The sequence below is a fragment of the Janthinobacterium sp. GW821-FHT03A03 genome (genome assembly GCF_059421435.1).
Genome location: NZ_JBWKUZ010000002.1, coordinates 390,946 through 448,616 on the forward strand (window position 1 = coordinate 390,946; position 57,671 = coordinate 448,616).

Genomic DNA, 57,671 nt, shown 5'->3' on the forward strand with positions numbered 1-57,671 from the left:
CAAACAAAGCATGCTGTTCGATGAAATCCCCATCGGCAGCTGGAGCACTTCCGCCGAACTGGGCGCCATCACCACCTCGGGCAACACGGTCGGCACCTCCGTCACCGGCAAGATCGACGCGCGCCAGGAACTCGACGACTGGAGCAACCAGTACATCTTCAGCGGCTACTTCAAGGAAGATGAAACGACGAACGACGAGGGACAAAAGATCCGCGAACGCTCGGCCGAGCGCTTTTCCGCCTCCGCCAAGGCCGCCTACAAGCTGATGGCCGACCATGAAAAACTGTTCGTGCTGGCCTCGCACGTGAACGACAAGTTCGGCGCCTACACCAAGTACTCGACCCTGGCCGTCGGTCACGGCTCGCGCTGGTACCAGTCCAGCGACAAGAGCGTCGACGTGGAAGTCGGTCCAGGCTACTTCAGCGGCACCAACGATGCGGGCGAATCGGAACACGGCCTGACGGTGCGCGGCGCGGCCGCCATGAAGTGGAAGATCAGCCAGTCCGCCATGTTCACCCAGACGGTCAGCGTGGAACGGGGCACCTCGAACACCCACTCGATCGCCGAAACGGCCCTGAGCACGAAAATCAACGGCACCATGCAGATGAAGGCCGCCTTCAGCGCCCGCAACGACACGCGCGTGCCCGATGACAAGAAGAACACGGATACGCAAACCTCGCTGACCCTGGTTTACTCCTTCTGAGATGCCGGCCACGCTGATGCGGCGCCTGCGCCTGGGCGCCCTCCTGTGCGCGGCGGCGCTGCTGAGCGGCTGCGCCGCCGTCACCGTCAGCGCCATTTCCCCGGCCGACTACCTGCAGCAGCGGCGCGGCGACATCCTCACCACGGGCAAACTCAGCGCCTCGGCCAGCGAGGTGCTGCGCATCATCGGCAGCGACATCGCCGCCTGCGAAGCCAATACGGGCAGCTGCCGCGCCGACCTGGCCCGCTCCGAGCTGCTCAGCGACGAGCAGCGCCTGGCGACGCTCTCCGAATTGTGGCTCGAAAGCGCCCTGGCGGAGGAAAAACAGGGTGGCCACGCCAGCGCCGAACTGCTGGCCGCCTGGCTGGAATCGGCCCGCTACGCCTATGCCTACCTGTTCTACACGACGCGCACGCCGGGCCAGCGCGCCTTCGAGGAGCGCCAGACGCAAATCCGCGACTACTATAACTACGCCGTGCAAAAGGCCGTCGGCAACCTGTTCCGCCACCGCGGCGAATACCGCCCGGACGGCCATGTGATCCGCGTCGCCGGCTGGCAGATCGACAGCGAACTGTCGGCCCTGCGCCTGCCCGACGACGGCACCCTGCCGGAAGAACTGCTGCCGGCCACCTCGCTGTCGTTTTCCGGCCTGCGCAATGTCTACCGGCGCGACGGCTTCGGCGCCGACCTGGTGGCCGTCATGCCCAAGCCCGCGCAGGCCGCTGACGCGGCGTTCCAGGAAACGCGCTTCCCCGTCGTCACGGCGCTGATCCGCTTCGACGGCAACAGCCTGCAGGAAGTACTGGCCACGCAGCAGCTGCTGTTGATGCTGGTCGACCCGACGCGCAGCGAATCGACGCGCATGGCGGGCCAGGAACTGCCCGTGGCGGCCAATTTCACGGCCGGCTACGGCCTGTGGCTGGCCCGTTCCGGCTTCGGCGTGCAGGCGCTGCGCACCCTGTTCGGCCGCGCCGACGGCATTTCGCGCCCGCAGGTGCACCTGATGCAGCCCTACGACCCGGACAAGCGCACCATCGTCATGCTGCACGGCCTGGCCAGCAGCCCGGAAGCGTGGATCAACGTGGCGAATGAACTGATGGGCGACGAACAGCTGCGCCGCCGCTACCAGATCTGGCAGGTGTACTACCCGAGCAACGCGCCGCTGGCGGCCAACAACGCCGCCATCCGCAAGGCGCTGGACGCCACCGTCGCGCATTTCGACCCTTCGGCCAAGGCCGCCGCCTCGAACGACCTGGTCTTGATCGGCCACAGCATGGGCGGCGTGCTGGCGCGCCTGATGGTCTCCGACGCCAGCAACACCCTGCTCGACGCCATCACGGAAGAATACAATTTGAAGGGCAAGAAGGCGGAAAAAGTGCGCGCCGGGCTGGCGCCCTACCTCAATTTCACGGCCATGCCGCAGGTCAACCGCGCCATCTTCATCGCCGCGCCGCACCGCGGCACCTCGTTCGCCAACCACAAGGTGGCGCGCTGGATCGCCAACCTCGTCACCCTGCCCATCACCATGCTCGAACAGCTGTCCGACGCGGCCGGCAGCCTGGCGCAGCTCGACACGGGCAGCAGCGAGCCGCTGCGCATCCCCAACAGCATCGATAACCTCAGCGACAAGGACCCGTTCGTGCGCCTGGTGGCGGACCTGCCGATCAGCCCGAAAGTGCGCTACCACTCCATCATGGGCAACGACACGCCGGAGCTGCCGCTGGCCGAATCGAGCGACGGCGTGGTGCCCTACGCCAGCGCCCACCTCGACGGCGCGCTGTCGGAAAAAGTCATTCCGTCCTGGCACAGCGTGCAGGAAAGCCCGCAGGCGATCCTGGAAATACGGCGGATCTTGCGGCTGCCGGACAGCCTGCCCTGATCGGCCGTATATATCTCGCTGTCCGCTGCCGGAAAAATGCGCTTTTCGCTTGATAAAGTTGCGAAACATGATAATCTTGCGTGTAAGACGCCTGGCGCATATACCCGAGGACCGAACATGACAGCGCATCTGCATCACGACACTCTGGCGCCCGAGCGCCGGGAATGGACCGACAACGACCTGCGGGTAGTGGAGCAATTCTCGCAATTGGTGAGCGCACAGCTCCACCTGTTGGCGCAAGGTCCCGAGCGCGAGCGCCTGATCGACCTGGCCATGCGCGCGCTCGATGCGGCGCGCGCCTCGCTGCGCGCCACCCCGCCGCCGATACCGCTGCAACTTCCCGTATTAAAACTCAAGGTGTCCGATGTCATTGGGCAAGGATGGGTGGCACTGTCGCAGGCGTCGCTGTATCGCGCAGTGGAAAGCCAGCGGTTTTATTGCGTGACGCCCAAGGGACGCAGTATCGGCAAGGAGTTTCCCGCTTGGCAATTTATCGAGCCCGTGCCGGAATTGATCGCGCCCGTGCTCGCCGTCCTCGCCGGCCAGCCCGGCAGTGCCATCCATGCCTTCTGGGTCAGCGGTGCCGACGAATTCAACGAACTTTCGCCGGCAGAGATGCTGGCAGGCAAATCTTTCGAGACGCGGGCCGAGGTACATCCCAGTCAGCAAACGCTGCTGGATCTGCCAGCCAGCGAGAGATTGCGCAAGGTGCTGGCGGCAGCGCAGTGGCAGCATAGGGGTATGGCCGACATCATAGGCTAGCCCTGCATGACGCTGCAACTGCAAGATACGCCTGTCCCGCCAGAAATGGCAGCACGCCTGCCGGCGCTGGCATCGCTGCGCGCTGAATTATTGAGTAATATCATCACCCATCCAGCAGGCCAGGTCTTGGTACGCGCGGCATGGAACGCGGCGTCCATCTGGCCGGCGAAGGTTGAACGCACCTACCGCTTCGGCCCGCCCACCGCGCTGGCCGGCCCGGCCGGTTTCCCCTTTCACTGGGCGTATCTTGCGGACGACGCCTACACGGCGGCCTGGGAAGCCCAGCTTTGCCGTAACGACGTCACACGCCCGGGCACCTTTTACATCGATCACAACGCGCAACAAGCGCTGATCGCCACCCTGTCATTCAGCGCCCCGCTGCAATTGTTCGACCTGACCGGGCTGGCCGCCAGCCGCCTGGGCATTTACGATCAATTGCACAGCCCCGATCACGCCTGGTGCCAATGGCTGGGCTGCCAGCTGGACCAGGTCATTGCACAGGAGGCAGGCGCGATTCATGGCTTCGTGTATCCATCGCGCCGGCAGCCAGGCAAACTTGCCTATGCGACATCCTCTCGCCTGATGGCAACATTGGGCGCGCGCATGGCATGCTCACACGTGCAATTCGGCAACACTGAAGCCTATGCGCGCTTGCTGGCTGACCGCCTGCGCGTAGCCCCGCCCTGAGCTGAAATGCCCTACACCGGCTCGCGCCACTGATCCTTGATCTCCAGCATGGCCGGCAGCTGTTCGATGAACAGCGCCAGCAGCGCGGGATCGAAATGCGTGCCGCTGTCGCGCTGCATGGCGGCGATGGCTTCGTCGACCGTCCAGGCCCGTTTGTACGGGCGTTCGCTGGTGAGGGCGTCGAAGACGTCGGCGATGGCGACGATGCGGCCTTCGCGGGGGATGTCCTCGCCCTGCAAGCCTTGCGGATAGCCGCTGCCGTCCCATTTCTCGTGGTGCGTCAGGGCGATGGTGCGCGCCATTTTCAAGAGGCCGCCCGCGTGCTCGCCGATGATGGCCGCGCCGATTTCCGCGTGGCGGCGCATGACGCTCCACTCTTCCGCATCGAGCTTGCCCGGCTTTTGCAGGATGGCGTCGGGGATGCCGATCTTGCCCACGTCGTGCATCGGGGCCGCGTTCAACAAGTCTTCCGCCCTGGCCGCGCTGTAGCCGGCCGCCAGCGCCAGCTGGCGCGCGTAATAGCTCATGCGGATGACGTGCATGCCCGTCTCGTTGTCCTTGTATTCTGCCGCCTGGCCCAGGGTCTGGATCACCTGCAGGCGCGAACGGCGCAATTCCTCGGCGTCCACCAGCGACAAATGCGTGCGCACGCGGGCGCGCACGATGGGCGGGCTGACCGGCTTGGTGATGTAGTCCACGGCGCCCGCGTCGAAGCCGTCCGCCTCGTCCTTCACGTCGCACAGGGCGGTGACGAAAATGACGGGGATGGCAGCCGTGGATGGCATGGCTTTGAGCTGGCGGCACACTTCATAGCCCGTCATGGCGGGCATCATGATGTCGAGCAGGATCAGCTCGACGGGATTGTTCTGCGCCAGTTCCAGCGCCTTCTCGCCATCCTTGGCGTACAGCAGGCGGTAATCGTCCTGCAGGATCTGGCGCAGCACCTGCAGGTTCGTTGCTTCATCATCGACCAGCAGCAGGGTCGGTTTGTCGTCGTGTAAGGTCATCGTCAGCCCAGTATCAGGAAAGGTCGGCAGCCGCCTGCGTCTCCAGCCAGTCCAGCAGCTGGCGCAGCACGTCCGCGGCGCGCGCAAATTCAAAATCGTCGATGGCGCTGGCCAGCGCCTGCAGGCGCTGCTGCTGGCCGTGCGGCGCCAGCATGGCGGCAATCTGCGCCATCAGGTCGTCATCGAGCTCGCCGCCCTCCAGACTGGCGATAGCCTGGCGCAGCAAGGCGCCGGCGGCGCCGCGCTCGACCGGTGCGGCGTCTTCGGCGGCCGCAGGCGCCACGGCGCCGGCCCCCGCGCCCAGTTCGCGCGCCAGCGCGGCAAACGCGGCCGCCAGCTGCGCCAGCAATTCGTCAGCGGGCTGCTGGCGCGCGATGGCCTGTTCGATGCGTCCCAGCAGGCTTTCGACCTGCAGCAGGCACAGATTGCCGGCCGCGCCCTTAATGCGGTGCAGCAGGTGCCCTGCCACGCTGGCGCCGCCCCGCTGCAGTTCCTCCGCCAGCATGGCGGCGCAATCGCCGTTGGCCTGGACGAAGCGCGCGATGGCGCGCTGCAGGGTGTCGCGGCTGCCCCACAGTGCGATGCCGCGCTGCCAGTCGACCTGTCCGGCCGCGGCGCCTGCCTGCGCCACGGGCGCCGGCATGGCCACGGCGATATCGAGCAGGCGCGCGATTTCCGCCGTCAGCTTGTGCATTTCCAGCGGTTTCGAGGCAAAACCGTTCATGCCCGCCGTCTGCGCGGCGCGCCGGTCCTGTTCCAGCACGCTGGCCGTCAGGGCGATGATGGGCGTCGCCTTGAGTCCCTGTTCGCGCTCGTGCACGCGGATCAGGCGCGTCGCTTCCAGGCCATCCATGCGCGGCATCTGCACGTCCATCAGGACGATGTCGAAGCCGCCCTTGCCGAACTCGCGCACGGCGCTTTCGCCGTCGCCGGCCGTGATCACCTGGTGGCCGGCCGCGCCCAGGCTGATCAGGAGCAGCTCCACGTTCTGCGGCACGTCGTCGGCGGCCAGGATGCGCAGCGGCGGCAAGGCCACGACGGGCTGCTCGCTGCGGCGCGACACGGCCTTGCCCGGCGCCAGCGGCAGCAGCACGTGGAACACGCTGCCCACGCCCAGGGTGCTTTCCACGGTGATGGTGCCCCCCATCAGCTCGACCAGCTGCAGCGAAATCGTCGTGCCCAGGCCCGTGCCGCCAAAACGCCGGCTCATCGAGGAATCGGCTTGCGTGAACGGCGCGAAGATCTTGTCGAGGCGGTCGGCGGGAATGCCGATGCCCGTGTCGTGCACGGCGATGTGGACCTGCTCTCCCTGCATGCCGACGGCCACGCGCACATGGCCCACTTCCGTGAACTTGACAGCGTTGCCGATCAGATTCGTCAGCACCTGCTGCACGCGGCGCGCGTCGCCGAGGAAGAACTGGCCCATGCCCGGGTCGATATCGACATGCAGCACCAGCTCGCGCGCGTGCGCCGTGACGCGCAGGGACGCGGCCACGTGGTCGACCAGGTCGGGCAGCGAGAAGTCCACCAGTTCCAGCTCGGTGGCGCCCTTTTCCAGCTTGGCCATGTCGAGAATGTCGTTGAGCAGTTCGAGCAGCGAACGGGCCGACTGGCGCACCGTGCCCAGGTGGCGGCGCTGCAGGCTGTCCAGGGCCGTCCCCAGCAGCACTTCCGTAAAGCCGATGATGGCGTTCATCGGCGTGCGGATTTCATGGCTCATGTTGGCCAGGAAGCTGGTCTTCGATTCGGCGGCCTGCTCGGCGCGGTCTTTCGCCGCGCGCAGGTTTTCCTGCATGGCGCGCCGTTCGCTCACGTCGGTGGCCAGCTTGACCACCTTGAACGGCTTGCCGTCCGTGTTGAAGATCGGGTTGTACGAGGCCTGTATCCACACTTCCCTGCCATTCTTGCCGATGCGCTTGTACTCGCCCGTATTGAATTCGCCGGCCGCCAGCTGCTGCCAGAAGGCCGCATAGGCGGGCGACGTCACGTGGGCAGGCTCGCAGAAGACGCTGTGGTGCAGGCCCAGCACGTCGTCGAGCCGGTAACCGACCAGGTCGAGGAAGTTCTGGTTCGCCTCCAGGATGCGCCCCTGCAGGTCGAATTCCGCGACGGCCGTCGCGCGCGAGATGGCCGTCACCTTGCCTTCGTACTCGGCGTTGCGCAATTCGCTTTCCGTGATGTCGAGGATGACGCCGTCGATCCAGCGCACCACGCCGTCGTTGTCGAGCACGGGGCCGCTGCTTTCGCGCACCCAGCGCTCGCGCCCGTCGCGGTGGAGCATGCGGTAGACGTTCTCGAAATCGCGCTGTTCGCCTGCCGCCTGCACGCAGGTGTCGTTGACGCGCTGGCGGTCGTCCGGATGCACGAGGTCGAACAGCCTGACCCGCCCCGCGACGAAGTCCTGCGGCAGCCAGCCCGTCAGGTTGAAGACGGCGTCGCTGATGAAGATCATCTTCCACTCGGGCGCAAAGCTGCAGTGGAAGGACACGCCGGGAATGTTGCGGATCAGGGTGCGGTACTGGCGCTCGCTGTCCTTCAGCGCCTGCTCCATGTTGCGCGAGGAGCGCATGTCCGTGACAAACGCCACGAACAGGGGCTGGCCCGGCGTCTCGATCTTGCCGATCGCCACGCGCATGGGCAGCACGGCGCCGTCCTTGTGGCGGCCATCGAGTTCGCGTCCGCTGTCGAGGATGCGCGAGGCGCCCGTTTCCAGGTAGTCGCGCAGATAGCCTTCGTATTCGGCCGCGTCGGCCGGCTGCAGCAGCAGGCTCGCATTGCTGCCCACGATTTCCGCTTCGCGCCAGCCGAACAGGCTTTCCGCGGCCGGATTGAACGAGCGCACCTGGCCCTGGCCGTCGATGGTGATCAGGCCGTCGGCGGCCGTGTCGACGATGGCGCGCAGCCGCGATTCGCTGGCGCTGGCGTGGCGCAGCAGCTGGCGGTAGCGCAGCAGGCCGTTCGCGGCGGCGACAAACACCGTCAGGGTGACGGTGATCAGGGCCACGGCCAGCGCCACGAACGAGGCCTGCACGGTAATCGTGTTGTCGCCGGCCGTGGGCGTGCCGGAAAACCGCGCCGCCAGCATGCCCGTGTAATGCATGCCGGAGATGGCCAGGCCCATGACGACACTGCTGAGCAGCAGCGAAGCGAGGGGACTGAGGCGCTGGCGCATGGCGTTCAGGCCGAAACGCACCCACAGCGCCAGCATGGCCATGGTGACGGCCACCACCAGCGACAGGGCGAACAGCCAGGGCTGGTAGTGCAGGGTCAGCGACGTCTGCATGGCGGCCATGCCGCTGTAATGCATGGAACCGATGCCCACGCCGACCAGCACGCCGCCCACCACCAGCTGGCGCCAGCTGATGCGCGGGCGCGCCAGCAAGTGCAGCGCCACCCACGAAGCGGCCATGCCCGGCAGCATGGACAGCAGGGTCAGGCCGGGGTCGAAGGAGACGCGCGTGCAAATGTCGAAGGCCAGCATGCCGATGAAGTGCATCGACCAGATGCCGCCGCCCAGTGCGATGGCGCCCGTGATGATGGCCGTCTGGCGCTGGACCCCCCGCTCGCTGCTGCGCGCCATGCCGGCAATCTGCAGGGCCATGAACGAGGCAAAGATGGCAATGCCGATGGAAAACAGCACGAGAGCGGCATCGTGCGTGCCATAGATGGACGGCAGCGCATCGGCGGGGGCGGCAAACATGGAACTAAGCATACTGTCGTGGCATAGGTTGAGTGAAACGTGACGTCGCAAAACATGCCGGCGCACCGCGCGCCGGCGCCCGGCTTTTTAGCAAAGCGGCAACACAGCAAAAATGACAACGGTACGGGTCGGCCCGGCAAGGCTCGGTCATCACGCCCGCGCCTGCCGCGCGGGGGAAAGATGCTTTTTCAGAAAGGAAAAGCGGAATGCGTACGAACTCTGGCGCGGATGGCTGGCCGCCAGCGTGACGATGATTTTTTTAGAGAGTCACAAGTATAGTTGCTTTGCGAAACTATTCATAGGACTTCAGCAATACAGTTATCAAAACTGATATTTATTGCAGCGGCGATGCGACAATGCCCGCCTACGCCTGCGGCCAGCGCGCGCGGATGGCCTCGGCTTGCTGGCTCAGCGGCCCGAACGTCTCACTGACAGGGATACCGGCCAGCTTACAACGGCGGAGAAGCTCCCCCTTGATCTGGCACAAGGACCAGCGCTGCGGCACGGGCAAGTTCAGGCCCACCACGCGGATCAGCGGACAATCCCCCAAGGTCGTGTAGAGCAGCAGCTCCACGCGCGCCAGCGGTGCCGGGGTCCGATAGACCTGCAATGCGCCCCCATACGTGACCACTTCCAGCCGCTGCAGCTGCGCCAACTCCAGCTGCACGCTTTTATCCCAGCCGGGCAGGCGCCGCGCATGGCGCCGCAGCAACAGGCCCGCATCGCCAAGTTCCACATGAAAGAGCAAAGCGCGTCCGGGAAACAGCACCAGGCCCGCCATCCAGGCGGCCAGCGCCAGCGGACCGAACAACACTGCCTCGCCCGCATACGGCATATCGCGCCAGACGGCTTGCCCGACAAAGGCGAGAATCAGCGCGCAGCCGCCCAGCAGCACGCTGCGCCACAGCACGGGGCGCAGATTGGCCATCATCGCCGCCTGGGCGCTGGCATCGTCGGCCGGCGCAAAGCGTATCCATTCGGCGCGCGCCGGCTTGCAAGGCCTGGCTGGAATGCCGCTCAAGCGTTCTGTGCCAGCATGCGGCGGAACCACGCCAGCTGCTCGCGCGTCAGGTAATTGGCGCCGTCGCCATGCAGGATGACGATTTCGATCTCGGCGGGAATCGACGCGATCAGTTGCGCGCCCGTCACGGGAATCTTTGGAAATGCGATGCCGGCCAGGAAGTCCGGGTCTTCCGCCACCGTCACGCACTGGCGCTCCGGGTTCGGCGACGGCACGAGGAACAGGTCGATCTGCTCGCTTTGCCCGCCGATGACGACGTGCAAGTGCGCAGCCAGCAGTTCAGGCAGGATCAGCTCGATGTTATTCTCGGCGCGCGATTGCTGGAAAGCGCTTTTCAGGGGCGTGAGGAGGTGTGTGGCGGTCATGGGAACAGTAAAAAATGGGAACGGCGGCAGTGTAGCAGAGGCGCCCGGCCGGGCGCGCTCTGCTGGCGCAATGGCTACATCTTGTAGTTCAGCGAGACCAGCACGCTGCGCGGCGCGCCGTAGCGCTCCAGGCCGCCCGACCAGGCATAGCCGAGTCCCTGGTAGTAGCGGCGATCGAGCACGTTGTCGACGTTCACGCGCAGCTGCAGCTGCTTGCTGAGGCGGTAGCCGGCCGTCAGGCCGACGATGGCGTAGCCGCCCTGTTGCGTCAGGTAAGCCGTGTCGCGGCGGTAGATCTTGTCCTGCGCGTACACCGAGGCGCCCAGGTTCCAGCGCGCCAGGCTGCCGCTCAGCTGCACAGTCGTGTACAGCTTGAACAACTGCTTCGGCTCGTCCGTGGCGATGCGCTGGCCGATATTCGCCGCCACGCTGTCCTGCGTGTACTTGGCCAGCACATAGGTGTAGCCGCCCGCGATCTGCCAGCCCGGCAACGGCGAGCCCGAGAGTTGCAAGTCGATGCCTTCGCTCTGCACTTTCCCGGCCGCGCGGGCGCAATAGATGGCGCCGCCCGTCGGACAATTGACTTCGTCGGCCATGGCGCGGTTATTCTGCTTGATGCGGAACAGGGCGCCGCTGGCGTTGAGCCTGCCGCCGAAATACTCCCCCTTGACGCCCAGTTCCAGGTTGGTGCCGCTCAGCGGCGGCAAGGTATTGCCCTGTACATCGAGCACGCTTTGCGGCTGGAAGATCTGCGTGCCGCTCACATACACGGAATGATGTTGATCCACATCATAAACAATGCCCGCATACGGCGTAAATTTCGCGCTTTCCGTCAGGTCGCGGCGCCAGACGGGATTGGTCGAGTACCAGCCCGTGACGTCCTGCGCATACCAGCCGAAGCGCCCGCCCAGCACCAGGCGCAGCGGATCGGCCAGGCTGAAGTTGCCGGCCGCATACAGGCCCTTTTCGTCCGTCTTGCGGCCCCAGTTGTAGGGCTCGAACGCCGTGCCGCGCATCGGGTAGGCATACGGATTCCAGCTGCGGATGTCGATCACGCGCGTGCCCGCGCCCTCCCAGCTCTGGCCCGCGTCCGAATCGTCATGACGGTAGCTGGCGCCGACGATCACGTCATGCCGGCGGCCGAACCAGCTAACGGGGCCGCTCAGGCGCCAGTCCGCCACCACCTGTTGTGTGTTGTACTTCCAGCCCGTTTCCGACTGGTTCAATTGATATATCTCACCCTCGATGCGGCTGTTGGTGGTGTTGCGCGTCGATGAAGATGCGTCGATATGCGTGATGGCAAAGCGGCTGCGCCAGCCCTTCTCCAGCTGCGTTTCCAGGTCGGCGAAGACGACGTTGTTGTCGCGCTTCTGGAACGAGTCGGCATTGTTCAGGAAGGCCGAGCGGGGCAAGTCCATGTGGCGGCCATCGGGCAAGGTCGGCAAGCCGACGAACACGCCGTCGGTGCGGCTGTGCTGGCGCGAAAAGCCGATGCCGGCCGTGGTCGACGGCGTCAGGTCCGCCTCCAGAATCGCATACACGGTGCCGTTCCTGTTGCCCACCACGTCGACGAAACTGTCGCTGTCGCGCCAGCCGGCCGCCACCCTGCCGCGCACGCTGCCCGAGGCGTTCAGGGCATTGCTGGCGTCCACCGTCCCTTGTTTGTCCTTCCAGCTTCCCACGTGGGCGGACGCGTTCAGCAGGGGCGTGGCCGTGGGGCGCTTGCGTATCATGTTGATGCTGCCCGACGGCGCGCCCGCCCCTTCCATCAGGCCCGTGGCGCCGCGCACCACTTCCACGCGGTCGTACATCAGCATGTCGGCCGAGACGTTGCGCTCATTAAAACCCGTGACATCGAGCGGCAAGCCGTCGACATTGACGTGGCTCAAGGCAAAGCCGCGCGCAAAGTATGTGGTTTCCTGCTCGGACACGCCCTGCGTCTTGCCGTAGATACCCGGCGTGGCGCGCGCCACGTCCTGCAAGGTGGTCAGTTCGAAATCCTCCATCTGCTGGCGCGAAATGACGCTGACCGTTTGCGGCGTGTGGCGCTGCGACAGGTTCAGCCCCGTGGCCGTCGACATGGCGCGCGCCGTGTACAAGCCCGTGCCTTCCGTGGCGCGGTCCGCCTCGGCGCTGACGACCACGGCAGGCATGCTGGCCAGGCCGCCATCGGCCGTGCTGGTCTTGATTTTTCGCAACAGGTAATTGCCCTTGCCGCCTTCCGCCACTTCGAGGCCGCTGCCTTGCAGCAACGTCTGCAAACCGGCCATGACGCCATGGCGGCCCTGCAAGCCAGGCGTCGCCAGGCCGTCGAGGGCCACGCCCTGCGTCGACAGGTTCACGCCGGCGGCGACGGCAAACGAGGCCAGCGCCTCGCGCAGGCTGCCGGCGGGAACGCGGTACTCGCGCACGGTGGCGGCGGGGCTGGCCTCGGCCGCCAGCGCCATTTGCGGCAAAGTGGCGCCAGCGGCGCCCATGGCGAGGAACACGGCCAGCGCGGCGCGCACGGCGCCGGCGGTGGGATGGAGCGCGGGTGGCGTCCACGGTGAAAATAAGCGGTGCTGCACAGCCATGTAGACCCTTTCGATGGTTCGGATTGTTCGTTCTCTACCTTGTATGACGAAGCAATCCGAAAAAAGGGACAGGGGAAATGCACATGACGGCGCTTGGCGGCTTACGCCGCCTCGATGCTGATCCAGTAGCGCGTGCGGCGCGCCAGCCGGATCGGCAAGGCGCGTTGCAGCAACAGCAGGATCTTGTCCGGGTCCTGCAACTGGAAGATGCCGTCCACGGGCATGGCAGCGAGGGCCGGATCGCAGCGCAGCACGCCATAGCGGTAGCGCGCCACCTGTTCCAGCACCTCGCCCAGCGGCATGCGCTCGGCGATCAGCACGCCCCGCAGCCAGGCATCCGCATGGGGCGCCAGCGGCGTCAAGGGAGAAACGCTCACGTCATCGAAACTGCCCTGCCGGCCCGCATTGAGCCTGCGCAAGGCGCCCGGCGCCTGCGATGGCGCGATCTCGACGGCACCCTCGCTGACGCTCACCTGCGTGCGCGGCGCCAGTACGCTGCCGGCACGGCGCACGCTAAATTGCGTGCCCAGCGCGCGCACGGCGCCATTGCTGCTGCGCACGAAGAACGGACGCGCCGGCACGGCCCCGTCGTGCGCCGTGGCAACATGCAGTTCGCCCGCATGCAGGACCACCAGCCGCGCCGCGCCGTCAAAATGCACGTCGATGGCCGTGTCCGTATTGAGTACCAGTTGCGTGCCGTCGGGTAATGTCATGTGACGGATTTCGCCCCTGGCCGTGCGGATGGCAGCGCGCCACGCCTGCCAGGGCGCCGATTCGCTGGCCAGCCACAGCGCCGGGCCGGCCGCGATCAGCCCGGCCAGGCCGTAGAGCACGGCGCGCCGCTGCGGCGACTGCGGCGCCGCCTCCGCCGTCTGGCGCAGCGCGGGGGGCACGCTGGCCAGGGTGCCGCACACGAGCTCGGCCCGCTGCCAGGCCGCTGCGTGCGCGGGATCGCTGGCGCGCCAGTCCTGGAACGCTTGCTGTTCGTCAACGTTCAAGGGTCCCCCGTGCAGGCGCACCAGCCATTGCGCCGCCGCGCGCGCGGCACGCGGGTCGATGGCGGCGTTCACAGGATCAGGAGGATGCAGCGCTCGAATGCCTGCACCATGTAGCGCTTGATGCTGCGCTCGCTCACGGCCAGGCGCCGGGCGATTTCCCCGTACGCCATGCCGTCGACATGGGCCAGCAAAAAAGCGCTGCGCACCAGCGGCGGCAAGCCGTCGAGCATCGCGTCGATGCGCTGCAAGGTCTCCAATACCAGCAAACGCTCTTCCGGCGACTGCATCAGCAGATCGGGCTGCTGCGCCAGGGTTTCCAGCCACGCCTGCTCCAGCGACAGGCGGCGGTAATGGTCGATCAGCAGGCGCTGCGCCACGGTGGTCAGATAGGCGCGCGGTTCGCGCAGGCTCTGCCGGCCCTCGGGCGGCGCCGCCAGCAGGCGCACGAAGGTATCCTGCGCCAGGTCGGCCGCATGGTCGGCGCATTGCAGCTTGGCGCGCAGCCAGCGCATCAGCCAGCCGTGGTGATTGCTGTAAATAACTGCGATCGATTCGCCGGATGGCGCAATGTTCACTAGGGACTCCGATGCGCTCAAGGCAAGGCGCGGCCACGATGACGGCCGGCCGCGAGGCAAGCGACTCAATTGATAATAATTCTCATTATCACAAATCATTGCCGCCGGCGTCAATGCCGGCGCCTGCCTGTCTTAGGAAACCGTTGTTTCAGCGCGGCGCCTGGCGATCCATCTACAGGCTCTTCGTGAAGGTGAAAATATAGCAAAGGGACAAGCGTACCGGCCGCACGTCTAGCGGCGCCTGAGTCAGGCCAGCTTGTGTTGATCCGGTTTTGCGGCCAGCGCGAAGGGAATGGCAAGCGGCCCCAGCAAAGTTACCAGAACGGCCCGCACAGCCGTGGTCTTCAAGGAGCGGCGCTTGGCAATGAAGAGGCAGGCGAAGGCCGACAGCGACCAGATCAAGGCAGGCAAGTATTCAGTCATCATGCACTCCGGATGCGCCCTGGCAGGCAGGAAAACCATGCTGACACGGAAATGCGGCCAGCGCAATGGCAGATTGGGCATCTGCCATTGCGCTGGGCGGCCAACGGCCTGTCTTTCAGCCATTCTTAAGGCTGCAGGCGGCTGCCGGCCGGTGATATGGCCAGCAATACGGTCAGTGCTGGCCGATCTTCATGATCTTCAGCGCGTTCGTGCCGCCCACCTTGCCCATCGGCTCGCCCCAGGTCAGCACGACGGTGTCGCCCTTGGCCACGACTTTATGTTCCAGCAGCAAGTCTTCCGCCTGCTGCAAGACCTTGTCGCGGTCCGTGCCCGACGTCAGTTCCACCGTGCTGACGTTGCGGTACAGGGCCAGCTTGCGGCGCGTGCCCACGCTGGGGGTCAGCGCGACGATGGGGATGTCGATGTTGCAACGGCTCATCCACAGGGCCGTGGAGCCCGATTCCGTCAGGGTGGCAATGGCCTTGACGCGCAGGTGGTGGGCCGTAAACAGGGCGCCATAGGCGATAGACTGGTCGATGCGGGTGAATGTGGCGTTGAGGAAATCGGCGTCCAGCTTGCAGGTATCCCATTTTTCCGCGTCCAGGCAGATGGCGGCCATGGCTTCCACCGTTTCGATCGGATAGCGGCCCGAGGCCGTTTCCGCCGACGTCATGACGGCGTCCGTGCCATCGAGCACGGCATTGGCCACGTCCGACACTTCCGCGCGCGTCGGCACGGCGTTGACGATCATCGATTCCATCATCTGCGTTGCCGTAATGGCAAGCTTGTTCGACGCGCGCGCCATCTTGATCATGCGCTTCTGCAAAGCCGGCACGGCCGCATTGCCCACTTCCACGGCCAGGTCGCCGCGCGCCACCATGATGCCGTCCGAGGCATCCAAAATCTCTTGCAGGGCAGGAATGGCTTCCGCCCGTTCGATCTTGGCGATCATCATCGGCTTGTGGTCCCACGCTTCGCCGGCGATATTGGCCAGCTGGCGCGCCATGACCATGTCGGTGGCGTTTTTCGGGAAGGACACGGCCACGTAATCGGCCTGGAAACTCATCGCCGTCTTCACGTCTTCCATGTCCTTGGCCGTCAGGGCTGGCGCGGACAGGCCGCCGCCCTGGCGGTTGATGCCCTTGTTGTTCGACAACTCGCCGCCGATTTTCACGGTCGTGTGGATTTCGCTGCCGACGACCTTGTCCACCGTCAAGACGATGAGTCCATCGTTGAGCAACAATACGTCAGCGGCGCGCAAGTCGCGCGGCAATTCCTTGTAGTCGAGGCCGCAGCGCTCGATATTACCCAGTTCGCCGTTTTCACCCCACTTGGCGTCGAGGATGAAGGCAGCGCCGTTTTCCAGGAAAATCTTGCCTTCTTCAAACTTGCCGACGCGAATCTTCGGGCCTTGCAAGTCGGCCATGATGGCCACTTCGCGGCCGCACAGCGCTGCCGCTTCACGCACCATGCGGGCGCGGTCGATATGGTCCTGCGCCTTGCCATGCGAGAAGTTCAGGCGCACGACGTCGACGCCGGCCTTGAACATGCGGACCAGGGTGTCGATATCGTTCGAGGCGGGGCCGATGGTGGAAACGATCTTGGTGGCGCGTTGCTGTACTTGCATGGTCATGGTGTGCTGCTTTCTATAAAGTTCGTGCTGCTGCAAGGGCCGGCCTTGTGGGCCGGCCGTCCTGGTGCGCTGGATCAGCGCTGGTTCTTCTTACTTGGCCGCCATCAGGGCGACCGTGGTGTCGAGCATGCGGTTCGAGAAGCCCCACTCGTTGTCGTACCACGACGACACTTTCACGAGGCGGCCCGAGACCTTGGTCAGGGTCGCATCGAAGTTCGACGAGGCCGGGTTATGGTTGAAATCGATGGAAACGAGCGGTTCCGTCTGGTACGTCAAAATACCCTTCAGCGCGCCTTCCGACGCCGCTTTCAGCAAGGCATTCACCTCTTCCACCGTCGTATCGCGCTTGGCGATGAAGGACAGATCGACCAAGGAGACGTTGATGGTCGGCACGCGCACGGCAAAGCCATCGAGCTTGCCATTCAGTTCCGGCAAGACCAGGCCGACGGCAGCCGCCGCACCCGTCTTGGTGGGAATCATCGAATGCGTGGCCGAGCGGGCGCGGCGCAAGTCTTCATGCATCACGTCGGAGAGTACCTGGTCGTTCGTGTAGGCGTGCACGGTGGTCATCAGGCCAGATTCGATGCCGATGGCGTCGTTGAGCGGTTTTACCAGTGGCGCGAGGCAATTCGTCGTGCACGACGCGTTGGAAATGACCGTGTCCGATGCCTTCAAGACATGCTGGTTGACGCCGAACACGATGGTGGCGTCCACGTCCTTGCCGCCCGGCGCGGAAATGATGACTTTCTTTGCGCCGCCCTTCAGGTGGGCCGAGGCTTTTTCCTTGGTGGTGAAGAAACCCGTGCATTCGAGCACGACGTCGACGCCCAGCTCGCCCCAAGGGATCAGCGCCGGGTCGCGCTGCGCGAAGACGCGGATGCGGTCGCCGTTGACGAGCATGTTCTCGCCATCGATGGTGACGACGCCGGGAAACTTGCCGTGCACCGTGTCGTAGCGCGTCAGATGCGCATTCGACTTGGCGTCGCCCAGGTCGTTGATGGCGACGATTTCGATATCCTGCTGCTTGCCGCCTTCATAAAACGCGCGCAAGACATTGCGGCCGATGCGGCCATAGCCATTGATGGCAACTTTGATGGTCATGCTGTCTCCTTGTTGTTTTCTACTGAGTTCGTAAAGCCAACCCAAGTGCAAGTACCGGGGTCGTACCCTGAGGGGGAATACGCCCCAGTGGGGCGCATTCCGATCACGCAGTGAACGACCCCAGCCCTCGCTGTTGGGCTTGATTTCATTAACCGCTATTGCGCAAGCCAGCCGCAATCCCATTGATCGACAAATGAATGCCCGTGCGGGCCGCCGCATCCTGCTTACCTTCACGGAAACGTTTCAGCAGTTCCACCTGCACGTGATTGAGCGGGTCGATATACGGGAAACGGTTGCGTATGGAGCGCTGCATCAGCGGGTTGGCCTGCTGCAACTCTTCCTGGCCCGTGATCAGCTTCAGGGCGTCCAGCGTGGCCGCGTATTCGGCGCGGATGCGGGTGAAGATGGCGTCGCGCAAGGTTTTATCCTTGACGAGTTCCGCATACTTGCCGGCGATGGCGATGTCGCTCTTGGCCAGCACCATATCCATGTTCGACAGCAATGACGTGAAGAAGGGCCAGTCCGTGTACATGCCGCGCAGCACGTCCGCGCCATCGGCCGGATGGGCGGCCAGGTAGGCTTGCACGGCGGAACCGAAACCGAACCAGCCCGGCAGCATCAAGCGGCATTGGGCCCAGCTCAGGACCCAGGGAATGGCGCGCAAATCCTCGATCGAGGTCGATTTCTTGCGCGAGGCGGGACGGCTGCCGATGTTCAGCGCGGCAATTTCCGCGATCACCGTCGATTCCCAGAAATACTGTTCAAAGCCCTCGGTGCCGTAGACGAGGTCGCGGTAGGCGTTCAAAGCCGTGCCGGACAGCTCTTCCATGGCGGCCAAATGGCCCGCGCCGGCCGACGCCTTCGGCTGCAGCTGCGCCTGCGGCAGCAGGGTCGACTGGATGGTGGCGGCCACCAGCACTTCCAGGTTGCGGCGCCCTACTTCCGGGTTCGCATACTTGGCCGTGATGACTTCGCCCTGCTCCGTCAGCCGGATCTGGCCCTGCACGGCGCCGGCCGGCTGGGCCAGGATGGCTTCGTAGCTCGGTCCGCCGCCGCGGCCGACGGAGCCGCCGCGGCCGTGGAACAAACGCAGCTTGATCTGGTATTGCTTGAACACCGTCACCAGCTCGATCTCGGCCTTGTAGAGTTCCCAGCCGGAGGTCAAGAAGCCGCCGTCCTTGTTGCTGTCGGAATAGCCGAGCATGACTTCCTGCTGGTCCGCGCGCGAGGCCAGCAAGCCCCGGTAGAACGGCAAGCCGAAGGCGCGCGCCATGATGGCGGGGCCGGCGCGCAAGTCGTCTATCGTTTCGAACAGGGGAATGATGTTGACGTCCGCTGCGCGGCTGTCCTGGCGCAGCAAGCCCACTTCCTTGAGCAGCAAGGCCACTTCCAGCAAGTCCGAGACGCTGGCCGCCTTCGAGATGATGCAGTTCGGCACCGATTCGCGGCCGTATTTGACATGGGCGTCGCGCACGGCGCGGAAGATGTCGAGCTCGGACGTTGTTTCTTCCGAGTACTGCGCATACGGCGACGCCAGCAGGCGCGGCGACTCCAGCTCGGCCAGCAGCAAGGCGATGCGCTGCTCTTCATCGAGGTCCAGGTAGACGAGGCCCGGCTGGGCGCCGGCGAACAGTTCGCCCACGACGCGCTCGTGCACGTCGGAATTCTGGCGCAAGTCCAGCGGCGCCAGCGAAAAGCCGAACACCTTGACGGCGCGGCGCAGCTGGCGCAGGCGGCCCCGCGCCAGCGAACGCAAGCCATTGCTGACGAGCGAATGCTGGACCACGTCCAGGTCGGCCAGCAGTTCGGCGGCCGTCGCGTAGGGCTGCACGCCGTCGGCCTGCTTGCCCTTGCCAGACAACACCACGCGCGTGACGTCCAGGCGCGCATGGATGCCGTGCAGGGCGCGGCGGTACGGCTCGTCGACCCGGTGCGGCGAGGCGTCGGCCGAGCGCTCGGCCAGCGCGCGCAGCGGCTCGCTGCAGGCGTTCAGGATTTGCGCCAGCGACAGTTGCGAAGCGAGCTTGCGCAATTCGCCGAGGTAAAAGTCGAGCACCTTGTCGGCCTGCGTCTGCAGGGTGCTGCGCAGGATGTCGGCCGTGACGAAGGGGTTGCCGTCGCGGTCGCCGCCTATCCAGCTGCCCACTTTCATGAAATTGGGCAATTCCGCATCTTCCCAGCGGGCGTCGCGCTGGGCCAGCATGGTTTCCAGTGAGGAATATAGTTTTGGCAATTCGCGCAGGATCGTGTGGTCGTAGAATGACAGGCCATTGGCCACCTCATCCATGACGGACAGTTTGCTCGTGCGCAACAGGCGCGTTTGCCACAGGGTGACGATGCCGCGGCCCAGCGCTTCTTCGTTCTGCTCGGCTTCCTCGGGCGTCATTTGCACGCGGTCGCGCTCGCTCAACAGGCGGGCGATGGCCATCTGGCAATTCTGGATGCTCTTGCGCTGCACTTCCGTCGGATGGGCCGTGAAGACGGGGCTGACGAAAGCATCTTCGAAGAAGGTTTCCAGGGCATCGGCCTTGTCCGCGTCGAACACATTGCCGACGGCATGGCTGAGACTGCCCTGGCGCGGCGGCGAACCGGCGATCAAATGGGCGCGCGTGCGGCGGATGTGGTGCTGATCTTCCGCAATATTGGCCAGCAGCGAGAAATAGCTGAAGGCGCGCGTCAATTGCGTGGTTTCTTCCTGCGACAGCGCTTGCAGCGCATCCGACAGCTGCGCGCGGGCATCCTGATCATTGTCGCGGCGGAAACGGATGGCCAGCTGGCGCACGTGCTCGATGCGCTCGAAGGCGGGGTCGCCCAGGTGGTTGCGGATGGCGTCGCCCAGCAGACGGCCCAGCTGGCGGATATCGCTGCTCAGCAGCTCGTCTTTCACTTCATTCATTTGCATGGTATTCATTTCCTGGGGCGGCCACGCCGGCACCGCACAGATTGCGTAGTACGCGCTTCCCGGCCCGGGAAACGCCCATCATCCGATTTGTAGTAAATTTACCTTATTGTTTCACCATCCTCTTGATTTCAATCAATCAAATTCATGCTCCAAGGGCTTTACAGGGCAGACAAGCTGTTTATCAGGGCAACAATATGAAAATTTACTACGCATTTGAACGAAAGGCAATCAACTTTTGTCTTTCCATGCAGGAAAGTGACGGCCCCGTGCACAGGCAAGCGGCGGTGCTGGCCCGCTTTTGCTGTATGCTGGCGTCTTGAAACAGGCATGTAATCCACATGTTCACTAACCATACGCCCCATGCGCCTGACCGCCTATACCGATTACACCCTGCGCACGCTGATGTACCTGGGCGTGCACCGCGACCGCCTCGTCACCATCCAGGACATCGCCGACCTGCATGCGATCTCGAAAAATCACCTGATGAAGGTGGTGCACCAGCTAGGCCTGTCAGGCATCGTGGAAACCGTGCGCGGGAGAAATGGCGGCCTGCGCCTGGCGCGCGACCCGGCAGAGATCAATATCGGCACGGTCGTGCGCGAGACGGAAAGTGATTTCTTCATGGCCGAATGTTTCAACAAAGACAATAATACCTGCCCGCTGACGCCCGATTGCCTGCTGAAGGCCAAGCTGGGCCAGGCCACGGCGGCCTTCCTGGCCGTGCTCGACACGGTAACGCTGGCCTCGATACTCGAAGCGGCGCCGGGCGTGCCGGCGCTGGCGGCGGGCGTGATTCCCTTGCGCGTGGCCAAGTAAGGGTCAGGTAAGCGCGTGCCAAAAACAACAATGCCCGGCGAACCGGGCATTGTTTCCTGCAGTAATGACCTACAACATCAATGTGCGCTGGCGCCTGCCGCGCCGATGCCCGTCTCCGAACGCATTTGCTGCGCTTCGTAGCCGGCGCGGTCGATGCGCGCGCGCGGGCTCCTGTCGAGCACCGAGAACAGCCAGATGCCGACGAAGCCCGCCGTCATCGAGAACAGCGCCGGCGAGGCGTACGGGAACAGCGCTTCGCCATGACCGAGCACGTCAACCCACACGGACTTCGACACCACCGTCAGCGCAACGGCCGTGATCAAACCGAGGAAGCCGCCGATGGTGGCGCCCCGCGTGGTGCAGTCTTTCCACAGCACCGACATGAACAGCACGGGGAAGTTGGCCGAGGCGGCAATGGCGAAGGCCAGCGACACCATGAAGGCGATGTTCTGCTTTTCAAAAGCGATGCCCAGCACCACGGCGATGATGCCCAGCACGATCGTCGTCACGCGCGACACTTTCAGTTCGCTGGCGCCCGTGGCCTTGCCCTTCTTGATGACGGTGGCGTACAGGTCGTGCGACACGGCCGACGCGCCCGACAGGGTCAGACCGGCCACGACGGCCAGGATGGTGGCAAACGCGACCGCAGACATGAAGCCGAGGAAGACGTTGCCGCCCACGGCCTTGGCCAGGTGCACGGCCGCCATGTTGTTACCGCCCAGCAATTTACCGGCTGCATCCTTGAACTCGGGATTGGTGCTCACCAGCACGATGGCGCCAAAGCCGATGATAAAGGTCAGAATGTAGAAATAGGCGATCCAGGTGGTGGCCCAGAACACGGACTTGCGCGCTTCCTTGGCGCTTGGCACCGTGAAGAAACGCATGAGGATGTGCGGCAAGCCGGCCGTGCCGAACATCAGCGCCATGCCGAACGAGATGGCCGAGATCGGGTCCTTGATGAAGGAACCGGGGCCCATGATGGCTTCCTTGGTGGCGTGTACGTCCACGGATTTGGCGAACAGCGCTTCCGGGCTGAAGTTGAACTGCGCCAGCACGGCCACGGCCATGAAGGTGGCGCCGCCCAGCAGCATCACGGCCTTGATGATCTGCACCCAGGTGGTGGCCGTCATGCCGCCGAACAGCACGTAGATCATCATCAGGGTACCGACCAGCACGACGGCGATCCAGTATTCGAGGCCGAACAGCAGCTTGATCAGCTGGCCCGCGCCCACCATCTGCGCGATCAGGTAGAAGGCCACGACGACGAGGGTGCCGGAGGCCGAAAAAATGCGGATCGGCGCCTGCTTGAAGCGGTAGGCGGCCACGTCGGCAAAAGTGTAGCGGCCCAGGTTGCGCAGGCGCTCGGCCATCAAAAAGGTGATGACGGGCCAGCCGACGAGAAAGCCGATGGCGTAGATCAGGCCGTCATAGCCGTTCAAGAAGACGGCGGCGGAAATGCCGAGAAACGATGCGGCCGACATATAGTCGCCGGCGATGGCCAGGCCGTTCTGGAAGCCCGTGATGCCGCCGCCGGCCGTATAGAAATCGGACGCCGACTTGGTCTTCTTGGCCGCCCACTTGGTGACGAACAGGGTAAAGATGACGAAGACGGCGAACATGATGATGGCCGTCCAGTTGGTGGGCTGCTTGACTGCCTGGCCCAGGTCGGCGCCGGCCGCCAGCGCGCTGTTGCTGGCGGCCGCCAGCAAGGCCAGGGCTGCCAGGCAGGGAAGCTTGCGTTGCGTCAAAGGGGCGCCGTTCATGCCTGCACCCGCGCTTGAATGGCTTGCGTCAGGTCGTCGAACTGCTTGTTGGCGCGGCGCACGTAGATGCCGGTGATCACCACGGTAAACACGATGACGAACAGGCCGATCGGCATGCCCCAGGTCATCACGCCCGCGCCGGTTTTGGCGGCAAGAAATTCCTTGTCGAACGCGATCAGCAGGATATAGCCGTAGTACACCAGCATCATCAGGCCCGTCAGGGCCCAGCCGAAGCGCGAGCGCACCCTGACCAGTCGATGATAATTGGGGTCGCTCTTGAGTTTTTGTACCAGATCGTCATGCATGGTGTTGCCTCCGTTATGTAAAAACCTGCTCTTTTCTTTTCGAGCTTGCTTTCACAATACGGGGCCAGCCTTACCCGCCCCTTACGGCGCGTTTTTTTTCTCGCCAGGGCAACACATGGCTTTCAGCAACATCAGTTCAGCGCGGAGGCGGGGCCGAAGAATTCATAATGGGTCTGCGCTTCCGGCACGCCCAGTTCGCGCAGATAGCCTTTCATGGCGCGCATGAACGGCTGCGGTCCGAGGAAATACGCATCGACATCGCGCGATTCGGGCAGCCAGCTGCCCAGGCTGTCCTTGTCGAGCAGGCCGACGGCGTCCGGCGCGGCGGCGTCCGGCGCGCCGGCGTGTTCCGCGTAGCAGTAGTAACGCTTGAGCTGCGGATGCTGCGCCGCCAGCGCGTCAATGTGCGCGCGGAACGCATGCACGCCATGGTGGCGCGCCGCGTGGATGAAATGCACGGGGCGCTTGCCGCGCAGGGCCGCCGTCAGCATGGCCAGGGTCGGCGTGATGCCCACGCCGCCGCTGATCAGCACCAGCGGCTTGTCGCCGTCCTGCAGCACGAAGTCGCCCGACGGCGGCGTCAGCTGTACGGTGTCACCCGCCTGCACCTGGTCATGGAAGAAATTGGACACCTTGCCGCCCTGCTCGCGCTTGATGCTGATGCGGTAAGTCTGGCCATTGCTGGCGGCGGACAGCGAATACTGGCGTCGCATGGGCACGCCGTCGACGGTGGCCACCACGCCGATATATTGACCTGGCGCAAAGTCGAGCACGGGCTGGCCATCGGCGGGCGCCAGCAGGAAGGACGTGATCTCGTCGCTTTCCACCGTCTTGCTGCGCACTACAAAGTCGCGCGCGCCGCTCCAGCCGCCCGGCGCGGCCGCTTGCGCCTTGTAGATGCGCCCTTCCTCGCCGGCCAGGATGCCGGCCAGCTGGCCGTAGCCCGCGCCCCAGGCGTCGATGACGGCGTCGCTGGCCACCTCTTCGCCCAGCACTTCGCGGATGGCCCGCAGCAGGCTGGCGCCCACCAGCGGATAGTGTTCGGCGCGGATCTGCAGCGCCACGTGCTTGTTGACGATGGTCGAGACCAGCTCGCCCAGCGCTTCCAGCTGGTCGATATGTTTGGCGTACATCAACACGCCATTGGCCAGCGCCCGCTGCTGGTCGCCGCTGTGCTGGTGCGCCTGATTAAAGTACGGCAACACTTCAGGATGGTCGCGGAACAGGTTCTTGTAGAAATGGCGGGTCAGCGCTTCGCCGCCCCGCTCGAGGATGGGGACGGTGGCCGTGACGATGGCGCGTTGTTCTGGGGTCAGCATGTGGCATTCCTGTCTGAATTTGATGTAAGAAAAAGGTTGGGAAGTGCGGGCAGCCTAGAGCGCTTCCATGGCCGGATACAGTTCGTGATCCTCGCGCCGCATGCGCTGGTACAGCGCGTGCAGCACGGTGTTGGCTTCGCTGCGGAAGGCGTCGGGTTCGGCTTCCAGGCGCACCGGGGTGTTCCAGCGGCCGGCGAAGTCCAGGTAGGCGCCGGCGATGCCGTCCATCTCGCTTTCATACCGGCGTCCCAGGCTGACCACCGTGGCCACGCCGCAGGCCTGCGCTGCCGGGTACAGGTAGCGCTGCTCGACGGCCAGGTGCAGCTTGATCAAGCCGCTCATGGCAACGATCTGTTCGGCGATGGCCGCCGCCTGCGGCGCGACGCCGGCGCGCGCCAGCTGGCGCAAGTCATCGATGGCGGCCAGGATGGCCAGGTGCTGCTGCTTGAATTTGTCGATATTCATGGCGTTCTTCTCTGATGGAGTGGCTGCAGTGTAGCGGAATTCGCTTAAACATGCAAACTACATACATCTTTAATCCGTGAAGTTGCCTACAGGAATGTTGATTGAGCTGGGCCATTATGTGCGTCAGAGAACATAAACAAATGGCCATGCCTGCCTATAATTTCCTATCGACAGACCGGACCTGGCCACCTGCGCATGCGGCGCAAGGCAGCCCGCCCGGCGCCACCACCCCGTCAAGGATGAACATGAAAAACAACAAGAACGACAAGAACGGCATGGGCCAGACGCAACAGCTGGCCGCCATCATCGGCCAGCACCACGAGCAATTGCTGGAAGGCTGGATGGCGGACCTGATTTCCCGCCTGGTGCGGCGCGACAAGATCGCGGAAAACGAGCTGCGCCAGCAGGCCGCGCAATTCCTGCCCCTGCTGGCGCGCGCGCTGGAAAGCGGCGACGCCTTCGATATCGAAGGAAACGCCTGGGACGATACGCGCCAGCTGCTCAGCGAAATGTCGCAGTCGCGCGTGCGCCAGGGCTATTCGCCGATCGACACGGCCAGCTTCGTCTTTGCGCTCAAGGAGCCGCTGTTCGCCTATCTGCGCAAGGAAATCACGGCGCAGCCCGAGCAGCTGGGCGACGCCATCGTCGCCACCAGCAAGCTGTTCGACGAACTGGGACTGCTCACCATCGCCATCTACCAGAAGGCGCGCGAGCAGGTGATCCTGCGCCAGCAGCAGGAGTTGCTGGAACTGTCCACGCCCGTGGTGCAGCTGTGGCAAAACGTGCTGGCCCTGCCCCTGATCGGCACCCTCGACAGCGCCCGCACGCAGGTGGTGATGGAAAGCCTGCTGCAAAAGATCGTCGATACGGGCGCCCTGATCGCCATCATCGACATCACGGGCGTGCCCACCGTCGACACGCTGGTGGCGCAGCACCTGCTGAAAACCATCGCCGCGGCGCGCCTGATGGGCGCCGACTGCATCATCAGCGGCATCCGCCCGCAGATCGCGCAAACCATCGTGCACCTGGGCGTGAACCTGGAGGACGTGATCACCAAGGCCACGCTGGCCGACGCCTTCGTCGTGGCCCTGAAACGCACGGGTTCCACCATCACCTACCAGCAGCAGCAACACTGAGGCGCCTATGGAAAGAATCCCCATTTTACGCATGGGCCGGCTGTTGCTGGTGACGATACAGGTGGACATGCATGACCGCCTGGCGATGACCCTGCAGGACGACTTGACCACGCGCATCGTCAAGGACCGCGCCACGGGCGTGCTGATCGACATTTCCGCGCTCGACATCGTCGACTCCTTTATCGGCCGCATGATCAGCAACACGGCGGCCATGGCGAAAATCCTCGACGCGCACACGGTGGTGGTCGGCATGCAGCCCGCCGTCGCCATCACCCTGGTGGAGCTGGGGCTGACCCTGGACGGCGTGAGCACGGCGCTGAATGTGGAACAGGGCATCAAGCTGCTGGAACGGGGCAGCCTGTGGGATTAAGTCCCGCCTGGCAGCCGTCCAGCGCCACGGCACGGGAAGGGGCGCAGGTGCTGCCCCTGCTCAGCGATGAAGACGTCGTGCGCCTGCGCCGGCAGGTGCGCGACAGCATGGTCGCCATGGGTTTTGGCCTGATCGAACAGACAAAGATCATCACGGCGGCCAGCGAACTGGCGCGCAACACCCTGCGCTACGGCGGCGGCGGCGAGGCGCGCATCGTGCGCGTGCATGAAGGCGTGCGCCAGGGGCTGGAGCTGAGTTTTGTCGATGCGGGCCCCGGCATCGACGATATTTCCCTGGCCCTGTCCGATGGCTACACCAGCGGCGGCGGGCTGGGACTGGGGCTGGGCGGCGCCAAGCGCCTGGCCGACGCCTTTCACATCGACACGGCACCCGGCTCGGGCACCACCGTCACCATCGCGAAATGGAAGCTGTTTTGAACCACCTGGAACCACCGCCTGACATCCTCAGGCAAAGAAGCTTCCCCATCGGCGAACCGAGCGAAATCGCCGCGGCGCGCCGTGCCGGCAACGAGCTGGCGCGCCGCATCGGCTTCGACGACGTGCGCGCGGGCCAGCTGGCCATCCTCATCAGCGAGGCGGCCACCAACATCGTCAAGCATGCGCGGCGCGGCGAAATCCTGCTGCGCAAGGTGCTGCGCGGCGGCACCAGCGGCGTCGAGGTGCTGGCCATCGACAGCGGCCCCGGCATCGGCAACGTGCGCCAGCACATGCAGGACGGCCATTCCACCACAGGCACGTATGGCGTGGGCCTGGGCGCGATGCGGCGCCTGAGCCAGGAATTCGACCTGTACACGGCGCCCGGCAAGGGCACCTTGCTGATGATGGTGGTGTGGGGACCGCACGCCAGCAGCGCCATTCCCCCCAGCCCGAACTGGCAGATCGGCGCCGTCTGCCTGCCGCTGGCGTCGGAACAGGTCTGCGGCGACGCCTGGAACGTCGTCTGCGAAGGCCATGAACTGAGCCTGATGGTGGCCGACGGCCTGGGCCACGGCCCGCTGGCGGCCAGGGCGTCGGAAACGGCCAGCGCCCTGCTCGAAAACAGCACGCCCGGCCTGCCGCCCCTGCCCGCGCCCTTCATCGAGCTGGCGCACGGCGCCCTGCGGGCCACGCGCGGCGCGGCCTTGGCCGTGGCGCACATCGACAGCGCGCGCCGCGAACTGCGCTACTGCGGCGTGGGCAACATCGCCGCCTGCGCCTTCGACGCCCACCAGCGCCGGCACCTGCTGTCGCATAACGGCATCGTCGGCAGCAATCTGCGCAAGCTGCAGGAATTCCGCCACCCGTGGCAGCCGGGCACGACCCTGATCATGCATTCGGACGGCCTGCACACGCGCTGGGACCTGGAACAGTATCCGGGCCTGGCGCAATGCCACCCCAGCCTGGTCGCCGCCGCGCTGTACCGCGATTTCGCTCGCGGGCGCGACGACGTCACGGTGGTGGTGCTGCGCGAGCACGAGGAGCACCGGCATGCCGGTGCGGAAAGGAACGACACGCCATGACACAACGCATATTGACCGCCAATATCGCCAGCGAACTCGATGTCGTCGGCGCCCGCCAGCGCGCGCGGCAGATCGCCGGCCTGTGCGGCTTCGGCGTGCAGGACCAGGTACGCATCGCCACGGCCGTATCGGAACTGGCGCGCAACGTCTACAACTACGCGGGCAGCGGCAAGATCCACTTCGCCATCGACGGGCAGACGGCGCCGCAGGTGTTCACCATCCGCATCGAGGACCAGGGACCGGGCATCGCCGCGCCGCAGTTGCAGCACATCCTGGCCGGCAGCTACCGCTCGCCCACGGGCATGGGCCTGGGCATCCTCGGCGCACAGCGCCTGATGGACCGCTTCCACATCGACAGCGCGCCGGGCGCAGGCACGCAGATCACCTTGCAAAAGCTGTTCCCCCGCGACGCGCCCCTGCTCGACGGCCAGAGCATCGGCGCGCTGGGCGGCAGCCTGCAGGCGCTGCCGCCGGACATCACGCTGGCCGAAGTGCAGCAGCAGAACCGCGAGCTGCTGGCCACCCTGGCCGAACTGAAGACGCGCCAGGACGATTTGCTGCAGCTGACGCGCGAACTGGAAGACACCAACCGGGGCGTGGTGGCGCTGTACGCGGAACTGGACGAAAAGGCCGACCACCTGCGCCGCGCCGACCAGATGAAATCGCGCTTCCTGTCGAACATGAGCCATGAATTCCGCACGCCGCTCAGCTCCATCCGCGCCCTGTCCAAGCTGCTGCTCGACCGGGTGGACGGCGAACTGTCCGAGGAACAGGAAAAGCAGGTGCTGTTCATCCTGCAGGGCGCCGTCAGCCTGAGCGACCTGGTCAACGACTTGCTGGACCTGGCCAAGATCGAGGCGGGCAAGGTCGACGTGCACGCCAACAGCTTCCAGGTGGCCGACCTGTTCAGCGCCCTGCGGGGCATGCTGCGCCCGCTGCTGGTATCCGAGTCGCTCGCCCTCACCTTCATCGCCCCCGATCCGGCCCTGCAGATCCATACGGACGAAGGCAAGCTGTCGCAAATCCTGCGCAACTTCATCTCCAACGCCCTCAAGTTCACCGAGGCCGGCGCCATCATCGTCAGCGCCACGCCCCTGCCGGAACAGGATGCGATCCGCTTTTCCGTCTCCGACACGGGGCTGGGCATCGGCGCCGAGGACGTGCAGCTGATCTTCGAGGAATTCAGCCAGGTGGAAAACCACATGCAGCGCAAGGTCAAGGGCACGGGCCTGGGCCTGCCCCTGTGCCGCAACCTGGCGGCCCTGCTCAACGGCACGGTGGCCGTGGAAAGCACGCCGGGCAAGGGATCGCTGTTTTCCGTGGTCCTGCCGACGCACTACCACGCGCCCGAGGGCAGCCTGCCGCCCAGCGCGCCGGCCAACGACAACGGCAACGACCAGCGCATTCCCGTGCTGGTGGTGGAAGACAACCCGCCCGTGCGCCTGCTGTATGAAAAATTCCTGGCCGCCAGCGAGTTTCGCGTGGTGGCCGCGCGCAGCGTGCGCGAGGCGCAGGAGCGCTGGGAGCAGCAACGGCCGGCCGCCGTCATCCTCGACATCCTGCTGCACGGCGAAAATGCATGGCACTGGCTGGCCGAACTGAAAAACGACCCGCAGCGGCGCCAGGTGCCCGTCATCATCGCCACCGAAATCGACGACAAGCGCAAGGGCCTGGCGCTGGGCGCGGACGCGTATTACGTCAAGCCCCTGCTGCGCCAGCAGCTGCTGTCGACCCTGCGCGCCCTGCTGGGCCACACAAACAACCGGCAAGCGCCGGACACGCCGCAAGGCACAACCAACTGGGATAATGCGCATGCTACCGGATAACAACAGCGATGCTCTGATCCTCAACGTCGATGACAGCGACGGCGCACGCTACGCCAAGTCGCGCATCCTCACGCGCGCCGGCTTCAAGGTGATCGAAGCGTCGAACGGCGGCGACGCGCTGCTGCGCGCCCGCCAGGAGCGCCCGAACCTGATCCTGCTCGACGTCAAGCTGCCCGACATCAACGGCCTGGAGGTATGCCGCCAATTGAAGGGCGGAGCCGACACGAACACCATCCTGGTGCTGCAGACGTCGGCCTCGTGCATCGGCACGGCCGACAAGATCCGCGCCCTCGACGGCGGCGCCGACAACTACCTGGTCGAGCCGATCGAGGCCGATGAACTGATCGCCAACGTCAAGGCGCTGCTGCGCCTGGGCAAGGTGGAGCGCGCGCTGCGCGACGTCGACCGCCGCAAGGATGAATTCCTGGCCACCCTGGCGCACGAATTGCGCAATCCGCTGGGCCCCATCCGCACGGCGCTGGCCCTGCTGTGCAAGCTCGACCCCGTCGTGCCGGCCATGCAGGACAATGCGCGCCGCACCATCGCCCGCCACACGGACCACCTGGTGCGCCTGGTGGACGACCTGCTCGACGTGTCGCGCATTTCGCAGGGCAAGATTTCGCTGCAGTGGGAAAGCGTCAGCCTGGCCAGCGTCATCCGCAGCGCCGTCGAAACCAGTTCGCACAGCATCGCGGCGCGCGGCCATGCGCTCGACGTGAATCTGCCCGTGGAAGAATTGTGGGTCAGCGGCGACGCCGTGCGCCTGTCGCAGATCGTCGCCAACCTGCTGCTCAACGCGGCCAAGTTCACGGCGCCGGGCGGACGCATCGTCGTTAGCGCCGAACGCGACGGCGACGGCGTGCGCATCCGCCTCAGCGACAACGGCATCGGCATCGACGCCGCCAGCATCGACAGCATCTTCGGCCTGTTCGCGCAGAGCGGGCACTCTCCCGACCGGGTGCAGGACGGCCTGGGCATCGGCCTGTCGCTGGTGCGCAACCTGGTGCAGCTGCACGGCGGCCAGGTCAGCGTGCGCAGCCCCGGCGTGGGCCTGGGCAGCACCTTTGAAGTCCATCTGCCGCTCGACGCCAACGTGCCGCTGCCCGTGCCCGCCGCCGCGCCGCAGGACGCCGGCAGCAGCCAGCGCATCCTCGTCGTCGACGACAACTGCGACGCGGCCGACACCCTGGCCGAGCTGCTGGAAATCTACGGCCACACAGTGTGCACGGCCTACACGGGCGGCCAGGCCACGCAGCGCACGCTGGAATTCCGGCCCGACATCGTCTTCCTCGACATCGGCCTGCCCGACATGAATGGCTACGAAGTGGCCGTCAAGCTGCGCCAGCTGCCGATCCCGCAGCACTTCCGGCTGGTGGCGCTGACCGGCTATGGCCAGGAACACGACCGCCAGGCCGCCATGCAGGCCGGTTTCGATGAACATTTCGCCAAGCCCGTCGATTTCGGCAAGCTGGCCAGCCTGGGGCTGCATATCGGGGCGTGACGCCGGCGGCCGCCGCCGGCATATCGGCGGTCGGCTATAATCGGCGCAGGCGCGGCGGCGACGTCCGGCGCCGCCGCGCCTGCCCGCATGCCTGCATGCCTCCCCCTGGAACCACGACATGAAAACCCGCACGCCGCTGCTGCGCATCACCATGATACTGGGCGCCCTGCACGCCCTGCTGGGCTGGCTGCTGCTGCCTGCGCTGCCCGTCGGCCCGGCCGGCTGGCTGGCCGGCGGCGCCGTCCTGCTGGCCTCGACCATGCTCATGCCGATGACCATCTTCGCCCGCGCCGTCACCCATGACGCGCGCCTGGCCGACCGCCTGAGCTGGGCCGGCTCGCTGTGCATGGGCTTTTTTTCCTCGCTGTTCGTGCTCACCGCGCTGCGCGAACTGCTGCTGCTGATTCCCGCCACGCGCCCGCACGCCCAGGCCTCCGCCGTGGCGGCGCTGGCCGTGGCCCTGCTGGCCACCATCCTTGGCTTCATCAACGCCCGGCGGGTGGCGCGCGTGCGCGAAGTCGACGTGCCGATCGCCGGCCTGCCGGCCGCCCTGCACGGTTACAGCATCGTGCAGCTGAGCGACATCCACGTGGGCGCCACCATCAAGCGCGCCTACGTGGAGGCCATCGTGGCGCGCGCCAACGGCCTGCAGGCGGACCTCATCGCCATCACGGGCGACGTGGTCGACGGCACGGTGGCCCAATTGGGCGCGCATACGGCGCCGCTCGGCGATCTCCGGGCGCGCCACGGCGTGTTTCTCGTCACGGGCAACCACGAATACTATTCGGGCGCCGCGCCGTGGGTGGCGGAATTTCGCCGCCTGGGCTTGCGCGTGCTGATGAACGAACATGCGGTGCTCGAACACGACGGCGCGCGCCTGGCGATCGCCGGCGTCACCGATTTCAATGCCGGCGCCTTTGATACGGATCAGCGCAGCGACCCGCAGGCCGCCATCGCCGGCGCGCCAGCCGATATCCTCCGCATCCTGCTGGCGCACCAGCCGCGCAGCGCGCCCGAGGCGGAAGCGGCCGGCTACGACCTGCAATTGTCAGGCCACACGCACGGCGGCCAGTTCTGGCCCTGGAACCTGTTCGTGCCGCTGCAGCAGCCCTACGTGGCGGGCCTGCACCGGCAAGGCCGCCTGTGGATTTACGTCAGCCGCGGCACCGGTTACTGGGGCCCGCCCAAGCGCATCGGGGCGCCGGCGGAGATTACGCGACTCAGGCTGGTGGCGGCATAGGCATCAATCAGCCCAGCTGGCCATCCACGCCTCGAAACGCGCCACCACGGCCGGCGGATTCAGACGCGCCATCGCGCCTTCCAGCGGCCCGCTGTCGCTGACCTCGAACAGCAGCACGCAATCGTCGCGCTCGTCGCCCGTGCCGAATACCCCTTCGGCGCCGAGCTGCGCCAGCGCCGCGATGCAGGCGTCGAACACGCCGGCGCGGAAGGTGGCGAATGCGACGTCGAACGGCAGCTCGCGGTGCGCCTGCAGCAGCAAGCGGTAGGCGCTGTCGAAACAGGCGCCACCTTCGTCAAACGCCCATTCGGCCGGGTTCCACAGCATCTCTTCGCCGTATTCCGAGGCGGCCAGCGCTTCGCGGCTGTTCGCCATGCAGCCGATGGTCATCGCGCTGTCGTCGCTCACCAGCGCGAAAGCGTCGATGTGCTGTTCCGGATGCGCGCGGCGCACGCAGTCGACAGCCCGGCGCGCGGCGTGCGCCACCAGCGCTTGCAGCTGCGCGAAATCAAACACTGCCGGGTCGATGACGCTGGCGCGCGCCAAGGCGTAGCCATCGGCGAGGGCCGCCTGGCACCGGGCGCCGTACGCGGCCTGCGCCTCGGCCTCGCTGGCGTAGTGCGTGCGCGTCTCCTCGCCCCAGGTCATGGCCGCGCCGGCGGCCGTCCACACGGTCGCGCCGAACACGCGCGCTTCGCGGAAATGCGAGGGTTGATCGCCGTCAAAGGTGTAAAACAGGCTGTAATTACTATGCATGATAATTTTTCATCGTTTAATCGGCCCGCATCTGCGCGGCGAAATCGCGCTGGCGGAACTGCTCCAGCAAAAAATCGACAAACACGCGCGTCTTCGCGGGCAGGAGTTTCTTGCTGGGATAGTACACGGACAGGGGGCCGGAATCGGCATGCCAGCCGGGCAGCAGGCGGATCAACGCGCCGCTGCGCAAGTGGGCCAGCGCGTGCGGCATGGGCAGCAGCGCCACGCCGACGCCCATGACAGCCGCCTGCGCCATCGCGTCCGGGTCGTCGAAGATGGCGCGCGGCCGGCATTCGGCCACGCCTTCGCCGCCCTGCCCGTCGCGCAGTATCCAGCTGCGCAGGCGTCCGCTGCCGGCCGAGCGGCGCGCCACGCCGTCCAATTGCGCCAGATCCAGCGGATGCGCGGGCATGGTCTTGCCCTGCATGAAGGCGGGCGACGCCGTGGCGACAACGTGGGCGTGGCCCAGCTCGCGCGCCACCACGCCCGGCGTCAATTCGATGCCGCCGCCGATGGCGACATCAAACCCCTCGCCGATCAAATCCACCTGCCGGTTGTCGAAATGGCAGTCGGGGATGACGCCCGGGTAGCGCGCGATGAATTCGCCCAGCAGCGGCACCACGTAGCTGCGCCCGAACGACGGCGCCATGCTGATCTTCAGGATGCCGGCCGGCTGGCCGCCCTCTTCCGCCACGCCGGCGATGGCCTCGCGCAGGGTCGTCAGGGCGCCGCCTATCTGCTGCAGGAAGCGCTCGCCCCCTTCCGTCAGGGTCAGGCGGCGCGTGCTGCGCTGGAACAGGCGCAGGCCCAGGCTCGTTTCCAGCCGCGCCACGTTCTTGCTGACGGCGGCCGGCGTCAGCCCCAGGCGGCGCGCGGCCGCCGAAAAGCTGCCCAGTTCGGCGGACAGCACAAACGATTGCAAATGATTGAGGGCGTCCATGCGCCCATTCTACCCGCTCATTTGATACTTATAGTTGAAATTGATTGTAGCGATTCATGGCTACCGCGCAGGCAATGCATGGCCGATACTGGCTGCATCTTCTCCACCACACAGAAAGCCCATCATGCAAACCCAAGCCACCACCTCCTCCCGTCCGCTGCACGACAAGATCGCCTTTGTGACGGGCGGCTCGCGCGGCATCGGCGCGGCCATCGTCCGGCGCCTGGCCAGCCAGGGCGCCACCGTCGTCTTCACCTATCAAAGCTCGGCCGCCGAAGCGCAGGCGCTGGCCGCCACGGTGGAGGCGGCAGGCGGCACGGCGCAGGGCGTGCAGGCCGATGCGGCCGACGCCGCGGCCCTGACGGCCGCCATCGCCAGGGTGGCGGCGCAGTTCGGCCGCCTCGACATCCTGATCAACAACGCGGGCGTGTTCCTGCCCGGCGCCATCGACGATTTTTCGCTGGAAGACTTCGACAAGACGATTGCCGTCAACGTGCGCGCCGTGTTCGTCGCCATCAAGGCGGCCGTGGCGCACATGCCAACGGGCGGGCGCATCATCAACATCGGCAGCACGAATGCGCACCGCATGCCGTTCGGCGGCGCGGCCGCCTACGCCATGAGCAAATCGGCGCTGATCGGCCTGACGCAAGGCCTGTCGCGCGACCTGGGCCCACGCGGCATCACCATCAACAACGTGGAACCTGGCCCCGTCGCCACCGACATGAACCCGCCCACGGGCGACTTCGCGGACCTGATGCACGGCCTGATGGCGCTGCCCCGCCACGGCACGGCCGATGAAATCGCCGGCATGGTGGCCTACCTGGCCAGCGCGGAAGCGGCCTTCGTCACGGGCGCGGGACTGAAGATCGACGGCGGCTTCGCGGCATAAAAAAGGGGCCAGACTCTCCAGTCTGGCCCCCGCTTCCGTATCAGGCTTTGTCTTTAAGGTGCTTGGACGTCCTTGCGCCGGCGTCCGCGCCACCACAGCAGCAAGGCCAGCAGCACCAGCACGCCGACGATGATGCCGGCGCGGGCCAGGCCGATCAGGTTCGACGGCGCGCCGCCGTTGCGCAAGGTCGTCACCTGCTCCGCCGTCACCTTGACGTCAGGATTGCCGTACATCGTCTGCACGTAATTACCGAGGGTGACGATCTGCTCGTCCGACAGGGTCTGGCGGAAGACGGGCATCAAATGTCCGCTGCCGCCATCCTGCCGGTCCACGCCATCGAGTATCGCCATCACCAGGTTGTTGCTGTTGCTGCGGCCCGTCACCGAGTTGTGGAACAGCGGCGGCAGGCTGCCGTCGAAACTGTCCTCGCCCCGGGCCTGGTGGCAGCTGGCGCACTGCGCATCGTACAGCTGCGCGTCCGACATCTTGCTGAGGTTTTGCGGCAGCGCCACGCCGCGGTTGGCAGCCAGTTCGTCCCGCCTGGCCCCATTGCGTTACCGGCCTGGTGTCGGCCTTGTCGCGGATGGCCGGCACGCTCTTGACGTAGTGCGCGATGGCGCTCAGGTCCGCGTCGCTCAAGTGCTTCAGGCTATGGTCGATGGCTTCGGCCATCGGTCCCGCCGCCTGCGCCTTGCCGGCCGCGCGGCCCGTGCGCAGGTAGCCGGCGAGCTCCTGCTGGCTCCAGCCGCCCACGCCGCTGTTCACGTCCGAGCTGATGTTCGGCGCATGCCAGGTGCCCAGGTCCGCGCCGCCCAGCTGTTTCGACAGCTGCTCGGCCATCAGCGCATTGCGCGGCGTGTGGCAGGTGCTGCAGTGGGCCAGCCCTTGCGCCAGGTAGGCGCCGCGGTTCCACTCCATGCTTTTCGCCGCATCGGCGACGAACGGCTTTTTATCGAGGAAGAGCCAATTCCAGCCCGCCATCGACAGGCGGATGTTGAACGGGAACGGCAAGTCCGTCTTTTGCGCCGGCGCAGTATCGACCGCCGCCACGCCATGCATGAAGTAGGCGTACAGGGCCGCCGTGTCGTCGTCCGTCACCCTGGCGTAGGCCGTGTAGGGCATGGCCGGGTACAGACTGGCGCCATCGGCCCGCACGCCATGGCGCACGGCGTCGGAAAACTGCTTGAGCGTGTAGTTGCCGATGCCGCGCGTTGTCGACGGCGTGATGTTGGTGGCGACAATGGCCCCCAGCGGCGTGGCCAGGGACAGGCCGCCCGCCATCGGCTTGCCGCCAGGCGCGCTATGGCAGGCGATGCAGTCGCCCGCCGTGGCCAGGTAGCGGCCACGCTCGATCGCCTGCACATCGGCGCCCGGCGCTTGCGCCGCCAGCACGGGCAAGGCCAGGGACAGCAAGGCGGCGCCGGCCGCCATTCTGCAGGCCGCCATCATGCTGTTGCTCCCTGTTGTACGTCAAGGATGTGCTTGACGGTGCGCAAGGCCACGGCCAGGCCGTTTTCCGTCGAATTGCAGGTGCCGGACGTGGGCAGCACGCCGGTGCTGCACAGGAACAGGTTGGCATGGTCAAACGCGCGGCCCCACTGGTCGCACACGGCCCTGGCCGGGTCGGAACCCATCGACAGGGTGCCGCAGATGTGCTGGTTGTTGGCGAACACGCCTTCCTTGCTGTGGCGCGGATTGCTGCCGCCCATCAGCCTGGCGATCTGCTCGAAATCCTGCTTCGAGCGCGCGTGGCCGCGCCTGGCGTACTCGTCGATCGCATAATGCGCCTGCGGCTTGGGGATGCCCATGGCATCCTTTTCGCTGCTCAGGGCGATGCGGTTTTCCGGGTTCGGCAGCACTTCCAGCACGTTTTTCAGGCTCATTTCGCGGACCGAGCGGAAACGCAGCTGCTGTTCGAATTGGGCGCCAAACACGCCCTTGCCGATCAATTCCCTGGCGCGCCATCGACGCGCGAGATGTTCGTGAAGTCGAGGCGGTACGGCGAGTGTTCGCTGCGGAAATCGCCGTCGCGCATGGTGTCGATGGAATTGGGGCTTTGCGGCCCCCGGCCCAGCCACAGGTCTTCATCGGCGTCGAAGGTGATCGAGGTGCTCGGGTGGTCCATCAGGTTGCGGCCCACCATGTCGCTGCTGTTGGCCAGGCCGTTCGGGTATTTTTCCGAGGCGGAAACGAGCAGCAGGCGCGGGCTTTCGATGCCGTTGGCGGCCAGGATGAAGGTCCTGGCCGTGACCCGGTGGCTTTTTTTATCCACGCCGTAGTACAGGGCGGCCGTGATGCGGCCCTGCGCGTCGTGTTCCAGCTTGTAGACATTGGCGTTGCAGACGATCTTCACGCCCGCGTCTTCCGCCTGCTAAGCGGCGATGCCGCCGTGGTACTGCGCGTCGATGGGGCAGATCGGCTGGCAGCTGTTGTTGCCTCAGCAGGCCGGGCGGCCATCATGGCCGACGCTGTTGCGCGCCACCGTGTTGCCCACCACCTTGAACGACGGGTCGAGGCGTTCGCGGATGCGGCGCGTGGCGTACGGCTCCGTCACGGGATCCATCGGGAAGGCCTGCTGGCGCGGCGACCCGGTGTTGTCCGCGCCCGAGACGCCCATGATCTCTTCCGCTTCCTGGTAGCACGGCTCCAGGTCTGCGTAGCTGATGGGCCAGTCAACGCCCACGCCGTACAAGGTATGGATGCGGAAGTCGTTCGGCACGTTGCGCCAGGCCTGCGCGGCCCAGTGCCACGAGGTGCCGCCGAACTGGCGGATGTATTCGGCCGGGTACGGATACGGGCCGGCCTGCTGCAGGTGGCCGTTGTCCTTGGGCGGGTAGATCGGGTGCGGCGCCGTGGCGACGGACGGATACGGCGACATCCAGTCGCTGCGGCGCGTCGTGTTGCGGAAACGGGCGACGATTTCGCCCTGCTCCGCATTGACGACCGGTTCGGCCAGCGCCCAGGGAATCAGCGCCGCGGCCGACGCCGACAGCAAGCCGCCCAGCACCATGCGGCGGCCGGGATTCAAGGGGCCGCGGCCCTCCTTGTGATGTGCAGCGCCCAATTGAAGCTCCCGTGCGTTCCGCAACCGTTCAGAAAGAGTGCTTGAGACCGACCATGACCACCGTCTGGCCGCCGTTCGACGACGGCGTGCCGTTTTGCGAATCGCCGACCGAGGCGACGGCGTCGACGATGGCGCCGTTCTGGCCCAGGGTCTGGCCGCGCGCCAGCTGGCGCGCTTCGATCAGGTAGACCGCCGTGCGCTTGGACAGCGCATAATTCTGCTCGAACGACAGCTGGCGGTAGCGCGCGCGGTCGGCGATGCCGTTGGCGCGGCTGGCGTAGGTGTCGCTGTAGCCGGCGGACAGGAACCACTGCGGCGTCCACTGGTAGCTGGCGATCAGGCCGGCCGTGTTGAAGATGGCCGTGTCGCGGAACGTGGAATGGCTGCCCGCCTGGTATTGCACGTTGCTGGCGTTGGCGCCCACCATCCACTTGCCCATGGTGTAGCGCGCGCTGGCGGCGATGAATTCGATGCTGTCGGCCGAGGCGTAGCCCCGGTTGATGGCCGAGATGCCGATGCTGCCCGAGGCGCTGTCGCTCCAGCCCATGGCATTTTCGCCATTTTTCAGTTTCAGGTAGCCGAGCGCGAATTCGGCCGGCGAGCTGCTGTACTTGACGGCGGCGCTGAAGCTGCTGCCCGCGGCATTGCCGTCGGCCGCTTCGCCGAAGCCGTATTGCGCGCTGGCCTGCAGGCCGCGCCAGGCGGGCATGCTGTAGGTAATGGAATTGCTGATGCGCACGGTCGTATCGAGGCCGTCGATGTCGCCCGGATGCGCGCCCGTGGCGCCCGTCAGGATATTGCTCGACGCCAGGGAGCCGACCAGCAGGTAGTACGGCGTGTACTGGCGGCCGGCCGTCAGGCTGCCGTAGGCTTGCGATTGCAGGCCCACCCATGCCTGGCGGTTGAACAGGCTGCTGGCGGAACTTTGCGCGCCCGTGTCGCTTTCAAAGCCGTTTTCCAGCAGGAACAGCGCCTTCAGGTCGCCGCCCAGGTCTTCCACGCCCTGGAAACCGATTTTACTGGCCGACAAGCTGCCGCTGCGCATATAGGTGGTCGAGTTGCCGCCCTGGTTGCTCGCGTAGGCGGTGGCCGCGTCGACCACGCCATAAATGCTGACATTGCTTTGGGCGCAAACGTTTGCGCCGGCGAGTGAAACGGTGGCCAGCGCGACTGCGCGCATGCAAATATTTTTCATTGTTTTCCTGAATTTTCCTGATTTATTGTACGTCCGACAAGTATTGCCGCCGTGGTGGCGTGCTACCGGGCGCGGCGCCGCATTGCCGTCCGGCCCAATGACCGGAACGTCCGCTTTTCTTCTTGATGTGGATCAAGTGAGACAAATTATACGCTTATTTACTCACATGTAAGTGATTGACTGTAAGGCGTAGTCTTATAGCAAAACAGGGGTGCGGGCGGGCGCAAGCCCCGCAAACTGCGGCGCTGACCATGGCAGGCGCGGCGAAAACGGCGGTGGCGCGTGACAGAAGGCACGCGCCCGGGGGATCAGGGGAAGTGGCGGAAGGCAGCCGTCGGCGAACGCCGCTCAGCGCAGGATGGCGGGCGCCACCGGCAGGTTTTCCAGGGCGATGAACGCTTCGAGCGCGTCGCGCATGTCGTCGAACACCTGCTTGCCGTAAGCGTCTTCCAGGTGGGCGTACTGCAAGTCGATGAGCTTGCCCATCTGCAGCAGCAGGCTGGCGCCCGCTTCCGACAGGTGCACCTTGCGGCGGCGCTGGTCGCCTTCGAACTTGCTGCGCCCGATCAGGCCGATTTCTTCCATGCGCGCCAGGATGCCGCTCATGCTGGGACTGGAAATCTGGCAGATCTCGCACAGTTCGCGCGGTTCCAGGGTCGGGCTTTCATTCAGCGCGCGCATGATGCGCCACTGCTGCTCCGTCACGCCGAAGTGATTGAGGATGGGGCGGAAATGCTGGAGCAGGCTGTCGCGCGCCTTCAGCAGCAGTTGCGGCATGTTCGGATAACGGATCGGTAACTGCAAGCGGAGCTCCCTGGGTGGCCGGCAAATGAGCGTCATTATACGGCCGGCCCAGTGCAAACGGCGGGCTGGCAACGATGTATTTTTCGCTACGTCCGCCCTGCCCCACGCCCTTCTCCCCGCCCTTCGCCTTCCTCGTGCGCATGCCGCTGCACGGACCACAGCACGCCCGCCGTCAGCAAGAGCATGGCCGCCCACTCCAGCAGGCGCGGCATGCGCTGCGCGTAGATAAAGCCGTACAGCAGCGCGAACAGGGTCTCCGACAGGATCAGCTGGCCCGACAGGGTCACCGGCACCAGGCGCGACGCCAGATTCCACAGGTAGTTGCCGATCACGGAAGCGCCCAGCGCCAGCAGCAGGCACACAAGCCAGAAGCGGGGCCAGTCGCGCGCAGGACCGCCATCGGCTCCGCCCGCCGGCTGCAGCGCCAGCATCCCGGCGCCCACGGCCAGGGCGATGACGCCGCTGGCCAGGCCATACAGCATGGCCCACTCCACGGCGCTGACATGCGCATGGCGCTTGAGGAAGCGGGCATTGTCGAGCGCATACCAGGTCCAGCACGCGAGCGCGCCGATGGCGCACAGCACGCCGGGCAGCTTCTGCGCCAGGCTGGCGCCGCCCGCGCCCGCGCCGCCGGCATGGCTGAAGACATCGACATTGATGCAGGCGATGCCCGCGGCCACCACCAGCAGCGGCAAGGCCAGGCGGCGCAGCGGCAGCGCGCCGTGGTCCTTGTGGCCGAAAATCGTCACGCTCAGGAGCAGCAAACCGATGATCAGCGAGGTGGGCGCCACGCCAGCCAGCTTGACGCCATACGCCAGCAGCAGGTAATACACGACATTGCCCGCCAGCGCCTGGCGCAGCATGGCCAGCCAGTCGCCGCGCCGCAGCCGGCGCAGCAGGGGCAAGAGGCGCGGCAGCATCAGGCCGGCCGCCAGCGCGCCATAGCAGACGTAGCGGCCCACCATCAGCTCGGCCGGAGAGAAGTCCGGCAGCAAGACGGGCACAATGAAAACGGCGCCCCAGAAGGCGCCGGCCAGCAAGCCAAATACGATCCCACGCCACATGCAGCCATACCCGGTCATCATTCAAGGACGCCAGTATAGGGTATGCGGTGCGGAGTCGCCCGCCGTCAGCCCCTGGCTTTTCTCTGCCCGGGGATGAAGTGTTCGCGCACGGCCTTGGCCAGCAAGTCCGGCGGCAGCAAGCCCTGTCCCAGCAGGAAGTTGTTGAAGGCCAGGCGGTCGAATTGGTCTCCCAGCGCCAGCTCCGTTTCCGCGCGCAGCTGCAGGATGCGCGTATAGCCGTAGAAATAGCTGCCCGCCTGGCCCGGCATGTTGAAGGTATAGCGGTCCAGTTCCTGGCGCGCCATCGCTTTCGACAGCATCACTTCGTCCGTCAGGATGCGCCCCGCCTCTTCGCGCGTGACTTGCCCCAGGTTCAGCATCGGGTCGAGCATGGCGCGCGCCGCGCGCAGCATGCGGAACTGCAGCGCGATGAACTGGCCTTCGGCCGGCTCGTACGGGATCATTTCCGCTTCCGCGTACAGCGCCCAGCCTTCCACGTTGACGCTGTTGAACGCGTACAGGCTGCGCGCCTGCGACACGCCCCGCTCCACCATGGCGCTGAACTGCAGCTCGTGGCCGGGGCGGCCCTCGTGCGCGCTCAGGGTCCAGGCGGCGCCCGCGAAATTGAAGTCGTCATACGCCTCGCCCTTGCCGCTGGCGGCCGGATTGCTGACGGGAAGGACGAACTGGCCGTGCTCGCCCGTATTGCCGATCAGCGGAGGCGGACGCATGTGCGGGGCCGGCTGGGCCGCCGATTCGGCGCTTGACGCCAGGCGCATGGTCATGGCGCGCGCAGGGATATCGACCACGCGCTGCCGGGCGATGCGTTCCTCGAGCTGGGTATTGACGCCCTTGTAGTGCGCCTCAAGCTGCGCGTTCGGGATGGAATCGCTCTTCAGCGCGCGCAGCACCTGGCGGTAATCGCTACCGTCGACGCCTTTCAGGGCCAGTTTGGCCGCCACCACGGGCGCCAGCGCCTGCATGGCGGCGCGCGTTTCCAGATAAGCCACCTGCGCCCGTTCGACCAGCGCGCGCGGCTCGATATCGATGCCCACCTGCTTCAGGCGAAACGCGTACAGCTCGGGCGCCATGCGGAAATCCGTGCGCGACAGCGGCAGCACCACTTGCCTTTCCCACGCCGCATACTCGTTCAACTGCTGTTCCATGGCCGCCAGCGCCGGTTCAGCGCCCGCGATGCGCATGTCGGCAAACAGCTTGCGGATGCCGGCGATATACGTCGGCACGTTTTCCAGCGACTGCGCCACCTGCAGGCGCACGGGACCGGCCAGGCCGGGCCTGCCGATTTGCCCGGTGAAGCGCGCCTTGGCCTGCTGCGTGATCGGCGTGCTGCCCGGGCACTGGCCCACGTAGCGCTGCAGGCGTTCCAGCGCCTTGGCGCGGCGCGCGGCCGGGCGCTGTTCCTGCAGCAGGCTTTGCATGCTGCCAAAGACCATTTGCGGCACATCGACCCATGGCAGGGAGTATTTGGCTTCCAGCTCGGTGCCGGCGATTTCCTGGTCGACGGCGCCGATCAGAATTTCCAGGTCCTGGCGGATGCGTTCGTCGCGTTCCAGTTCCAGCTTCTGCTGCAATTGCGCGCGCGCCTTCCGCATGGCCGCCACCTGGCGCCCGGCGATGTCCGGTCCCAGGTCGGCGGCCAGGCCGTCGTACTGCGCCAGCCCCCTGTCGGACGCGTCTTCGGGCGAGAACTGCGCCTGCGCCGCCAGCACGATGGCCGCGTTGCGGTTGCTGGCCTCGACCCAGGCGGAAGAGGCGCTGGCGGTGGCCGGGGCTGCGGGGCCAGCGGCCATGGCGGGCATGGCAAATGCGATGGAAAGCAAGGCGGCCAGCACGGTGCGGTGCAATTTCGGGGCGACGGACATCGGGGATTTCCTTCCTGGGGTGAGCGATGAGCGAAGCGGCGAGTATCGGCCAGCCTTGCATGCCTGTCAATTCAGGCCATTCAGGGCCGGCAGATTCCACGGCGTGACGATCTGGATGGCGGACAGCGACGGCGCTTGCGCCAGGGCGGGCAGCGCGCCCTGCGCCCGCAGGATATCCTGGCAGGCGCGGCGCATGTCCCGGCCCAGGTCGTGGTGCAGCACGGCCTGGATGGCGCCCGCCCTGAGCAGCGCCACATTGTCCGCATCGAGGTCGTGGCCGATGAAGACCTGGCAAGCGCGCCCCGCCTGCGCGAACGCCTGCGCGATGGCGGCATTGCCGCCGCCGATCGAGTACACGGCGGCGATGCCGGGATGGCTGGCCAGCGCCTGGCGCACCAGCGCACCCGTGGCGCCGTCGATGCCATGGCCCTCGCTCACTTCAACGACGGATAAATGGCGGTGCCGTTCGCGCAGCGCGCGGCGAAAGCCGATCTCGCGCTCTTCCTCGCCGTGAAAGCGGTTGCTGCTCAGGGTCACCAGCACCTGCTGTTTTTTCCGGCTGCCCAGCCACTGGCCGACCAGGCAGGCGGCCGTCTCGCCCGCCGCGCGGTTATCCATGCCCACGTAGCTGCGGCGCGCGGAGCCCGGCAAGTCCGTCACCAGGGTCACGACGGGGATGCCGGCAGCCGCCAGCCGGTTCACCGCTTCCGCCACCGCTGGCAAGTCCGGCGCTTTCAGCAGCACGCCGTGGCTGCCGTTCTTGCGGATGCGCTCGAGCAGTCCGACGATGCCGTCCACGTCCAGCGTTTCATGCAGGTGAAAGCGCGAGCGCAGCACGGCCGGATGCAGCGACGGCAGCTCCGCCTCCAGCGCGGCGCGCACGGCGTCCGTGAAGCGGCGCGGCGCCACCATCAGCACGTCGAGCATGAATTTTCTGCCGGCCAGGCCCACCTGCGTGCTTTGCCGCGCCAGTTCATCGAGCGCCTGCATCACGCGGCGCACGGTATTGGCGTGCACGCCGCCGCGCTGCCTGATCACGCGGTCGACCGTGGCCACGCTGACGCCGGCCTGCAGCGCCACGACCTTGACGGGAAAGGGATGCGTCATGCCATGTCCATTTTAAAGAATTGATGGTTTTTTGATGGATTTCTTGATGATAAATGCGGATGTTCATCCCTATACTGATTCTACAACCTATTTCTACAACATCAGGAGACACCGCATGCCCACCACCGCCACCGCCGCGCCGCCAGCCCCCTACTGGCTGACGCCGGAACACTGCGACCTGCAGGACTTCATCCGTACCGTCGACCGCCGCACGGCGCTGGCCGACTATCCCCACGCCGCTTCAGTGGAAGAAAACATTCTCGTCTACGACTGCGACCAGGTGCGCGCACTGGCTGGCAAGCCGCTGGCTTTGCGCGCGCTGCAGGCCGAATGGGGCCAGGCGCTGCTGGACGGTCCCGGCGTCATCGTGCTGCAACGCGCCGTCACCGACATGGAGTGCCTGGAACAGGTCAATCGCGTGTTTCAGGCGCTGATCGCCGGACAGCACGCGAGCGGCCAGGCGGGCGGCGACCATTTCGCCAGGGCCGGCGCGAATGACCGCATCTGGAACGTCCAGCAAAAGCTGTGCCTGCGTGCGCCGGAAGCGTTCGCCCGCTACTACGCCAATCCCGTCTTCGCATGGATCGCCGAAGCCTGGCTCGGGCCCGGCTACCAGATGACGGCGCAAGTGAACGTCGTCAACCCGGGCGGAGCGGCCCAGGCGCCGCACCGCGACTACCACCTGGGCTTCCAGAGTCCCGCCGCCTGCGCCGCCTACCCCGCGCCCGCGCACCAGATGTCGGCCATGCTCACCTTGCAGGGCGCCGTCGCCCATTGCGACATGCCGCTGGCCTCCGGCCCCACCCTGTACCTGCCCGGGTCGCAGCGCTACCGCGCCGGTTTTCTCGCCTGGCAGCAGCGGCCGTTCCGCGACTATTTTGCGCAGCATTGCGTGCAGCTGCCGCTAGCAGCCGGCGACGCCGTGTTCTTCAACCCCGCCCTGTTCCACGCGGCGGGCCATAACCGCTCGCCCGACATCCGCCGCATGGCCAACCTGCTGCAGGTGTCGTCGCCGTTCGGGCGCGCCATGGAAGCGCTGGACCGCCGCGCCATGAGCGCGGCGCTGTATCCGGCCCTGCAGGCGCTGCGCGCGCAGGCCGCCCTCACAGACGAAGACATCGGCCACGCGGTGGCCGCCTGCGCCGAAGGCTATGCCTTCCCCAGCAACCTTGACCGCGACCAGCCGATCGGCGGCATGGCGCCGCCCACCCAGCAGCAACTGATGCGCGAAGCGCTGGCGCAGGGCTGGCCGCTGGCGCGCTTTATCGACGCCCTGGACAGCCACGCCTGGCGCCGGCAAGCCTGACAGCAGCGTTTTAGTACCCCAGCCCGTAGCCGAACTTGTACAGCGGATGGGCCGTGTCATACGGCACGTCCGATTTCTGCACCTGCACTTCGGCCATCGACGAGGGCAGCTCGAACGGCAGCTTGCCTTGCGGCCTGGCCTTGCCCGTCAAAACATCGAACAGCGCGCCGTCGCTCACGCCGAAGTTGGCAAGGATGGCGCTGGCCTTGTCCTGCACGTTGGCCAGGATGGCGGGACGGTCCAGGTACACGGTGACCACCGTCTTCGGCGCGTATTTCGCCGCGTTCTTGATCGCCTCGTAGTCGGCATTGCCGTCGATGTAATCGAGGCGGCCCTCGTGCTGCATGCTGCCGAAGATGTAGTTCGGGTGCAGGGTTTCATACGGCGCGGCCACGCGCAGCAGGGCCACGTCCGCTTCCTGCGGCGTGGCGACCACCGTGTAGCCGTACCGCTGCGCCACGGCCGCATCGATGCCGTACAGGTAGACCTTCTTGACGCTGGCCGCCAGCGGCAAGACCTTGTCCTTGTTTTCCAGCAAGACCAGCGAGCGGCGCTGGGCATCCAGGCCCGCCTCGACGAACTCCGCCTTGCCTACGGCGGCGGCCGCCTTGGCCGCATCGACGAACGGGTGCTCGAACAGGCCCTGCTTGAATTTCTGGATCAGGATGCGCCGCGCCGACGCGTTGAGGCGCGCTTCCGTCAGCTGGCCCCGCTGCACGGCTTGCGTCAGGTATGGCGCTTCCGTCACGCCGCCAAACTGGTCCATCCCCGCCGTCACGGCTTTCACGTAGCGCTCGGCCTTGGTGGCGTCTTCCATGCCCCACGGCGTGCCGAAACCGATGAAGGAAGGCGCGACACCCGGCGCAGTGCCGTTGCGGCAGTTGGCGTCGCAGTCGGACGTGATGCCCCAGTCGGACAGGATCACGCCCTCGAAGCCGTATTTGCCACGCAGCAAGTCCGTCAGCAAGGCCTTGCTGAAGCCGGCGCCCACCTGCTCCAGGGTGATGCCGTCGACGGTGATATTGCCGTCTGGCATGGCATACGTGGGCATGACGGAAGCCGCCTTCGCCGTGAACGCCCCTTCGAACGGCTTGACATGATAGGCAAAATTGTTGCCCGGGTAGGTCATGTAGCGGCCATAGTAATTGTGGCCATCGAAGCCCTCTTTCGTGGCGCCGTAGCCGACCCAATGCTTGACGACGGCCACCACGCTGCCGTCATGCAGGCCAGTGTTGCCATCCTGAAAACCCTCGATATAGTGCTGCACCATGCGCCTGGCCAGGTCCGCGTCTTCGCCAAAGGTGCCGTTGATGCGCGCCCAGCGCGGTTCCGTGGCCAGGTCCGCCTGCGGCGACAGCGCCTGCGTGATGCCGACGGCCAGGTATTCCTGGCGCGCGATGTCGCCGAAGCGGCGCACCAGCGCGTCGTCGCCGATGGCGGCCAGGCCCAGGGTTTCCGGCCACTGCGAGAAACCCTGGGTGCCGGCGCTGGCGCCCACCGTGTACTGGAAATGGTGGCGCGGGTCGGTGCTGATGGACACGGGGATGCCGTGGCGCGAGGTTTCGCTCAGCGCCTGCAGCTTGTTGTACTGCGCCGCCATATTGGCCGTGTCGCCCGCCATGCGGGTAATGAAAGTGTTGACGTACTGCTTGACGATCAGGTCCTGCAGGGCCGCCAGGTCATACGCGCCGCCCAGGCCGATGCCGGTGGGGTCGGCCACGGTGGGCGCCGTGCCGTGCATCATCAGGCCCGCCTTTTCGTCGAGGCTCATGCGCGACAACAAGTCGTCGGCACGCGCCTCGGCCGGCAGGCGCCAGTCTTCATAGGGGTCGATCTTGCCGTTGCGATTCATATCCTTGAATTGATATCCGTCAGCTTTCAACTGGGTGTAGCTGGTGGCGCCGAACACGGGCTGCGTGTATTGCTCGCTGCTGGTGTCGTTGCCGCAGGCGGCCAGGGCAAGCGTGGCGACGCAGCCGGTGACCACGCGGGCCATCGGTTTCAAAGTGCAATTCATCATTATCTCCAAGACTGTTTTTGTAGGTATCCAGGTGGCATCAGGGCCAGCCCGAAATCAATATAGCGTGAGAATGCGTGAGTTTCTTGACCGCGCAGCACGCGTTTTATACCCGCCAGAACAATTTTTGATTAAGCGCCTCGACAACCAACAATTTCCTACAAAGTGCTAGTATTTGTGAAAAATTACTACAACAAGCAGAATACGCAGAACAAGCAGGAGGCAGCCTTGCACAAACCCGACACGCGCACGGTTTCGAACCGCATCGCGCAGCAATGCGCGCGCGCCATGCAGGCCGATGGCCACGATCCCGCCGACTTTTTCCGCCAGACGGGCATCACGCCGGCGCAGCTGGACGAACCGGGCGGGCGCATCAACGCCGAGCGGCACCGCCGCATGACGGCCTACGCCCGGCAACTGCCGCAGCACCGCGGCCTGCTCGACCTCGACGTGACGCACTGGTTCGCGCATTACCCGGGCATCGCCCACGTCTGCTTCAACCGCCCCACCCTGCGCAGCGCGCTGCACGAGCTGCTGCACTTGCGGGGCCTGATCGGCGAATTCGACTTCATGCTGATGAGCGAAAATGGCACGCGCATCGAGATCGAATACCTGTCCGAGTTCTGCCCGCTGGGCGGCGCCATGCAGGCGCTGGCCAATTTCCGCATGCTGTCGCTGGTCGCGCGTGCCTATGACGATGGCGCGGCCACCGCCTTCCATGCCGGTTTCCAGGGCAAGGCGCCGTGGTTCGCGCCGGCCATTGCCGAGTGTTTCGGCGCCGCCGCCGCCTTCGGCCAGGCGCGCAACACGCTGACGTTCGACGCGCCGGCGCTGGACCGGCCCTTCGCCCAGTTCAACGCCATGCTGGCGCCGCACGCGCTGCGGCACGCGCAGGGGCAACTGCAGCAATTGCAGGGGGCGCAGCTGTTTTCCGCCCGCGTGGAGCAGGCCATCATCGATTTGCTGGGCCGGCAAGGCGCAGGGGACGCCGACGGCGCCGCGCTGCTGCCGGCCCTGTGCGACGGCCTGGCCATGAACCGCTGGACCCTGCAGCGCCAGCTGCAGCAGGAGCAGACCTCGTTCCGCGCGCTGGAATTGCGCGCCAAGAGCCGCGAATCGCGCCGTTTGCTGCGCGAAACGAGCCTGAGCGTGGCAGAGATCGGCGAGCGCCTGGGGTTTTCGTCGCAAAGCGCGTTTACCCGCTTCTTCAAGACCCAGTTCGCGCTGCCGCCGGCACGCTACCGCCACGACATGCAGGGCAGCCCTTAGCCATCCGTCGGAAAAAATGGCGCGGCCCCGCCATCACGCCATCCTGCGTGCGCCCCGCATTTTCTGGCTGCGCCGGAAACTGTTTCGGCGCAGCCAGGCTGTGACTGATGGGCAAGAAAAGGCAAACTGCGCTAAGCTGCTTCCGCCTCCACACTACAAGGACCACCATGACCCTGATCGTCGTCGCCACCATCGATGCCCAACCGCAATATATCGACGCCGTGCGCGCCGCCCTGGAAGCCGTCGTGGCGCCCAGCCGCGCGGAAGGCGCCTGCCTGCGCTACGAGTTGCACCTCGACAACAACATCCCCACGCGCTTCATCATGCTGGAAGAATGGATGGACAAGGCAGCCCACACGGCGCATGAAGCGACGCCCCATTTCAAGACCCTGGTCGCCGCCGTGGGCGACAAGGTCGTCAAGATCGACATAGCGGAATTGAGCAAGCTGAAGTAACAACCGGCGCGCTGCGCAAGCGTGCCGCCATCTTGGCAAGTTGCCATCTATAATATGGCAACTTTTCTTTATGGCCATCATGACTACATTCTCCCGGATACACGGCGCCCTTGCGGCCGCCGCCTTGACTCTCTGCACGAGCGCCTTCGCGCAGGCGCCCATGCCCAATCTCGTGGGCGAGTACAATCTGCTCTCGTCGAAGACCGTGCCGCCCAGCAACTGGGGCTATTCCAAGGCCCGTGTGTCGATCAAGCAACTCGACGACCATCACCTGCTGATCCTGCTCGCCTGCGAATGGAAACGCGAACCGAAGGCCGTCTGCGGCGACTATTTCTATGCCCAGTGGCGCGACGACGGCCTGTACCTGCAGGACATGAACACGTTTGCCATGCGCCTGTACTTCGATCCCGCCACGCGCAAGCTCACCATCATTTCACGCGGCGCCGACGCCAAGCAGAGCGTGCGCCACGAAGTGTTCGGCACGACGACCGAGCCGCTCGTCGACACCGCCCTCGTGCGGCGCATGAAGCGCGAGCAGTCGAATGCCGACAGCAAGGAAAACCGCCGCGTCTTCGGCCCCTACACGAAGTGGAAGTACGAGGAAAACCGCATCGAATTCCAGCGCCAGGACTTGACGGCGCGATGATGCAGCGGCTGCGCCAACCCGTGCGGCACAGCTGCTGCCCCACTTCGTGCAGATGGCAGATCTGAAGCCGGGCAGCTATGCGAACGGCAAGGCGCCGTTCGCCTTGACTGCCCGGCATCTGACCCTGCTGCGGCAGCAGTCGTGGCTGTCGCCGGAGATGCTGGGCATGGGCATGGCCAGCGCCGAGGACTACCTGGCCGAAGGCTGTTGGCCCACCCCGTCCGTCGCTGGCAAGCGCCCCTACGGCGACTTCACGAATTACCCAGTGGAAATGGCGCAAGCGCCGGGCCTGCCCGTGCGCCAGCAGGCGGACGGCAGCCTGGCCATCACGCCGGCGCTGAGAGCGGAACTGAAAGCGCTGCACCAGCAGACCATGCCCGCGCTGCAGGTGTTCGTGCGGCAGGCGGGGCTGATGCGCAATACGCCCTAAACCCGAGGCTGGAACGGGCGGCGGCACGGCCTACTGGCCGCATGCATCGAGTCCCCCGTTCAAGAAGCTGAAGATGCCCTGGGTCTTTTTTATGAGCCGGGCCATTTCCACCCAGCTGACCACCGCGCCGCCGGATTTGTTTCGTCGATGGTGCCGGCTTTCCACGTTAGCGCTACTGATGCCAGGTTCTTCGCAAACCAGCAGGCCCGATGGCACCCCGCCCCTTTCCAGGCCCAGCCACTCGCCGCCAAATTGGCTCCCGGCATCTGCATCAAATGGCAGGGGGGCCGCCTGCAGGGGAATGTAATATCCCGCTGGAAATTTACACCTCAAGCGCTGGTTTTCCGCATCAGTCAAGGCCGCGTTCAGGGACGCAAAGAGGTCTTTGGCCTGGCGCTCGCTTCGATGCTCCAGGAACACCAGGTACTTGAGACCCGGATGGAGAGGATCAATCCCCACAGGCATGAAAAACCGCACATCACCGCCCTGGCTGCCCTTCAATGCCTGCATGACTCTTGCCCGGTAGACAATGCCACAGGGTTTCCCATCCGCAGCATCCTCGTGCGGCACCACCGTCGCGGACACGACCGTCACCCGTGCCACCAGGGAAGAACTCTTGACTACTTGACCTAGCCCAATATAGCCCGTTGCCGAGCCGACCGGGATCCGTTCTTGCGCATGAGTAGCAGAGCAGCAAGCAAGGAGAGAAACACTTAGAAAGTGCTTGATACAGGTCAGATACATGCGTCCTCCCGAAAATAGGTCATTTTTGCGCAGCACGAAACATTGCGCGCCGTTTGCGGCCAGATACCGCGCCACCTGGCAGGCATCGGGCGCCATGCCGCGCTGCGCTACAATGCATCGAGCCTGGCCAGCATCGTGGCCGCCTGCTGGCGGAAAGCGGCGATTGTTTCCTCGTCCATTTTATCCAGCTGGCGATACGCCATGCCGATGCGGGGATTGCGCTCCAGCGCGGCCGCATTGCGGTGGAAAAAATCCCAGTACAGCGCATTGAACGGGCACGCGCGCTCGCCGATGCGCGCCTTCTTGTCGTAATGGCAGCCTTTGCAATAATCGCCCATGCGGTCGATATACGCGGCGCTGGAGACATACGGCTTGGTGGCCAGCAGGCCGCCGTCGGCGAACTGGCTCATGCCGACGGTATTGGGCAGCTCCACCCATTCGAAGGCGTCGATGTAAATGCCCAGGTACCAGCCATGCACTTCGGCCGGGTCGAGACCGGCCAGCAGCGCGAAGTTGCCGATCACCATCAGGCGCTGGATATGATGCGCATGGGCCTGCTCCAGCGACTGCGTGATCGCCTGCGACAGGCAATGCATCTTCGTCTTGCCGTCCCAGAACCAGGAGGGCAACGCACGCGCATGGCCAAAAAAATTCTTCTCGGCATAGCCGGGCATCTGCGCCCAGTACACGCCGCGCACATATTCGCGCCAGCCCAGAATCTGGCGGATGAAGCCCTCGACCGCGGCCAGCGGAGCATGGCCGGCGTGATAGGCGGCCTGCGCCCTGCCGACGACTTCGCGCGGGTTGAGCATCTTGACGTTCAGCGCGAACGACAGCAAAGAATGAAACAGGCGCCAGGCCTTGCTGCTCATGGCATCCTGGAAATCGCCGAAATGCGGCAAGGCATGAACGATGAAGGCATCGAGCTGCTGCAGCGCCTCATCCCGGTTCAGCGCCCACGCCAGCCGGTCGGCATGGGGCGCGCCGAAGCTTGGCACGCCGGCAGCGACGATGGCTTGCCATAACAGGCAATGGTCATGCACGGTGCGCGGGTCTTGCGGCTCGGCGGGCGTGCCGCGCCAGGGCTTGCGGTTATCGTGATCGAAATTCCACTGGCCGCCGACGGGTTTTTTCGCGTCTTCCATCAGCACCTGGTGCGTGCTGCGCATCTGGCGGTAGAAAAACTCCATCAGCCATTGCTTGCGCCCGGCAAATATATCGGCCGCCTCGTGGCGGGCCGTATAGAAATGCTCGCTGTCGACCATCAGCCACGGGACCGCCGAGCGCCGCCCGGCCTCATACAGCTGCTGGTCGAGGCGCCACTCGTCGGGCGCCTGGTACTCGACGGCGCCGGCGCCATACTGGACAAGCAGCGCTTCGATATTGTCCGGTATCGAGCGCGTGCTCGCCGCGTCGCCGATGGCGATGTAATGCACGGCGTGGCCATCCTCGCGCAACTGGCGCGCCAGGTCGCGCATGGCCGCGAAGATGGCCAGGATTTTCTGCGCGTGATGCAGCACGTAATCCGTTTCCTGGCGCACTTCCATCAAGACGTAGATGGTGGCGTCATCGACGTCGGTAAACCAGCGGTGGCGGGCATTGAGCTGGTCGCCCAGTATCAGGCGCAAGGTGGGCTTGGGTGACATCATTGTCCTGTATCAAATAACAACGTGGCCGCTAGCCTTGCGGCATTGGCTGCGGTGCCGGGACAGGCGCAGGGGCCGATTCCGGCACGGCCTTGCCATGCGCTTCCTGCCCGCCCTCTTCGGCCGGCACGGCCAGCGGCGCGGGCGGCGCGCCTTCCTGCAGCAAATCGCCCGGCTCTTCCACCGGTTCGTCCTGCGGCTCGTCGACGGGTTCCACGTGGCGCAGCGGCGGTGGCGGCTTGCCGCCGGGGAAGATGGCGTCGCGCGCGATCTTGCCCGTGTCGAGCGCCGTCTTGAAGAAGTCGCCCACCACCAGCACGGCGTTGTGGCCGCCCTGGCCCCAGTAATTGCTGCGCATGGTGACGCGCGCGTCGTTGAAACCCACCCAGGCGCCGCCCACCAGTTCCGGGTGCATCAGGATGAACCAGCCGTCCGCATTGTTTTGCGTTGTGCCGCTCTTGCCGGCCACGTCGGAGCGGATGCCGAAGCGGCTGCGGATGGCCGTGCCCGTGCCCCGGTCGATGACGCCGCGCATCATGTCCGTCAGGGTGGCCGCCGATGCCGCCTGCATGGCGCGCTTGGGCTTGTCTTCGCCGAAACGGGCGATGACCTTGCCTTCGCGGTCAGTGATGTGCGTGACGACGAAGGGCAGACGGGCTTCGCCCTGGGCCGCGATGCTGGCGTAGGCGTTGACCATTTCCAGCAAGGTGACGGGGCTGGTGCCCAGCGCCAGGGACGGCACTTTTTCCAGCTTGCTGTCGCGGATACCGAGCGCGCGCGCCAGTTTGATGATCGGCGGCAAGCCGACGTCCTGCATCACCTGCGCCGTGATCGTGTTTTTCGAGTACACCAGGCCATCGCGCATGGTCATGTCGCGCCCCGTCGTGCCGCTCATGTCCGTCGGGCGCCATTTGGTGCCGTCAGCCGCCTTGATATCCATGACTTCATCGCGGTAGACGTGGTCGGGGCTCAGGCCCTTTTCCAGCGCCGCGCCATACACGATGGGCTTGAAGGTGGAACCGGGCTGGCGCGCCGCCTGCGACACGTGGTCGAATTGCTCGCGCGCAAAGTCGCGGCTGCCCACCCAGGCGCGCACGGCGCCCGTGGCCGGGTCCATGGCTGCAAAGCCCGCTTCCAGCCGTGTCTTCGACTTGCGCAGGGCCGCCATGAAGGCGCGGTCGCCCTTCAGCTGCGCCAGCGCGGCCTCGGGCGTGCCACCGGCCGCCGTCAGCTTGCGGTAGTCGGCGGACTCGCGCACGAAGGCGTCGAGCAGGGCCGGATGCGATTTCCAGAAGTAGTCGAAGGCCACGCTGCCGCCCTGCATGCCCGCATACATGCCCGTCGAGGTCGACGACGGCACGCCGGCGCGGCTCCATTCCACGTCGGCGATCGCCTGCAAGGCATTGGCCTGGCGCTCGACGGCCCGCTCGGCCGCCTGCTGCAAGTCGTGGTCGAGCGTGGTGTGCACCACCAGGCCGTCCAGTTCCAGGTTGTAATCATTTTCGTCGGCCCAGTCAATCAGCCACTTGCGCACATAGGCCGTGAAATGGCTGTCCGACTGCGCCCGCTCGCTCTGGCGCTCGAAATGCAGGCGCAGCGGACGCTTGATCAACTGCTTGTAGCGCGCCTCGTCGATGACGTCATGCTTGCGCATCTGGCCCAGCACCACATTGCGCCGCTGCAAGGAACGTTCGGGATTGCCGACAGGATTGTAGTAATTCGTGCCCTTGAGCATGCCGACCAGGGTGGCGCTTTCCAGGATATCGAGGCGCGAAGCGGGTTTGTCGAAATACGTGCGGGCCGCCATTTCGATGCCGTAGGTGTTGTACAGGAAAGGCACCGTGTTTAAATACGCTTCGAGGATTTCCGTCTTGCTGTAGGTGGCCTCGATCTTGAGGGCCGTGATCAGTTCCTTGAGCTTGCGGTTCAGGTTGCGCGAGCGGCCGATTTCCTCGGGGAACATATTGCGCGCCAGCTGCTGCGTGATGGTGGAACCGCCCTGCGGGTTGCCCCCTGCCGTATGCAGGATGGCGCCGGCCGTGCGCGTGAAATCGACGCCGTGGTGCTGGTAGAAGCGGTGGTCTTCCGTTGCAATCAGCGCGCTGATCACGTTCGGCGAAATCTGCTGCAGCGTAACGCGCTCCTGCAAGCCCTGGTCGAAGCGCGCCAGTTCCTTGCCGTCCGCGCTGACCATGGTGCTGGGCGCGGCCGCGCGCGCCTGGCGCAAGTCGTGGATGCTGGGCGTCAGCGGAATCAGCAGCAGCATGTACAGGATCACCAGCGCCAGCACGGCCAAAAACGACCATAAGGCCAGCACCAGCGCGCGCCGCACGGGCGGCAAGGTCATCAAGTGCGCATGGCCGCGCCGGTACAGCGCCACTGCCCTGGTCCACGCCACGCCCGCCACGCGCACCGCCTGCGCGCGCCCCCGTATGAATGCCTGTCTTGCCTTTTCCTGAAACTGCTCCATGCCTGATGCCATGCTTCTAACCTTGTCTGATGCCGGATGATCCGTTTCAGCAAGTATATAGGGCGGGCAACAAAGCGGGCCGGAATTTAGGGCAGGCAAGCATCGAGGCGGGCCAGGGTGACGCCGACATAGGCGCCCACGCAGCGTTCATCGCGCGTATGGAAAGCATCTTCCACGCGCAGCAGGCCGCAGTCGCAGACGACGGGATCGACGCTGATCACCTGCCCCAGCGCCAGGTAGCGCCAGCCGTCGAGGCGCTGCAGGCGTTTTTCGCGGCCCGGGTTGGCGTGGAAGATGGCGTCCCAGTCATCGCTCTCGCCGGCCACGGGCCACAGTTCGGCCTGGAATCGCGTGCCGGCGGCCAGTTGCCCGCCGCCGAACTCGTCCATCACGTGCAGGCGCTGGCCGTCCACCTCGATGACGGCTTCCAGATAGTCGCCGTCGCTGGCGACGAAGATGGCCGTGACGCTAGCCGGCGTCACTTCTGCGCCTGCTCCAGCAGAGCCGGCAATTCCTTCAGCATGGCTACGCGCGTGCGCAGGCCGGCCGATTGAGCGCCCTTTTGCTCGTCCTGCACCAGGCGCGCGAAGACGATCGTGCGCTCGCCCTTGCTGGCCCAGCCCACGAACCAGCCATAACCGTGCGCTTCGTCAAAGCTGCCGTCGGCCTTGCGCGGGAAGGCGGCGCCCGTCTTGCCGTGCACCTGCCAGCCGTCCACGTCGGCCAGTCGCGTCAGGCGACGCGTCTGCTCCATCGCCTGCTTGCTTACTGGCAACTGATCGTTGACCAGCTTGCGCAGGAAACCCAGCTGCTCCAGCGGCGAAATCTTCAGCGAAGAACTGATCCAGGAGCGCTCCAGGCTGTTCTCCTTGCCGGGGTCGCCCGACACATCCGCATTGCCGTAGCGCAAAGCCTTGGCATATTTCTGAAAGCGCTCGGCGCCCAGCGCCTGAGTGATCTGCTGCGAATACCAGACCACCGAGTACTGCATCCAGCGCGACGGGTCCGTATCCTGGCGCCACGCTTCGCCGCCCCAGTCCACATAGCCCTGGCGGAATGGCAGGCTGGGCTTGTGCTCGTCCTTGAGGAAGCCGGCGTCATAGCCCATCAGGCTGAGCGCGATCTTGAAGGTGGACGCGGGCGTGACCCGGTCGATGCAATTGCCTTCCTGCAGCAAGACAGTACCGGCCCTGGCATCGGCCATGGCGGTGCAGATGGTGGCGGAATGGGCAGGCGAGGCGGCCAGAACGGCGCCTGTCAGGCCGAGGATGAACGGAAAGAATGCGCGGTATTTCATGTGCCTCCAGGGTTGGGGGAGAGAAACAAAGCGAAATTGTACCGGGCAGCGCGGCGCGATGCCAGCGCTGATGCAGCGCGTGCGCGCTAGCGCCCTGCCGGCGAGCCCGGCTGGCGTTCCCGCTTCAAATGCTCCTCTTCCAGCTCGTCCATCCCCAGCTTTTCCTCGTCGATCAGCGCATGCTCGCGCCGCTCGCGCTCCAGCTCCTCTTCCAGGCTGTCTTCGCCAGGCTCCTGCGTGATGTTCTCCGGCATGCGGTCTTCCTCCACGGTGGTTGAGTGAAAAGCTCAGGCAAGCTGCCCCGCCTGCGCCACGGCGTCGTGCGGATGCAGGCTTTCCATATGCCTTACAGTAACACTTGTCTGCGCATAATGTAGCGCCAGCGCCGCCTGCACGCGGCGGGCCGCGTCTTCCACGTACATCAGATTAGCACCATTCAAGCGCGCGAACGCCTGTTCGTCGGCCCGTTTCACGGCCGTCTGCAGGGGCGTCGCCAGCGCCGCTTCCACCAGGTCAATCAGGGGAAACAAGTCCAGCTCCGCCTGCTCCGTCAATGGCACGGTCACCGTCGCCGTGCTGCGCTGGCTGTGCGGCGTGGCCAGGCTGGCGTGTTCCTGCAGCCAGGCGTGCGCGGCGGCGCCGTCGATGCGGCCCGCGCCGAACTGCGCCGCAAAGGCGTCGGCCAGCAATTGCCGCGCCAGCGCCGCCGAACAGGGGCAGGTGGACGAATAAGCGACCTCCACCGTCAGGGACAGGGCAAAGCCCTGCGGAGAAACACCGGCTTGCAGGCGCACGGGATACGATTTCCAGCCCGACAGCCCCGCCGTCAGCAGCGCCGGCTGGCGCCGCAGCAGGGGAAAGGCCAGCGCGATGCGCGCCTGCGTGCTGCCGCAATCGGCGTGACTGTCCACCATGCGCCGCAGCACGGCGGCCAGCGCGCCCGCCTCGAGCGGCTGTGCGGCCGCAAACGCGTCGAGCAGCAGGTACAGGCGCGACATGTGGATGCCCTTGACTGCCGGATCGGGCAGATCGACCTGCACGTCGGCCCAGGCATGGACTTGCTGCGCCTGCCCGCCCTCTTCCAGCCACAGGGGCAAGGC

51 protein-coding genes and 1 pseudogene (2 of these 52 only partly in view) are annotated in these 57,671 nt (G+C 65.7%); 18 read left to right on the forward strand and 34 right to left on the reverse strand.

The window, feature by feature from the left end:
• The 4 genes from AC07VI_RS08410 to AC07VI_RS08425 all read left to right on the forward strand — a co-directional run.
• A protein-coding gene (locus AC07VI_RS08410) for a DUF481 domain-containing protein (protein WP_086145387.1) crosses the window boundary here: on the forward strand, positions 1-703 show its 3' portion. It extends 74 nt beyond the left edge of the window; the window shows 703 of its 777 coding nt (coding positions 75-777); the start codon falls outside the window, past its left edge; its stop codon occupies positions 701-703.
• Position 704: 1 nt separating this feature from the next.
• On the forward strand, positions 705-2,582 hold the full coding sequence (locus tag AC07VI_RS08415) for an esterase/lipase family protein (protein WP_099374364.1): 1,878 nt from the start codon (positions 705-707) through the stop codon (positions 2,580-2,582).
• Positions 2,583-2,699: 117 nt separating this feature from the next.
• Positions 2,700-3,344 carry a hypothetical protein gene (locus tag AC07VI_RS08420; protein WP_492994393.1) on the forward strand — a complete coding sequence of 215 codons (645 nt, stop codon included), beginning with the start codon at positions 2,700-2,702 and terminating at the stop codon, positions 3,342-3,344.
• A 6-nt stretch (positions 3,345-3,350) separates the two neighbouring features.
• A complete protein-coding gene (locus tag AC07VI_RS08425) occupies positions 3,351-4,031 on the forward strand; it encodes an RES family NAD+ phosphorylase (RefSeq protein ID WP_492994394.1) in 681 nt (226 codons plus the stop codon).
• Positions 4,032-4,042: 11 nt separating this feature from the next.
• On the opposite strand, the gene AC07VI_RS08430 is transcribed toward AC07VI_RS08425, so the two are convergent.
• The 11 genes from AC07VI_RS08430 to ppc form a co-directional block, all read right to left on the reverse strand.
• Positions 4,043-5,038, reverse strand: coding sequence for an HD domain-containing phosphohydrolase (locus AC07VI_RS08430; protein ID WP_492994395.1), 996 nt, complete (start codon positions 5,036-5,038; stop codon positions 4,043-4,045).
• Positions 5,039-5,051: 13 nt separating this feature from the next.
• Positions 5,052-8,738, reverse strand: a complete 3,687-nt coding sequence (locus AC07VI_RS08435; protein WP_492994396.1) for a PAS domain S-box protein — start codon at positions 8,736-8,738, stop codon at positions 5,052-5,054.
• A 364-nt stretch (positions 8,739-9,102) separates the two neighbouring features.
• Entirely contained in the window at positions 9,103-9,759 is a 657-nt protein-coding gene (locus tag AC07VI_RS08440; RefSeq protein ID WP_086145392.1) for a hypothetical protein, read from the reverse strand.
• Complete coding sequence (locus AC07VI_RS08445; protein WP_492994398.1) at positions 9,756-10,124, reverse strand: hypothetical protein; 369 nt, start codon at positions 10,122-10,124, stop codon at positions 9,756-9,758. Before AC07VI_RS08445 ends, AC07VI_RS08440 begins: the two co-directional genes overlap by 4 nt.
• 74 nt (positions 10,125-10,198) lie before the next feature.
• Positions 10,199-12,697 carry a TonB-dependent siderophore receptor gene (locus AC07VI_RS08450; protein WP_492994399.1) on the reverse strand — a complete coding sequence of 833 codons (2,499 nt, stop codon included), beginning with the start codon at positions 12,695-12,697 and terminating at the stop codon, positions 10,199-10,201.
• Between the two features lie 101 nt (positions 12,698-12,798).
• Positions 12,799-13,767, reverse strand: coding sequence for a FecR domain-containing protein (locus AC07VI_RS08455; protein WP_492994401.1), 969 nt, complete (start codon positions 13,765-13,767; stop codon positions 12,799-12,801).
• Positions 13,764-14,270 (reverse strand): sigma-70 family RNA polymerase sigma factor, encoded by a 507-nt coding sequence (locus tag AC07VI_RS08460; protein WP_301178805.1) that lies wholly within the window; start codon positions 14,268-14,270, stop codon positions 13,764-13,766. The genes AC07VI_RS08455 and AC07VI_RS08460 overlap by 4 nt, the downstream gene beginning before the upstream one ends.
• Positions 14,271-14,516: 246 nt before the next feature.
• Positions 14,517-14,696, reverse strand: coding sequence for a hypothetical protein (locus AC07VI_RS08465; RefSeq protein WP_139842458.1), 180 nt, complete (start codon positions 14,694-14,696; stop codon positions 14,517-14,519).
• A gap of 169 nt (positions 14,697-14,865) precedes the next feature.
• Positions 14,866-16,326 carry a pyruvate kinase gene (pyk, locus tag AC07VI_RS08470; RefSeq protein WP_086145397.1) on the reverse strand — a complete coding sequence of 487 codons (1,461 nt, stop codon included), beginning with the start codon at positions 16,324-16,326 and terminating at the stop codon, positions 14,866-14,868.
• 90 nt (positions 16,327-16,416) lie between these two features.
• Positions 16,417-17,427, reverse strand: a complete 1,011-nt coding sequence (gap, locus tag AC07VI_RS08475; protein WP_086145398.1) for a type I glyceraldehyde-3-phosphate dehydrogenase — start codon at positions 17,425-17,427, stop codon at positions 16,417-16,419.
• Positions 17,428-17,575: 148 nt separating this feature from the next.
• Positions 17,576-20,329 carry a phosphoenolpyruvate carboxylase gene (gene ppc, locus AC07VI_RS08480; RefSeq protein WP_216356334.1) on the reverse strand — a complete coding sequence of 918 codons (2,754 nt, stop codon included), beginning with the start codon at positions 20,327-20,329 and terminating at the stop codon, positions 17,576-17,578.
• 360 nt (positions 20,330-20,689) lie between these two features.
• On the opposite strand from ppc, the gene AC07VI_RS08485 reads away from it, so the two are divergent.
• Entirely contained in the window at positions 20,690-21,145 is a 456-nt protein-coding gene (locus tag AC07VI_RS08485) for an RrF2 family transcriptional regulator (protein WP_086145399.1), read from the forward strand.
• Between the two features lie 77 nt (positions 21,146-21,222).
• Here the strand turns inward: AC07VI_RS08485 and AC07VI_RS08490 are convergent, their stop codons facing one another.
• The 4 genes from AC07VI_RS08490 to AC07VI_RS08505 form a co-directional block, all read right to left on the reverse strand.
• Complete coding sequence (locus AC07VI_RS08490) at positions 21,223-22,908, reverse strand: cation acetate symporter (protein WP_086145400.1); 1,686 nt, start codon at positions 22,906-22,908, stop codon at positions 21,223-21,225.
• On the reverse strand, positions 22,905-23,213 hold the full coding sequence (locus AC07VI_RS08495) for a DUF485 domain-containing protein (RefSeq protein ID WP_086145401.1): 309 nt from the start codon (positions 23,211-23,213) through the stop codon (positions 22,905-22,907). Before AC07VI_RS08495 ends, AC07VI_RS08490 begins: the two co-directional genes overlap by 4 nt.
• A 131-nt stretch (positions 23,214-23,344) precedes the next feature.
• A complete protein-coding gene (gene hmpA, locus AC07VI_RS08500; protein WP_492994403.1) occupies positions 23,345-24,532 on the reverse strand; it encodes an NO-inducible flavohemoprotein in 1,188 nt (395 codons plus the stop codon).
• 54 nt (positions 24,533-24,586) lie between these two features.
• The gene (locus AC07VI_RS08505; RefSeq protein WP_492994404.1) at positions 24,587-24,997 is read right to left on the reverse strand and encodes a hemerythrin domain-containing protein; all 411 of its coding nucleotides are present in this window, start codon (positions 24,995-24,997) and stop codon (positions 24,587-24,589) included.
• A gap of 245 nt (positions 24,998-25,242) precedes the next feature.
• Here AC07VI_RS08505 and AC07VI_RS08510 point away from each other — a divergent pair, with 245 nt between their 5' ends.
• The 7 genes from AC07VI_RS08510 (at position 25,243) to AC07VI_RS08540 (ending at position 32,589) form a co-directional block, all read left to right on the forward strand.
• Positions 25,243-26,133 (forward strand): STAS domain-containing protein, encoded by an 891-nt coding sequence (locus tag AC07VI_RS08510; protein WP_492994405.1) that lies wholly within the window; start codon positions 25,243-25,245, stop codon positions 26,131-26,133.
• A gap of 7 nt (positions 26,134-26,140) precedes the next feature.
• Positions 26,141-26,503 carry an STAS domain-containing protein gene (locus AC07VI_RS08515; RefSeq protein ID WP_086145404.1) on the forward strand — a complete coding sequence of 121 codons (363 nt, stop codon included), beginning with the start codon at positions 26,141-26,143 and terminating at the stop codon, positions 26,501-26,503.
• A gap of 47 nt (positions 26,504-26,550) precedes the next feature.
• Entirely contained in the window at positions 26,551-26,940 is a 390-nt protein-coding gene (locus AC07VI_RS08520; RefSeq protein ID WP_492996331.1) for an anti-sigma regulatory factor, read from the forward strand.
• Entirely contained in the window at positions 26,937-28,022 is a 1,086-nt protein-coding gene (locus tag AC07VI_RS08525; RefSeq protein WP_226935695.1) for an ATP-binding SpoIIE family protein phosphatase, read from the forward strand. The genes AC07VI_RS08520 and AC07VI_RS08525 overlap by 4 nt, the downstream gene beginning before the upstream one ends.
• Positions 28,019-29,848, forward strand: coding sequence for an ATP-binding protein (locus tag AC07VI_RS08530; protein ID WP_099419749.1), 1,830 nt, complete (start codon positions 28,019-28,021; stop codon positions 29,846-29,848). The genes AC07VI_RS08525 and AC07VI_RS08530 overlap by 4 nt, the downstream gene beginning before the upstream one ends.
• Entirely contained in the window at positions 29,835-31,349 is a 1,515-nt protein-coding gene (locus tag AC07VI_RS08535; protein ID WP_086145448.1) for an ATP-binding response regulator, read from the forward strand. The genes AC07VI_RS08530 and AC07VI_RS08535 overlap by 14 nt, the downstream gene beginning before the upstream one ends.
• Positions 31,350-31,467: 118 nt before the next feature.
• Complete coding sequence (locus AC07VI_RS08540; RefSeq protein WP_492994406.1) at positions 31,468-32,589, forward strand: metallophosphoesterase; 1,122 nt, start codon at positions 31,468-31,470, stop codon at positions 32,587-32,589.
• 3 nt (positions 32,590-32,592) lie between these two features.
• On the opposite strand, the gene AC07VI_RS08545 is transcribed toward AC07VI_RS08540, so the two are convergent.
• Positions 32,593-33,345, reverse strand: a complete 753-nt coding sequence (locus AC07VI_RS08545) for a DUF4303 domain-containing protein (RefSeq protein ID WP_099419747.1) — start codon at positions 33,343-33,345, stop codon at positions 32,593-32,595.
• A gap of 16 nt (positions 33,346-33,361) precedes the next feature.
• Positions 33,362-34,285 (reverse strand): LysR family transcriptional regulator, encoded by a 924-nt coding sequence (locus AC07VI_RS08550; protein ID WP_492994407.1) that lies wholly within the window; start codon positions 34,283-34,285, stop codon positions 33,362-33,364.
• 124 nt (positions 34,286-34,409) lie between these two features.
• Between AC07VI_RS08550 and AC07VI_RS08555 the strand changes: the two genes are divergently transcribed.
• The gene (locus tag AC07VI_RS08555; RefSeq protein ID WP_492994408.1) at positions 34,410-35,174 is read left to right on the forward strand and encodes an SDR family oxidoreductase; all 765 of its coding nucleotides are present in this window, start codon (positions 34,410-34,412) and stop codon (positions 35,172-35,174) included.
• Positions 35,175-35,227: 53 nt separating this feature from the next.
• Here AC07VI_RS08555 and AC07VI_RS08560 read toward each other — a convergent pair.
• From AC07VI_RS08560 to AC07VI_RS08600, 9 genes and pseudogenes are all read right to left on the reverse strand, one after another.
• A pseudogene (locus AC07VI_RS08560) lies at positions 35,228-36,623 on the reverse strand (c-type cytochrome).
• On the reverse strand, positions 36,620-37,108 hold the full coding sequence (locus AC07VI_RS08565; protein ID WP_492994409.1) for a GMC family oxidoreductase: 489 nt from the start codon (positions 37,106-37,108) through the stop codon (positions 36,620-36,622). The pseudogene AC07VI_RS08560 and the gene AC07VI_RS08565 overlap by 4 nt, the downstream one beginning before the upstream one ends.
• 11 nt (positions 37,109-37,119) lie before the next feature.
• On the reverse strand, positions 37,120-37,527 hold the full coding sequence (locus AC07VI_RS08570) for a GMC family oxidoreductase N-terminal domain-containing protein (RefSeq protein WP_492994410.1): 408 nt from the start codon (positions 37,525-37,527) through the stop codon (positions 37,120-37,122).
• Between the two features lie 84 nt (positions 37,528-37,611).
• Positions 37,612-38,238, reverse strand: a complete 627-nt coding sequence (locus tag AC07VI_RS08575) for a hypothetical protein (protein ID WP_492994411.1) — start codon at positions 38,236-38,238, stop codon at positions 37,612-37,614.
• Positions 38,239-38,266: 28 nt separating this feature from the next.
• Positions 38,267-39,433, reverse strand: a complete 1,167-nt coding sequence (locus AC07VI_RS08580; protein WP_492994412.1) for a porin — start codon at positions 39,431-39,433, stop codon at positions 38,267-38,269.
• A gap of 348 nt (positions 39,434-39,781) precedes the next feature.
• A complete protein-coding gene (gene hpaR, locus AC07VI_RS08585) occupies positions 39,782-40,237 on the reverse strand; it encodes a homoprotocatechuate degradation operon regulator HpaR (RefSeq protein ID WP_226935702.1) in 456 nt (151 codons plus the stop codon).
• An 86-nt stretch (positions 40,238-40,323) separates the two neighbouring features.
• A complete protein-coding gene (locus tag AC07VI_RS08590; RefSeq protein WP_492994413.1) occupies positions 40,324-41,301 on the reverse strand; it encodes a DMT family transporter in 978 nt (325 codons plus the stop codon).
• A 65-nt stretch (positions 41,302-41,366) separates the two neighbouring features.
• Positions 41,367-43,184: a DUF885 domain-containing protein gene (locus AC07VI_RS08595; protein ID WP_216356335.1), complete on the reverse strand. Its 1,818-nt coding sequence runs from the start codon at positions 43,182-43,184 to the stop codon at positions 41,367-41,369.
• Positions 43,185-43,250: 66 nt separating this feature from the next.
• Positions 43,251-44,291 (reverse strand): LacI family DNA-binding transcriptional regulator, encoded by a 1,041-nt coding sequence (locus tag AC07VI_RS08600; RefSeq protein WP_086145413.1) that lies wholly within the window; start codon positions 44,289-44,291, stop codon positions 43,251-43,253.
• A 115-nt stretch (positions 44,292-44,406) separates the two neighbouring features.
• On the opposite strand from AC07VI_RS08600, the gene AC07VI_RS08605 reads away from it, so the two are divergent.
• A complete protein-coding gene (locus tag AC07VI_RS08605; RefSeq protein ID WP_099419744.1) occupies positions 44,407-45,597 on the forward strand; it encodes a phytanoyl-CoA dioxygenase family protein in 1,191 nt (396 codons plus the stop codon).
• 10 nt (positions 45,598-45,607) lie between these two features.
• On the opposite strand, the gene AC07VI_RS08610 is transcribed toward AC07VI_RS08605, so the two are convergent.
• Positions 45,608-47,617 (reverse strand): glycoside hydrolase family 3 protein, encoded by a 2,010-nt coding sequence (locus AC07VI_RS08610; protein WP_492994414.1) that lies wholly within the window; start codon positions 47,615-47,617, stop codon positions 45,608-45,610.
• 225 nt (positions 47,618-47,842) lie between these two features.
• Between AC07VI_RS08610 and AC07VI_RS08615 the strand changes: the two genes are divergently transcribed.
• The 4 genes from AC07VI_RS08615 to AC07VI_RS08630 all read left to right on the forward strand — a co-directional run bounded on the left by AC07VI_RS08615 (position 47,843) and on the right by AC07VI_RS08630 (position 50,414).
• Positions 47,843-48,883 (forward strand): helix-turn-helix transcriptional regulator, encoded by a 1,041-nt coding sequence (locus AC07VI_RS08615; RefSeq protein ID WP_139842459.1) that lies wholly within the window; start codon positions 47,843-47,845, stop codon positions 48,881-48,883.
• Between the two features lie 167 nt (positions 48,884-49,050).
• Positions 49,051-49,338 (forward strand): putative quinol monooxygenase, encoded by a 288-nt coding sequence (locus AC07VI_RS08620; protein ID WP_086145417.1) that lies wholly within the window; start codon positions 49,051-49,053, stop codon positions 49,336-49,338.
• Positions 49,339-49,417: 79 nt separating this feature from the next.
• Entirely contained in the window at positions 49,418-49,984 is a 567-nt protein-coding gene (locus tag AC07VI_RS08625) for a hypothetical protein (protein ID WP_086145451.1), read from the forward strand.
• A gap of 52 nt (positions 49,985-50,036) precedes the next feature.
• Entirely contained in the window at positions 50,037-50,414 is a 378-nt protein-coding gene (locus tag AC07VI_RS08630) for a hypothetical protein (RefSeq protein ID WP_086145418.1), read from the forward strand.
• Between the two features lie 30 nt (positions 50,415-50,444).
• Here AC07VI_RS08630 and AC07VI_RS08635 read toward each other — a convergent pair whose 3' ends face one another.
• From AC07VI_RS08635 to folE2, 7 genes are all read right to left on the reverse strand, one after another.
• Positions 50,445-51,254 carry a hypothetical protein gene (locus AC07VI_RS08635; RefSeq protein WP_086145419.1) on the reverse strand — a complete coding sequence of 270 codons (810 nt, stop codon included), beginning with the start codon at positions 51,252-51,254 and terminating at the stop codon, positions 50,445-50,447.
• A gap of 11 nt (positions 51,255-51,265) precedes the next feature.
• Positions 51,266-52,807 (reverse strand): cryptochrome/photolyase family protein, encoded by a 1,542-nt coding sequence (locus tag AC07VI_RS08640; RefSeq protein WP_086145420.1) that lies wholly within the window; start codon positions 52,805-52,807, stop codon positions 51,266-51,268.
• A 28-nt stretch (positions 52,808-52,835) separates the two neighbouring features.
• On the reverse strand, positions 52,836-55,286 hold the full coding sequence (locus AC07VI_RS08645) for a penicillin-binding protein 1A (RefSeq protein WP_086145421.1): 2,451 nt from the start codon (positions 55,284-55,286) through the stop codon (positions 52,836-52,838).
• 74 nt (positions 55,287-55,360) lie between these two features.
• On the reverse strand, positions 55,361-55,756 hold the full coding sequence (locus AC07VI_RS08650; protein ID WP_086145422.1) for a hypothetical protein: 396 nt from the start codon (positions 55,754-55,756) through the stop codon (positions 55,361-55,363).
• Positions 55,753-56,571, reverse strand: coding sequence for a class D beta-lactamase (gene blaOXA, locus AC07VI_RS08655; protein WP_086145423.1), 819 nt, complete (start codon positions 56,569-56,571; stop codon positions 55,753-55,755). The genes AC07VI_RS08650 and blaOXA overlap by 4 nt, the downstream gene beginning before the upstream one ends.
• A gap of 86 nt (positions 56,572-56,657) precedes the next feature.
• The gene (locus AC07VI_RS08660) at positions 56,658-56,825 is read right to left on the reverse strand and encodes a hypothetical protein (protein WP_157792302.1); all 168 of its coding nucleotides are present in this window, start codon (positions 56,823-56,825) and stop codon (positions 56,658-56,660) included.
• Between the two features lie 33 nt (positions 56,826-56,858).
• A protein-coding gene (gene folE2, locus AC07VI_RS08665; protein ID WP_086145424.1) for a GTP cyclohydrolase FolE2 crosses the window boundary here: on the reverse strand, positions 56,859-57,671 show its 3' portion. 105 nt of this gene lie beyond the right edge of the window; the window shows 813 of its 918 coding nt (coding positions 106-918); its start codon lies beyond the right edge, outside the window; its stop codon occupies positions 56,859-56,861.

Excerpts from the sequence above, each read along its gene's own strand:
- AC07VI_RS08540 (WP_492994406.1), top strand. The coding sequence starts at position 31,468 with ATGAAAACCCGCACGCCGCTGCTGCGCATCACCATGATACTGGGCGCC.
- pyk (WP_086145397.1), bottom strand. The coding sequence starts at position 16,326 with ATGACCATGCAAGTACAGCAACGCGCCACCAAGATCGTTTCCACCATC.
- AC07VI_RS08485 (WP_086145399.1), top strand. The coding sequence starts at position 20,690 with ATGCGCCTGACCGCCTATACCGATTACACCCTGCGCACGCTGATGTAC.
- AC07VI_RS08610 (WP_492994414.1), bottom strand. The coding sequence starts at position 47,617 with ATGATGAATTGCACTTTGAAACCGATGGCCCGCGTGGTCACCGGCTGC.
- AC07VI_RS08490 (WP_086145400.1), bottom strand. The coding sequence starts at position 22,908 with ATGAACGGCGCCCCTTTGACGCAACGCAAGCTTCCCTGCCTGGCAGCC.
- AC07VI_RS08590 (WP_492994413.1), bottom strand. The coding sequence starts at position 41,301 with ATGTGGCGTGGGATCGTATTTGGCTTGCTGGCCGGCGCCTTCTGGGGC.
- AC07VI_RS08625 (WP_086145451.1), top strand. The coding sequence starts at position 49,418 with ATGACTACATTCTCCCGGATACACGGCGCCCTTGCGGCCGCCGCCTTG.
- AC07VI_RS08425 (WP_492994394.1), top strand. The coding sequence starts at position 3,351 with ATGACGCTGCAACTGCAAGATACGCCTGTCCCGCCAGAAATGGCAGCA.
- AC07VI_RS08420 (WP_492994393.1), top strand. The coding sequence starts at position 2,700 with ATGACAGCGCATCTGCATCACGACACTCTGGCGCCCGAGCGCCGGGAA.
- AC07VI_RS08550 (WP_492994407.1), bottom strand. The coding sequence starts at position 34,285 with ATGGACGCCCTCAATCATTTGCAATCGTTTGTGCTGTCCGCCGAACTG.
- AC07VI_RS08600 (WP_086145413.1), bottom strand. The coding sequence starts at position 44,291 with ATGACGCATCCCTTTCCCGTCAAGGTCGTGGCGCTGCAGGCCGGCGTC.
- blaOXA (WP_086145423.1), bottom strand. The coding sequence starts at position 56,571 with ATGAAATACCGCGCATTCTTTCCGTTCATCCTCGGCCTGACAGGCGCC.
- AC07VI_RS08415 (WP_099374364.1), top strand. The coding sequence starts at position 705 with ATGCCGGCCACGCTGATGCGGCGCCTGCGCCTGGGCGCCCTCCTGTGC.
- AC07VI_RS08535 (WP_086145448.1), top strand. The coding sequence starts at position 29,835 with ATGCTACCGGATAACAACAGCGATGCTCTGATCCTCAACGTCGATGAC.
- AC07VI_RS08595 (WP_216356335.1), bottom strand. The coding sequence starts at position 43,184 with ATGTCCGTCGCCCCGAAATTGCACCGCACCGTGCTGGCCGCCTTGCTT.
- AC07VI_RS08545 (WP_099419747.1), bottom strand. The coding sequence starts at position 33,345 with ATGCATAGTAATTACAGCCTGTTTTACACCTTTGACGGCGATCAACCC.
- AC07VI_RS08430 (WP_492994395.1), bottom strand. The coding sequence starts at position 5,038 with ATGACCTTACACGACGACAAACCGACCCTGCTGCTGGTCGATGATGAA.
- gap (WP_086145398.1), bottom strand. The coding sequence starts at position 17,427 with ATGACCATCAAAGTTGCCATCAATGGCTATGGCCGCATCGGCCGCAAT.
- AC07VI_RS08505 (WP_492994404.1), bottom strand. The coding sequence starts at position 24,997 with ATGAATATCGACAAATTCAAGCAGCAGCACCTGGCCATCCTGGCCGCC.
- ppc (WP_216356334.1), bottom strand. The coding sequence starts at position 20,329 with ATGCAAATGAATGAAGTGAAAGACGAGCTGCTGAGCAGCGATATCCGC.
- AC07VI_RS08445 (WP_492994398.1), bottom strand. The coding sequence starts at position 10,124 with ATGACCGCCACACACCTCCTCACGCCCCTGAAAAGCGCTTTCCAGCAA.
- AC07VI_RS08495 (WP_086145401.1), bottom strand. The coding sequence starts at position 23,213 with ATGCATGACGATCTGGTACAAAAACTCAAGAGCGACCCCAATTATCAT.
- AC07VI_RS08580 (WP_492994412.1), bottom strand. The coding sequence starts at position 39,433 with ATGAAAAATATTTGCATGCGCGCAGTCGCGCTGGCCACCGTTTCACTC.
- AC07VI_RS08530 (WP_099419749.1), top strand. The coding sequence starts at position 28,019 with ATGACACAACGCATATTGACCGCCAATATCGCCAGCGAACTCGATGTC.
- AC07VI_RS08620 (WP_086145417.1), top strand. The coding sequence starts at position 49,051 with ATGACCCTGATCGTCGTCGCCACCATCGATGCCCAACCGCAATATATC.
- AC07VI_RS08510 (WP_492994405.1), top strand. The coding sequence starts at position 25,243 with ATGAAAAACAACAAGAACGACAAGAACGGCATGGGCCAGACGCAACAG.
- AC07VI_RS08645 (WP_086145421.1), bottom strand. The coding sequence starts at position 55,286 with ATGGCATCAGGCATGGAGCAGTTTCAGGAAAAGGCAAGACAGGCATTC.
- AC07VI_RS08605 (WP_099419744.1), top strand. The coding sequence starts at position 44,407 with ATGCCCACCACCGCCACCGCCGCGCCGCCAGCCCCCTACTGGCTGACG.
- AC07VI_RS08635 (WP_086145419.1), bottom strand. The coding sequence starts at position 51,254 with ATGGCGCCCGATGCCTGCCAGGTGGCGCGGTATCTGGCCGCAAACGGC.
- AC07VI_RS08640 (WP_086145420.1), bottom strand. The coding sequence starts at position 52,807 with ATGATGTCACCCAAGCCCACCTTGCGCCTGATACTGGGCGACCAGCTC.
- AC07VI_RS08465 (WP_139842458.1), bottom strand. The coding sequence starts at position 14,696 with ATGATGACTGAATACTTGCCTGCCTTGATCTGGTCGCTGTCGGCCTTC.
- AC07VI_RS08515 (WP_086145404.1), top strand. The coding sequence starts at position 26,141 with ATGGAAAGAATCCCCATTTTACGCATGGGCCGGCTGTTGCTGGTGACG.
- AC07VI_RS08660 (WP_157792302.1), bottom strand. The coding sequence starts at position 56,825 with ATGCCGGAGAACATCACGCAGGAGCCTGGCGAAGACAGCCTGGAAGAG.
- AC07VI_RS08630 (WP_086145418.1), top strand. The coding sequence starts at position 50,037 with ATGGCAGATCTGAAGCCGGGCAGCTATGCGAACGGCAAGGCGCCGTTC.
- AC07VI_RS08555 (WP_492994408.1), top strand. The coding sequence starts at position 34,410 with ATGCAAACCCAAGCCACCACCTCCTCCCGTCCGCTGCACGACAAGATC.
- hmpA (WP_492994403.1), bottom strand. The coding sequence starts at position 24,532 with ATGCTGACCCCAGAACAACGCGCCATCGTCACGGCCACCGTCCCCATC.
- AC07VI_RS08450 (WP_492994399.1), bottom strand. The coding sequence starts at position 12,697 with ATGGCTGTGCAGCACCGCTTATTTTCACCGTGGACGCCACCCGCGCTC.
- AC07VI_RS08435 (WP_492994396.1), bottom strand. The coding sequence starts at position 8,738 with ATGTTTGCCGCCCCCGCCGATGCGCTGCCGTCCATCTATGGCACGCAC.